Here is a 57,671-nt window from a genome sequence, read left to right as displayed (position 1 = left end):
GAGGACGCGCGAGCGGGCGCCGGCCTGATCGGCAGGCCACTGCGCTACCTGCGCATGTACGTGCTCGACGGCGCGCTGCGCCCCGCTCCGCCCGGGGTGGCCGGTGAGCTGTACGTGGCCGGTGCCGGGCTGGCGCGGGGGTACGCCGGGCGCGCCGGGCTGACGGCGGAACGGTTCGTCGCGTGCCCTTTCGGGCCGGGCCGGATGTACCGGACCGGCGATGTGGTGCGGTGGCGCCCCGACGGGCAACTGGAGTTTCTGGGACGGGCCGACGACCAGGTGAAGGTGCGCGGGTACCGGATCGAGCTGGGTGAGGTTTCGGCGGCGCTCGCCGCATGTGACGGGGTGCGGCGAGCGACCGCCGTGGTGCGGGACGGGCGGCTGGTGGGGTACGTGACACCGGCCGATGTGGACGTGGCGGCCGTACGGGAGGCTCTCGCCCGCCGGCTGCCGGCGTACTTGGTCCCCTCCGCCGTGGTGTCCCTTGTGGAGCTGCCGCTGACCGGCAGCGGCAAGCTGGATCGCAAGGCGTTGCCCGCACCCACTTTTTTGACGTCACGCGAGCCAGCGGACGCCCGCGAGCAGATGCTGTGCGGGGCGTTCGCCACGGTGCTGGGCCTGCCGGCGGTCGGCGCCGACGACAGCTTCTTCGCGCTTGGCGGCGACAGCCTGTCCGTGACCCGGCTGGTGGGCCACGTGCGGCGGGACCTGGGCGTGGAGCTGAGCGTGCGGGACGTCTTCGAGGCGCTCACTCCGGGGGCGCTGGCCCTCCGGCTCCGGCCCGCCGAGCCACCCGCCCTCGTGGGAGCGGTGGCCTCGCGGGAGAAGCCGGCGCTGTCGTTCGCGCAGGAGCGGCTGTGGTTCCTGCACCAGCTCGACGGGCCGAGCCCGGCTTACCATATGCCGGCTGCCGTGCGGATTTCCGGCGACCTCGACGTGGCCGCGTTGCGGTCGGCGTTCGACGCCGTGGTGGCCCGGCACGAGGTGCTGCGCACCGTCTACCCGGAGGCGGACGGCGTGCCGTACCTGCGGGTCCTCGATCCGGCCGAGGTGGGCACGGTGCTGCGGACCGCTGCGGTAGATGAGGCGGCTCTGGACGAGACCGACCTCGACGAGGCGCTGCGCCGGGCCGCCCGGGAACCGTTCGACCTCACCAGCGAGCTCCCGATCCGCGCCCGCCTGTTCACAGTGGACAGTGGCTACGTGCTGCTGGTGGTGGCGCACCACATCGCGGTCGACGGGTGGTCGGCCGGTGTGCTGTGGCGGGACCTGGCGTCGGCGTACGCCGGTGAGGCTCCGGAGTGGACCGAGCCGCCGGTGCGATACACGGACTACGCGGCGTGGCAGCGACAGGCTCTGGCGGCACCGGACGACGGCTATTGGCGCGAGGCCCTCGCGGGAATGCCCGAGCGGATCGACCTTCCGGTGGACCGCCGTCCGGCCGCCGCTTCGCGCGAGGGCGATGTGGTGGCGTTCCACTGGCCGGCTTCGCTGTACGAGCGCGTGAAGGGGCTTGCGGCCGACCGCGGGGCGACGCCGTTCATGGTGGTACAGGCCGGGCTGGCGGCGCTGCTGTCGCGGCTCGGCGCGGGCACCGATGTGCCGATAGGGGTACCGGTGGCGGGGCGCTCGGAGCCGGCGCTGGCGGACCTGGCCGGTATGTTCGTGAACACCTTGGTGATGCGTGTCGACGTCTCGGGCGATCCGCGCTTCGCCGAGCTGCTGGAGCGGGTGCGAGAGCGGAGCGTCGGTGCCCTGGCGCACCAGGACGTACCGTTCGAGCATCTGGTGGGGGTGGTCAATCCGGCTCGGTCGCCGGCGCACCACCCCCTCGTGCAGGTGGTGCTGGCGTGGCAGCACACGCCGGCGGTCGAACCGGTCCTGTCGGGGGTGCGGTGCGAGGCGATCCCGGTGCACACCGGTACCGCGCGGCTGGATCTGTCCTTCTCGTTGGGGGAGGAGGACGGTGGGGTCGCGGGGAGTGTCGAGTACCGCACCGACCTGTTCGATCGTTCCACTGTGGAGTCGCTGATCGGCAGGCTGGGGCGGCTGTTGACGGCGGCGGTGGACGACCCGGGGCGCCGGGTGGGTGAGATCGACCTGCTCTCGGACTCCGAGCGCGCGAGCGTTCTGGGTCCGTGGGCCGGGTCGGCGGCGGTGGAGGCGGGCGTGACCCTTCCGGAGGTGTTCGCCGCGCGGGTGGCGCGGGCACCGGACGCGGTCGCGGTCGTCTCCGGCGCGCGGTCGCTGACGTACGCCGAACTGGACGCCGCCTCGAACCGGCTGGCGCGCCGCCTGATCGCGGACGGGACCGGGCCGGAGCAGGTGGTGGGGCTCGCGGTGCCGCGCTCGCTGGAGTTCGTCGTGGCGATGCTCGGCGTGCTGAAGGCCGGTGCGGCGTACCTGCCGGTCGACCCGGACTGCCCGCCGGACCGGTTGGGCCTGCTGCTCGAACAGGCGCGGCCGAGGCTGCTGCTGACGGCCGACGACATCCTGACCGACGGGCCAAGCCTCGCCGAGGACCGAGCCAACCCGGTGCGTATACCGGCGCTGGACCCGCGCAACGCCGCCTACGTCATCTTCACGTCGGGGTCGTCGGGGGAGCCGAAGGGCGTCGTGGTGCCGCACAGCGGCGTACCGGTGATGGCGGCCGCGCAGGTCCGGCGGCTCGGACTGGGGCCGGGCAAGCGTGTGCTGTGGTTCTCGTCGCCGGGGTTCGACGCGTCGGTGTGGGAGCTCTGGGGTGCGCTGTCGTCGGGGGCGTCCATTGTGGTCGCCGGCCCGGATCCGGTGGCGGATCTGGCGGCGCGCGACGGCATCACGCACGTGACCGTGCCGCCGAGCGTACTGGCCGGGCTCGACCCGTCGGCGGTACCGGTGGGGACCGTCGTCGCCGCCGGAGAGGCGCTGCCCGAGCCGGTACTGGCCGAGTGGTCCGCCGGGCGGCGGCTGCTGAACGCCTACGGGCCGACCGAGGTGACCGTGTGCGCCACGGTCAGCGATCCGCTCCCGGACGGGGCGGGGGTGCCGGTCGGGCGACCGATCGAGGGCACCCGGCTGTGGGTACTGGACGCGTGGTTACGACCGGTACCACCGGGCGTCGCTGGCGAGCTGTACGTGGCCGGTGCCGGTGTGGCGCGCGGTTACGCGGGACGCCCCGCGCTGACGGCCGAGCGCTTCGTCGCCTGCCCGTTCGAGCGCGGCCGGATGTACCGCACCGGTGACGTGGTGCGGTGGCGCGCCGATGGGCACCTGGAGTTCGTGGGCCGGGCCGACGACCAGGTGAAGGTGCGCGGGTACCGGATCGAGCTGGGCGAGGTCTCTTCGGCGCTCGCCGCGTGTGACGGTGTGAAGCAGGCGGCGGCCGCAGTGCTGGACGGCCGGCTGGTCGGATACGTGGTGCCGTCCGATGTGGAGGGTGTGCGAGAGGCGGTGGCCCGCCGGCTACCGGCTTACATGGTGCCCTCGGCGATCGTCGGGCTGGACGAGCTGCCGATCAACCGCAACGGCAAGCTCGACCGCAAGGCGCTGCCCGCCCCCACCTCGACCCCGTCCCGCGAGCCGGCGACCGAGCACGAGAAGATGCTCTGCCGGGCGTTCGCCGCGGTGCTGAACAAGGAGGCGGTGGGCGCCGACGACAGCTTCTTCGACCTCGGTGGCGACAGCCTGTCGGTGACCCGGCTGGTGAGCCTGGTGCGGCGGGACCTGGGCGCGGAGGTCGGCGTCCGGGACGTCTTCGAGGCGCCGACCCCGTCCGCGCTCGCGCCCCGGCTCCGCGCGGCCGCGCCACGAAACCCGGTGCTGGCGCTCGCCACGCGCCCCGCACGGCCGCCGCTGTCGTTCGCGCAGGCGCGGCTCTGGGCACTGCACCGCCTCGACGAGACGCAGCCGACGTACAACGTGCCCGTCGCCGTCCGGATCGAAGGCGACCTGGACGTCGCGGCGCTGCGCGCGGCCCTGGCCGACGTGGTGGCCCGCCACGAGGCCCTGCGCACCAGCTACCCGGAGGAAGGCGGCGCGCCGTACCAGCGGGTCCTCGAACCCGAGGCGGTCCGCCCGGACCTGCGCGCCGAAGCCGTCGATCCGGCCGACCTGCCGTACGCGTTGCGCCGCGCCGCGCGGTACGCGTTCGACCTGGCCGGCGAGGCACCGTTGCGGGCGCACCTGTTCCGGCCCGCACCGGGCGAACACGTGCTGCTCGTGGTCTCGCACCACATCGCGGTCGACGGATGGTCGGCCGGCGTGCTGTGGCGGGACCTCGCGTTCGCGTACGGGTGCCGGGTCGCGGGCGCCGAGGTGGCGTGGTCGGCGCTGCCGGTGCGGTACGTGGACTACGCGGTGTGGCAGCGCGAAATGGTGCCGGACGACAGCTACTGGCGGGAGGCGCTGACCGGGTTGCCGGAGCGCATCCACCTGCCCGCCGACCGCCGCGCCGCTTCGCCGTCACATCAAGGGGACGTGGTCGCTTTCCACTGGCCCGCTGCCCTGTACGAGCGGATCAAGCGGGTCGCCGCCACCGGCAACGCGACCCCGTTCATGGTCGTACAGGCCGGGCTGGCGGCGCTGCTGTGCCGGCTCGGCGCCGGCACCGACATCCCCGTGGGCGTACCGGTCGCCGGTCGCCCCGACCCGGCCCTGGCGGACCTGACCGGCATGTTCGTCAACACGCTCGTGCTGCGGGTGGACGCCTCGGGCGACCCGAGCTTCGCCGAGCTGCTGGGGCGGGTGCGGGAGCGCGGCCTCGGCGCGCTGGCACACCAGGACGTGCCGTTCGAGCACCTGGTGGGAGTGCTCAACCCGGACCGGTCGCTGGCGCACCACCCCCTCGTCCAAGTGATGCTCGCGTGGCAGCAGCCCGTCGGCGACCTGAGCCTGCCGGGGCTGCGGTGCGAGCCGGTGCCCGTACACACCGGCACGTCGCGGCTCGACCTGTCCTTTTCGTTGGCAGAAGAGGACGGTGGGATCGCGGGGACCGTCGAGTACCGCACCGACCTGTACGACCGCTCCACAGTGGAGTCGCTGGTCGGCAGGCTCCAGCGGCTGCTGGCAGCCGCGCTCGGCGACACCGGGCGGCGGATCGGTGACCTGGACGTACTGTCCGATGAGGAGCGCGACCGGATCCTCACCGCGTGGGCGGGCTCCGGTGAGGCACGGGGCGCCCTGCTGCCCGCGCTGTTCGCCGCCCAGGTGGCCCGTACACCGGGTGCGGTGGCGGTGACCTGCGGCGACCGGTCGCTGACGTACGCGGAGCTGGACATCGCCGCCAACCGGCTGGCCCACCGGCTCGTCGCGGACGGCGCCGGCCCCGAGCAGGTCGTGGCGCTCGCGATGCCCCGCACGGTCGAGCTGGTCGTCGCGATCCTCGGCGTGCTCAAGGCCGGCGCCGCGTACCTGCCGGTCGATCCCGGCTACCCGGCGGAGCGGATCGCGTTCCTGTGCCGCGACGCCGGAGCCGAGCGACTGCTGACCGCCGGCGACGTCCTTGTGGACGGTCCGGACTGGCCGCCGGTGGTGCGGCTCGACCCGCGCAATCCGGCGTACGTCATCTACACGTCCGGCTCGACCGGCACGCCCAAGGGCGTCGTCGTCACGCACGGCAACGCGGCGCGGCTGTTCAGCTCCACAGAGCTATTCGAGTTCCGCGCCGATGACGTGTGGCCGCTGTTCCACTCGTACGCCTTCGACTTCTCGGTGTGGGAGCTGTGGGGCGCGCTGCTGCACGGCGGGCGCCTCGTCGTGGTACCGGAGGAGACCACCCGCACGCCGGCGGCGTTCCTGCGGCTGCTCGTCGACGAGCGGGTCACCGTGCTCAACCAGACGCCCACCGCGCTGGCCGCCCTCCTGGCGGCGGCCGCCGGCGAGCCCGAACTGGCCGGCGCCCTCGCGCTCCGCACGGTGCTGGTGGGCGCCGAGACGGTACCGGCCGGCGTCCTCGCGCCGTGGTCCGGCGAGCGGCGGATGGTCAATGTGTACGGTCCAACCGAGACAGCGGTCTTCGCCACGATGAGCGAGCCGTACCAGGATGGCGCCGGCGTGTCGCCGATCGGCCGCCCGTTCACCGCCACGACCGTGCGGGTGCTCGACGGCCGGCTGCGCCCGGTGCCGCCCGGTGCCCCCGGCGAGCTGTACGTCTCCGGCGCCGGTGTGGCCCGCGGCTACCTCGGCCGGCCGGCACTGACGGCCGAACGGTTCGTGGCCAATCCCTTCGGTCCGGCCGGGGAGCGGATGTACCGCACCGGCGACCTGGTCCGGTGGCGCGCCGACGGTCAACTGGAGTTCCTCGGGCGCGCCGACGATCAGGTCAAGGTGCGGGGGTACCGCATCGAGCTGGGCGAGGTCGAGGCCGCGCTCGCTGCCTGCGACGGCGTGCGGCAGGCCGCCGCCGCGGTCCGCGACGGGCGGCTGGTGGCCTACGTGGTGCCGCCCGACGTCGAGGGCGTCCGGGAGGCGGTCGCGCGCCGGCTGCCCGGTTTCATGGTGCCGTCGGCGATCGTGGGCCTGACCGAGTTGCCGGTCAACGGCAGCGGCAAGCTCGACCGCGGCGCGTTGCCCGTCCCCACCTTCGCCCCGTCCCGGAGGCCGGCGACCGGCGACGAAGAGATGCTCTGCCGGGTGTTCGCCGAGGTGCTGCACAGGGCGGAGGTCGGAGCCGACGACGGCTTCTTCGACCTCGGCGGCGACAGCATCATGGCGATGCGACTCGTCAGCCGGGCGCGGCAGGCCGGGCTGGCCATCACGCCGCGCGACGTGTTCAACGCACGCACGCCGGCCGCGCTGGCCGCCGTGGCGACCCCGATCGCCGCCGACGCGGAGGTCGAGGACGCGCCGGTCGGGCCGGTCGGCGCCACCCCGATCACCGAGTGGTGGGCCGAGCGCGGCGGGCCCCTCGCGGGGTTCAACCAGTCGGTGCTCGTGCGGGTGCCGGCCGGGATCGAGTACGACCACCTCGCGGCCGCGCTCCAGGCGGTCGTCGACCACCACGATGCCCTGCGCCTGCACAGGGCATCCGAGACCAGGGCACCCGCGACCCGTGTCCGTCCGGTCGGGACCGTCGACGCGGCCGCCTGCCTGCGCCGGGTCGCCGGGCCAGCCACCGACGAGACCGTCGCCCGGGAGTTCGCCGAGGCGAGCGCCGAGCTCGATCCCTCGTCGGGTGCCACGCTGCGCGCGGTGCTGTTCGACGAACACCTGCTCGTCGTCGTCCACCACCTCTGCGTCGACGGCGTCTCGTGGCGGATCCTGCTGCCCGACCTGCACGCGGCCTGGCAGGCGGCCGCCACCGGGCAGACCGTCCAGCTCCCACCGGCCGGCACGTCGGTGCGCCGCTGGAGCCAGGTACTGGCCGGCCGCGCCGCCGACCCCCGCACCCGGGACGAGCTTCCCCTGTGGACGGCCGTGCTCGACGGCCCGCGGGCGCGGATCGCCACCCGGCGGCTCGATCCCAGCCGCGACACCCTCGGCACCGCCCGTCACCTGACGCTCGAACTGTCCACGTCGGACGTCACGGACGTGCTGGCCCGCGTGCCGGCGGCGTTCCGTTGCGGCGTACAGGACGTGCTGCTGGCCGCGTTCGCGATCGCGGTGCGGCGCCGCTACGGCGGGCCTGTCGTCGTGGACGTCGAAGGCCACGGCCGGCCGGACGGTCCGCGCTGGCCGGTCGACCTGTCGCGCACCGTGGGCTGGTTCACCAGCATCCACCCGGTGCGGCTCGACCCGGGCGACGTCCACCGGTCGGACACCACGGTGGCGCTCAAGCGGGTCAAGGAGCAGCTCCGGTCCATACCGGACGGTGGCATCGGATATGGCCTGCTGCGCTACCTCGACGCCGAGACCAAGCCGGTGCTGGCGGCCCTGCCCGCGCCCGAGGTCGGCTTCAACTACCTCGGCCGCGTCACCACAGGCGACGGCTGGGCTCCGGTACTGGGCGGACCCCAGCGACCCGGCGCCCACCCGGACACGCCGCTCGCGCACGTCCTGGAGCTGACCGCCGTGGCGCACGACGCCCCCGGCGGGTCACGGCTCGCGGCCACCTGGTCCTGGGCGGCCGGCCTCGTGCCCGAGGAGCGGGTGCGGGAGCTGGCCCGGGACTGGTTCGCGGTGCTGCGCGCCCTGGCGGCGCAGGCCCGCCGGCCCGGCGCCGGCGGGCTCACCCCCTCGGACCTGCCGCTGGTGCGGCTCGTCCAGGACCAGATCGACGACATCGAGGCGTCCTTCGCCGCCGCCGCGCCGGACGTGCCGGTGCGCGACGTGTGGCCGTTGACGCCGTTGCAGGAGGGCCTGCTCTTCCACGCCCTGACCGACGTGTCGCCCCGCGACCCGTACACCGTGCAGCTCGCGCTGGACCTCGACGGCCCGCTGCGGGAGGAGGCGTTGCGCGACGCGGCCGGTGCCCTGCTGGTCCGGCACGGCAACCTGCGCGCGGCGTTCCTGCAGCGCGCCTCCGGCCCGGTCCAGGTGGTACCGGCCAGCGCCCGCCTGCCCTGGCGCCGCGTCGACCTGCGCCGGGTCAAGCCGAGGGCGCGGCCGGAGACGCTGCGGCTGCTGCTGGAACGCGACCGCGCCGAGCGGTTCGCCCTCCACCGTGGACCGTCGCTGCGGATGACCCTCATCGTGCTCGACGACGACCGGCACCGCCTGGTCATCACCGCGCACCACCTGCTGCTCGACGGCTGGTCGCTGCCCATCCTGGTGCGCGAGCTGCTCGCCGGGTACAGCGGCCGCGCCGTGCCCGCACCGCAGCCCTATCGCGACTACCTGGCCTGGCTCGCCGCTCAGGACCGGTCTGCCGCCCGTGCGGCGTGGCGGGCCGCGCTGGCGGGCGTCGAAGAGCCGACGCTGGTCGCGGCGCACGGTGGCGACGAGCGCCCGCCCGAGGCGGTACATCTCAAGCTGCCGGCGGACACCGGTGCGGCGCTGCGGGCCAGGCTCAACGCCCTCGGTGTCACGCTGAACACGGCGGTGCAGGCGGCCTGGGCGATGGTCCTGGGCCAGCACACCGGGCGCGACGACGTCGTGTTCGGCGCCACCGTGGCGGTACGCCCACCGGAGGCGCCCGAGGTGGTCGGCCTGTGCGTCAACACCGTTCCGGTGCGGATCCTGCTCGACCCGTCACGGACGCTCGCGCAGGCGCTGGCCGGGATCCAGGACGAGCAGGCGGCCCTGATCCCGCACCGGCACCTGGGACTGAGCGAGATCCACCGGCTCAGCGGGCACCGCCGGCTGTTCGACACCATCACGGTGTTCGAGAACTACCCGCTGCCCGCTGAGGGCCTGGACGCTGGACCGCTGCGGGTCAGCGCGGTCGACGGGTGGGGCGACACCCACTACCCGCTGTCGCTGTCGGCGGCGCACCGGGACGGCCTGGAGCTGACCCTGCGCTACCGGCCGGGCCTGTTCGACCGGTCCACGGTGGAGTCGCTGCTGGCCCGGCTGGAACGGGTACTGGCCGCGGTCGCCGAAGACGCCGGCCGCCTGGTCGGCGAGGTCGACCTGCTGTCCACTGAGGAGCGTGACCGCCTCCTTCGCGACTGGGCCGGCTCGGCGGGCGAGCCGGACGGGCTGTTGCCACGGCTGTTCGCGGCGCAGGCGTCCCGGACGCCCCGGGCGGTCGCGGTCATCGCGGGTGACCGTTCGCTGACGTACGCCGAACTGGACGCGGCCTCGAACCGGCTGGCGCACCGCCTGGTCGCCGGCGGGGTGCGCGCGGAGCAGGTCGTCGGCCTGGTGATGCCGCGCTCGCTGGAGTTCGTGGTGGGGATGCTGGGCGTGCTCAAGGCCGGCGCGGCGTACCTGCCGGTGGACCCCGGCTACCCGGCCGAGCGCATCGCGTTCATGTGCCGCGACGCGGGGGCTGAGCGGCTGCTCAGCGCGGCGGACGTGTTCGTCGACGGGCCGGCCGGCCCGCCGCCCGCCGTGCGGCTCGACCCCCGGAATCGCGCGTACGTCATCTACACCTCCGGTTCGTCGGGCGCGCCCAAGGGTGTCGTGGTGCCGCACGGCGGCGTACCGGCCATGGCGCGCTCGCAGGTGCGCCGCCTGGGGCTCGACGCGACGAGCCGGGTGTTCTGGTTCTCGTCGCCCGGCTTCGACGCCTCGGTGTGGGAGCTGTGGGGCGCGCTGTCGTCGGGCGGGGCGGTGGTCGTGGCCGGCCCGGACCCCGTGGCGGAGCTGGCGGCCCGCGGCGACCTGACGCACGCGACGGTGCCGCCGAGCGTACTGGCCGCCGTGACACCATCGGCCGCCCCGGGCACCGTGGTGTCGGCGGGGGAGGCGCTGCCGGAGCAGACCGCGGCCGGCTGGTCGGTGGGGCGGCGGCTGCTGAACGCGTACGGGCCGACCGAGGTGACCGTGTGCGCGACGGTGAGCGAGCCCCTCGAAGGCGACCAGGTGCCGATCGGCCGGCCGATCGAGGGTACCCGGGTCTTCGTCCTCGATGGATGGTTGCGGCCGGTACCGCACGGCGTGCCCGGCGAGCTGTACGTGACCGGTGCGGGCGTGGCGCGCGGCTACGCCGGCCGCCCGGCGCTGACCGCGGAACGGTTCGTGGCCAACCCCTTCGGCCCCGGGCGGATGTACCGGACCGGCGACGTGGTGCGGTGGCGCGCCGATGGCCAGCTGGAGTACCTGGGCCGCGCCGACGACCAGGTGAAGGTGCGCGGCCACCGGATCGAGCTGGCGGAGGTGGAAGCCGCCCTCGCGGCCTGCGACGGCGTGGACCGGGCCGCGGTCGTGGTCCGCGACGGGCGGCTCGTCGGCTACACCGTGACGTCCGATGTGGAGGGTGTGCGGGCGGCGGTGGCCCGCCGGCTGCCCGCCTACATGGTCCCGTCGGCGATCGTGGGCCTGGACGAGCTGCCGGTGAACGCCAACGGCAAGCTCGACCGCAAGGCGCTGCCCGCGCCCACGATCGCGCGTTCGCGTGGCCCGGCGACGGCCGACGAGGAGGCGCTGTGCCGGGCGTTCGCGGAGGTCCTGAACAAGGAGGCGGTCGGGGCGGACGACAACTTCTTCGACCTCGGCGGCGACAGCATCCTCGCCACCAAGCTCGTCGGCCACCTGCGCGGTGTGCTGCGGGCCGGCGTCAGCCTCCGCACGGTCCTCGAAGCGCCGACCCCGGCCGGCCTCGCCGCGCGCCTCGACACCCCGGAGACCCGGCACGAGCTGGAGGTACTGCTGCCGTTGCGGGCGAACGGCAGCCGGCCGCCGCTGTTCTGCGTCCATCCGGCCGGCGGGGTCAGCTGGCCGTACGCGGGCCTCGTGCGCTACCTGCACCCCGAGCAGCCGGTGTACGGCCTGCAGGCGCGGGGCTTCACCGAGACGGGCGCGTTGCCGGCGAGCGTGGAGCAGATGGCCGCCGACTACCTCGACCAGATCCGCTCGGTGCAGCCGTCCGGCCCGTACCACCTGCTCGGCTGGTCGTTCGGTGGCCTGGTGGCGCACGCGATCGCCACCCGCCTGCAGAGCGAGGGGGAGCACGTGGCGCTGCTGGCGGTCCTCGACGCGTACCCGATCGGGCTGGACGCCGTCGACATCGACCGCGCCCTGGCGATCGCCCGCGGCGAGGTGGACGCCTCGGCCACCTCGCTGACCGGTACCGCGCCCGAGGTCGCCGACGCGATCGTCGTCAACCACATCCACCTCTACAACGAGTTCCAGCCCGCGCCGTTCCACGGCGACCTGTTGCTGTTCCGCGCCGACCCGGGCATCGCGGGCGCGGAGCTGGCCTGGCTGCCGTACGTGACCGGGCGGATCGACATCCACGCGGCCGGCTGCGAGCACCGGTCGATGCTGCGCCGGCCGGGGCTGGCGCGGATCGGCCCGATCGTGGCCCGCGCGATCGAGAAGGTCAACCAGATTCAACCGGTGAGGAGCTGAACGTGACCAACCCCTTCGAAGACCCGGACGGCCGGTACCTCGCGCTCATCAACGCCGAGGGGCAGTACTCGCTGTGGCCGGCCTTCGTCGCGGTGCCGGACGGGTGGGGCGTCGCCCACCCCGAGGACAGCCGGGACGCCTGCCTCGCGCACATCGACCGGCACTGGACCGACATGCGACCGCGCAGCCTGGCGGAAGCGATGGAGGAGCACGCCCCCGAAAGCAGGTAGGCGACGATGACGCGATCCAACGAGTACCACGCCGCGCACCGGGCGATCGTGGTGATCCGACCCGTCCGCCTGTCGCCGCGCCTCGTGGTCGTCGGCGTCGTGCTGGCGGCCATCGTGCTCGGCTGGGTGGGCGCCGGGTTCGCGAACATCATCGGCGACGACTGCGACGAACCGGTGAGCGTCGAGGTGGCCGCCGCGCCGTCGATCGCACCGGCGGTGTCGCGGATGGCCGCCGGTGTACCCCCGGACACGGGTGGCGGCTGCTTCCGGCTGACGGTCACCGGTACCGGATCGGCGGACGTGGTCGCGCGCCTGGCGGCTCCGGACGGCGCGATCCCGCACGCGTGGATCCCGGAATCGACCTGGTGGTTGCGGCGAGCGGGGTCCGCGGCCGGCGCCGGCCGCGGCGTGCCCGCCACCGGTACGACGGTGGCCAGCTCGCCGGTCGTCCTGGCCGTCACCGGTCAGGTCGCGGCCGAGTTCGTGCCGCCGGGGCCACCGCTTGGCTGGCAGGCGCTGCTGGACCCGGACGAGGACGCCCGCCCGCTGGGCCTGCCCGACCCGACCGGCGATCCCGTCGGCCTGTCCGGCGTGCTGGAGATCCGCCGGATCGCCGGCCAGTCCGACTCGCCCGGCCCCGACAACGCCGAGATGCTGCGACGGCTGTCGCGCATCGCCGCGCCAGCCGGCGCCGACCTGCTGTCCAGAGTGGGCGGTGACGCGCCGGACTCCTTGCAGGGCGCGGTGGTCAGCGAGCAGGAGGCGCTCGGCTACAACGCGCGGGGGGACGCCGAGCCGCTCGTACCGGTGTACCCGGACCTGTCCACACCGGGGCTCGACCACCCGTTCGTCGTGCTGCCCGGCGCGGGGGACGTGCCGCGCGCGGTCGCCGAACGGTTGCGTAGCGCGCTGGTCGACGACGGCGCGGGCGCGCTGGCCGCGGTCGGGCTGCGCACCGCGGCCGGTACGCCGGTCCGGGACGGCACCGCGGTGGTCGCGCCGGCACCGCTGCCGTCATCGGCCACTGTGGACACCGCGCTGCGCGGCTGGGCCGGCGTCAACCTCAGCGCCCGGCTCCTCAACGTCATCGACGTGTCCGGCTCGATGGCCGGCCGCGCCGGCCGGGGGCAGACCCGGCTGAGCGCGACGGTGGCCGCGGGCGGCCGCCTGATCGGCCTGCTGCGCGACACCACCGAGGTGAGCGTGTGGCGGTTCGCGTCCGAACTGGACGGTGAGCGGGACCACCAGGAGGTGCTGCCGCTGGTGCCGCTGCGCGAGCGGCGCGGCGACGTCTTCGCGGCCCTCGCGGGGCTCCGTACCGTGCCGGGCGCCCGCACCGGGCTGAACGACACCACCCTCGCCGCGTACCGTCAGGCGCGCGGCGTGTGGAAGGCGGGGCGGCTCAACCTGGTCCTGATCGCCACCGACGGGCGCGACAACGACCCGAACGGCGTCGGGCTGGGCGAGGTGATGTCGAAGCTGGCCGCCCTGCAGGATCCCCAGCGCCCGCTGCCGCTCATCTTCTTCGGCATCGGGCCGGACGTCGACGCGCAGGCCCTGCAGGCGATGAGCGCCGCGACCGGCGGCCGCACGTTCCTGAGCCCGGACGGCAACGGCGTCGAAGACCTCTTCTTCCAGGCCTTGGATTTCCTGGTCCAGCAGTGGCCACAGTGACCCGTTGAGTGGCCGGGCAGCGTCGCGCCCGGCCACCGCGCGTGTCAGTGTGCGACCGCCGCCTTGGTGCGGAGGTGTCTCGCGTGCTCGGCCCGGAGCGCGATCTCCAGTTCGAAGCGCAGGTCCGGGTCCCGGATCTGGCTGCCGAACAGCTGGCCGAGCTGGCGCAGGCGGTGCCGCACGGTCTGCGGGTGCACGTGCAGATGGGCGGCCACCTCGTTGGCGTTCATGTTGAACTTGAGCCACGCCAGCAGCGTGTCGGCGAGCAGTTCCCGCTTGTCGTCCCGCAGCCGGGCCAGGGGCGCCAGCCGCCGCTCGGCGAGCGTGGCGAGCAGCGCCTGGTCCTGGAACACCGCCAGCGAGGCGAGATGGTCGCCGCACCAGATGATGTGCTCGCGCGGGATGAGCCCCTTCGCCGACAGGTCCAGCGCCAGGCGGGCCCAGCGCAGTGACTTGCCGGCGTCCACAGGGGACACCGCCGGGCCGACCGCGGCGTGGTGCTGTGACAGGCCGTTCACCAGCGCCCGCACCTGCGCCAGCCCTTTCGGGTCGGGCACGATCAGGCACGGCTGCGAGTGGTCGAAGGCGGCCAGGATCTCCGGTGACAGTACCGGCGGCTGCGCGATCGGCGCGGGCGCGGCCACGGCGACGGCGGCCAACCGGCGCGGCATCTGCCAGTGAGCGGCGCTCGCCGCCGTGGCCAGCGCCGTCATCGACGGCGGCGGGTCGGCGATGAGCAGGTCGAGCAGCCGGCGCCGGCGCCGGTCCAACTCGCCCGCCTCGGCCTCCTGAGCCTGTGCGTAGCCTTCCGCGGACGCCCGCGCGACGTCGTCGGTGTTGTCGAAGATGGCCTCGGCGAGCCACGCCACCGCGTTCGGCGGCAGCGCGTGCCGCTCGGCGAACGCGCGCAGCCGCCGGTTGGCGACCCGCGCGCAGATCCGCACCGCGGCGTGCAGCGCGTCGAGGCTGCGCCCCTCACGCATCTCCCGTTCGCCGACCGCCTGGTACAGCTCGCGCCAGTTGATCGGCTGGCTGTCGTCGTCTCCCGGGCCCCGGCCACGGCCGACGTGCTGGTCGAGCAGTTCGACGTACCGGCGCAGAGCGAACTCCACCCCGGTGCGCAGCGCCTGGACGTACCGCTCCTCGGGCCGCGCGTACTCGGGCACGTGTGCCTGGATCTCCCGTACCATCTCGGCCGCGGAGTCCAGGACGTCGGCCCGTAACTGGTCCACCGTGGCGGGCGGGATCTTGCCCGTCAGCCAGGTGACGCTCGTTCGGTTGGGCATTGCCATGCTGTGCCTCCCCACCTGTCCGCCGATGGCACGCTGACGCACGCGGCGGCCATCCACCACCATTCCCCCAGAAATGTGTTTCCGCCCTGCCCTGCTTAACGGATGAGATCGCTTAGTCGTTCAGATCTTCTGTACGCAGCGACGTTTCATGATCACCGAGGGTGCTGGCGGGCGAGGCGCTGGGCGTGCGCGGCGCGGAGCGCGATCTCCAGCTCGAAGCGGCGGTCGGGGTCCTTCAGCTGGTCGCCGAAGAGCCGGCCGAGCTGCCGCAGGCGGTGACGCACGGTTTGCGGGTGCACGTGCAGGTGAGCGGCGACCGCGTTGGCGTTCATGCTGTTCCGTAACCACGCGAGCAGGGTCTCGACGAGCAGCTCGCGCTGGCTCTCGCGCAGCGTCGCGAGCGGCGCCAGGCGGCGCTCGGCGAGGGTCGCCAGCAGGTCCTCGTCCTGGAAGACGGCCAGCGTGGCGAGGTGGTCGGAGCACCAGAGCAGGCCGTCGGCCCGGATCACCCCGCGGCGCGCGAGCCGCAGGGCCCGGCGCGCCCAGCGCAGCGACTTGGCCGCCTCGACGGGTGGCACCGGTGGCCCGACCGCGGCGCGGAACCGGGCGAGGGCGTTCGTCAGCGAGCGGACCTGCGCGGGTGCCACCGGTTCGGGTACGACCAGGCAGCGGCTGGACCGGTGCAGGCCGCTCAGTATCTCGGGGGAGAGCACCGGCGGCGGGTTGATGCCGCCGGGCGCGTCGAGCGCGACCGCGCAGACCTGGCGCGGCAGCCGCCAGCGCGCCGCGGCGGCGGCCGGGCCGAGCGCCTCCACGGACGGCGGCGGGTCGGTCACCAGCAGGTCCAGCAGGCGCCGCCGGCGGCGGTCGAGCTCGCCGGCCTCGGCGGCCTGGGCGTGCGTGTACCCGGCCGCCGACGCCGAGATCAGCTCGTCGATGTACGCGAAGATCGCCTCCGCCACTGGGATGAGCGCCGCCGGCGGTACGCCGTCCCGCTCGGCGGCGTCGGCCAGCCGGTGCCAGCCCGCCCGCGCCCCGGCCCGCACCGCCGCGTGCAAGGCGTCGAGGTTGCGGCCCTCGCGTACCTCACCCGCCCCGATCGCCTTGAACGCCTCGCGCCAGCTCTGGTCGGCGTCGGCGCGCCGCTCCAGCACGTCGGCGAAGTGCCGCAGGGCGTGCTCGACGCCGCGGTGGACCGTGCGGGCGTACGCCTCGTCGCGCGGGCGCACGTACTCGGGCACCGCCGACTGGATCTGCCGCGTCATCTCGACGGCCACCTCGTCGATGTGGGCGCGGACCAGCCGGACGACCCGCTCGGAGACCGCGCCGTCCGGCGCCCCGGTGCTCATCTGCCCAGCGCCGCCAGGACCTGGTCGGCCATGTCGCGCATCCCGAGCGCGTTCGGATGCACCGGTATCGCACCCTCGGCGCCCAGGATGCCCTCGACGAACCGGGTACCGGGCGCCTGGCAGGCGTCATGCCCCGCGCTGGAGGCGAACGTGTCGACGAACGTCGCGCCGGCGGCCGCCGCCTGATCGGCCAGCACCTTGTTGAGTCGCACGTTGAGCGAGCGCAGGTAGGGCACGTCGCCGGTGGCGATCGGCTGGTCGACCGTGCACCGGTCCTTCGCCTCCGGCAGCAGCGCCGGGTAGCCGACCACGAGCACGGTGGCCCGCGGCGCGCGCTCGCGCACCTCGGCCAGGACCGCGCCCAGCTTCGGGCCCACCGCGTCGATCCCGGCCGCCAGGCGGTCGCCGCCGCCGCTGGTGAAGTGGGCGTTGCAGGGCGCGCCCTCCGCGTCGAGCAGGCCGAGTACCACGCAGGTGGCGACCGCCGGGGCGAAGCCCGCGTCGTTGCCGCCGACACCGAGCGTCACCAGGGTCGTGTCCGGGCCGAGCGCGTCGACCTGCGGTGGCGTGCCGCCCCGCGGGCCGGTGATGTCGCCGGTGACGGCCCCGCTGCAGCTCACGTCTGCGAACGCGGCCGGGCGCAGCGCCGCCGCGACCAGTGCCGGGTAGTTGCTGGTGGAGCGGTCGCAGGTGCCGGCGTCCGGGCGCTCGTCCGGTATCCCGGGACCGGACGTGTAGGAGTCACCCAGCGCCACGTACCCGCCCTCGCTCACCTCGGCCGTCCTGACCTGCTCGGACACCTCGGCGGCGGTCCAGGTACCGGCGTCCGGCCCGGTCGCGGTGGCGATGGCGGCGGTGCCGGCGCCGGAGACCGCCGCGGCGAGCGCGAGGCTCGCGACGATCCACAGGGGACGTGTACGGGTGCGGTGACCAACCATGTGGCGATGCTCGTCCGGCGGCTGGCGAGCGTCTATGAACCCGGCTCACGCAGTGCGGCGGGCGAGGTTGTCACGCGCGTGCGCACGCGGACCTCGGATTGTCACGCCCTGACAAGGCTTCGTCGCAGGCCGCGCATGGGCGGTCGATGCCGGGCCCTTTCAGGCCGGATTAGCGTCCAGCCCCATCGCGGTTCGGGCGTCCAGCCCGATCGCGGTTCGGGTGGGAGGACACATGAGCGTGATCGTCACAGTGGAAGCCGGTCGGCGGCGGCCGGTACCGGCGCCCGCACCGGCCCCCGCGCCGGTCGCGGTGCCGCTCGTCGGGAGGCTCGCCACCTGGGCGCACCGCCGGCCCGCCGACACGGCGTACACGTTCGTCGACTTCGCCGCCGACCCTGAGGGGGTGCCGCGGGACCTGAGCTGGGGCGAGCTGCACCGGCGGGCGACCGTGCTGGCGGGGCGCCTGCGGCGGGTGGCGGCACAGGGCGACCGGGTCGCGGTGCTGGCGCCGTCCGGGCCGGAGTACGTGGTGGCGCTGTTCGCCTGCTGGTACGCGGGGACGGTGGCGGTGCCCCTCTTCCCGCCCGACCTGCCCCGGCACGGCGAGCGGCTGGCAAGCTCCTATGTGGACTGCGCGCCGAGGTGCGTCGTCACCACGTCGGCGGCGGCGGACCGGGTGAAGGAATTCATCGAAGCCCGTCCTGGCCGGCCCGCCTTGATACTGGCCGACGACGACGGGGCAGCGGCCGAACCGTTCACCCGTTCGGCGGCCTCCCGCGACGACGTGGCGTACCTCCAGTACACCTCCGGCTCCACCCGCACCCCGGCGGGCGTGGTGATCTCGTACGGCAACCTGGCCGCCAACGTCCGTCAACTGTGGACGGCGTTCGCCGAGGGCCGGGGCGCCGTCACGGCGGTCAACTGGCTCCCGCTGTTTCACGACATGGGGCTGCTGGCGACGGTGGCGGTGCCGCTGCTCCACGGGACCAGGTCGGTCTTCTTCGACCCGGTGGCGTTCCTGATGCGCCCCGAACGCTGGCTGCGTCTGCTCAGCACGGCCGGTACGGCGTACACCGCGGCACCGAACTTCGCCTACGACTACTGCGTGCGCCGGATCGCGCCGGCGGCCCGTGCCGGCTTCGACCTGTCACGGGTGTTCGTGTGGCTCAACGGCGCCGAGCCGGTACGCGCCGGCACCGTGGCCGCGTTCGCGGACGCGTTCGCCGGCTCCGGCGTGGACCGGTCGGCGATCTGCGCGGCGTACGGCTTGGCCGAGGCGACCGTCTTCGTCGCCGGTGACCCGCCGGAACGGCCGCCTACCGTGACCCGGTTCGACCGGGTGGCGCTCGCGGCGGGAACCGCCCGGGTCGCGCGGGACGGGGCCGCCACCTCGGAGCTGGTGTCGTGCGGCCGGCCGGTCGGGCAGCGGGTCGCGATCGTCGACCCTGACCGCCGGGTCAGGCTGCCGGATGGCGAGGTCGGCGAGATCTGGGTGTACGGCGCCAACACGGCGCGCCGGTACTGGCGGCAGCCGGAGCTGACCGCGGAGGTGTTCGGCGCGATGCTCACCGGCTCCGGTGGCCTGCCGATCGGCCCGTGGATGCGCACCGGCGACCTCGGTGTCGTGTACGAGGGCGAGCTGTACATCACGGGCCGGCGCAGGGACCTGATCATCGTGGCCGGGCGCAACCACTACCCGCAGGACATCGAGGCGACCGCCGCGGCGGCCGCACCGCAGGTGGCGGACGGCCACGTGGTGGCGTTCGCCGTTTCGCACTTCGGGGCGCCGGACGGAGCCGTCGAGAAGGCCGTCGTGGTGGCCGAGCGGGCGCGGTCGGCGCCGCCCGGCGACCACGGACCCGACGAAGCGGCTCGGGACGTCCGCGCCGCCGTCTGGGCCGCACACGACCTGGCACTGCACGACGTCCTGCTCATCGAGCCGGGCGGGCTGCCGCGCACCTCCAGCGGCAAGCTCACGCGCAACCTCGCCCGGGAACGCTACCTGGCCGGCGGCTTCCCCACCCGGCCGGCCAGGTAGGCCCGCCATGGAGCTAGTCACCGTCCTCGCCGAGCTGGTCGCCGACCGGTGCCAGCGCCCGGTCGCCGACCTCGACCACGACCGGCCGCTGTTCGAGTTCGGACTGTCGTCTGTGGACGCCGTGGAAATGGCCGGCATCCTGGAGGAGCGCGTCGGGCGGCCGTTGCCGCCGACGCTGGTCTGGGAGCACCCGACCATCAACGCGCTCGCGCTCGCCCTATCCTCAGCCGCGGCGGAAGAGGCCGCGCCCGCCGTCGCGGTCGCGGACCGGGCCGCCGGCGAGGCCGTCGCGATCGTCGGCATCGGCTGCCGGTTCCCCGGTGGCGCCGACCATCCCGACGCGCTGTGGCGGCTGCTCACCGAGGGCCGCGACGCCATCGGCGCGGTACCGCCGGAGCGCTGGCACGCGTTCCGCGCCGCAGGGCGGAGTACGGGCGGCGCGGCCCGGTGGGGCGGCTTCCTCGACGACGTGGCCGGATTCGACGCTGAGTTCTTCGGCATCACCGCCGGCGAGGCGCGGCTGATGGATCCGCAGCAGCGGCTGCTGCTGGAGGTCACCTGGGAGGCGTTGCAGCACGCGGCGATCGCCCCGGGGCGCCTTGCCGGTACCCGCACGGGCGTGTACGTCGGCATCTGCGCCAGCGAGTACGCCCACTTGACCACCGCCACGCTGGAGGCGGTGGAGGGCTGGACGGCCACCGGCGGCGCGCTGTCGATCGCCGCCAACCGGCTGTCGTACCTGCTCGACCTGCGCGGCCCCAGCATGGCGGTCGACTCGGCGTGCTCGTCGTCGCTGGTCGCCACCCACCTGGCCGTACGCAGCCTGCGCTCCGGCGAGACCGACTGCGCGCTCGTCGGCGGCGTGAACCTGCTGCTGTTGCCGGCGCTGACCGTCGCGTTCGGACAGGGCGGCGGGCTGGCACCGGGCGGCCGCTGCCGGCCGTTCGACGCCGCCGCCGAGGGGATCGTGCGTGCCGAGGGCTGCGGGATGATCGTCCTCAAGCGACTGTCCGACGCGGAGCGCGACGGCGACCGGGTGCTCGCACTCATCCGTGGCTCGGCGGTCAACTCGGACGGGCGCTCCGGTGCCCTGGTCGCGCCGAACCCGAAGGCGCAGGAGCAGGTGCTGCGCGAGGCGTACGCCGACGCCGGCCTGGACCCGTCGGCGGTGGACTATGTGGAGGCCCACGGCACCGGAACCCCACTGGGCGACCCGATCGAGGCCGGCGCGCTCGGCGCGGTGTGCGGTGCCGGCAGGCGACCGGGCGACCCGCTGCTGATCGGCTCCATCAAGTCGAACCTCGGCCACCTGGAGGCCGCGGCGGGCGTCGCCGGTGTCATCAAGGCGGCTCTGGTGCTGCGCCACGGCCTGGTACCGCCCAGCCTCCACTTCGAACAGCCGAGCCCGCACATCCCGTTCACCGACTGGGGTCTGCGGGTGCCGACGGTGCCGCAGCCGCTCGCCAGGCGGGGACGGCCGGCCCGCGCCGGCGTTTCCGCGTTCGGGTTCGGCGGCACCAACGCCCACGTCGTGCTCGAAGCGGCACCGGCGGGCGTGCCGAGCGAACCCCAGGGCGGCACCGCCTACTGCGTCGTCACCGACCTGTCCGAGGCGCGGGTCCGGGCGGCCGCCCGTGCGCTGGCCCGCGACCTGCCCGCCGGTACACCGGCCGACGTGGCCACGACGCTCGCCCGCCGCGGCGCGCGCGGCCCGGCCCGGGCGGTGGTCGTAGCGGCCGACCGCGACACGCTGCGCGCCGGCCTGAGCGCCGTCGCGGCGGGCGAGCCGCACCCACACGCCGTCACCGGCAACGACGGACGGGCTGCCGGCGGCGGCGTGTGGGTGTTCTCCGGCTACGGCGGTCACTGGCCGGCGATGGGCCGCGACCTGCTCGCCCGCGAGCGCGCGTTCGCGGATGCCGTGGACGAGCTGGAGCCGGCCTTCGAAGCCGAGACGGGCACCAGCCTGCGCGCCGGCCTGACCAGCGATGACGCGCACACCGCGATACTGGCGCAGCCGTTGACGTTCGGCCTCCAGGTGGCGCTCGCCGCGCTGTGGCGTTCGTACGGCGCCACGCCCGCCGCCGTCATCGGCCACTCCATGGGCGAGGTGGCCGCCGCGGTGGTGTCCGGCGCGCTGACGCCGGCCAGCGGGATGCGCGTCATCGCCCGCCGCGCCGAGCTGCTCGCGCGGCTCGGGCCCGGCGCGATGTCGGTGCTCGGCATCGGCGAGGACGAGTTCGACGCGTTCGCCGCCGATCTGTCCAATGTGCACATCGCGGTGGTGTCCAGTCCACAGCAGATCGTCGTGACCGGTGACCCGATCGACGTACAGGCGCTCGCCGCGCGGGTCGCCGCCGAGGCGCGGATGGCGCGCACGCTCACCACCGAGGGCGCCGGCCACTCGCCGGCCGTCGACCCGCTGCTGCCGCCGCTCGCGGAGGCGCTCGCCGACCTGCGGCCGGTCCGGCCCGCCATTCCCTTCTACAGCACCGTCGTCGACGACCCGCGCGCCGTGCCGCCGCTGTCCGCGCCATACTGGACCGCGAACCTGCGCCGCCCCGTACACCTGGCGCGCGCCATCGCCGCCGCGGCCAGCGACGGCCACCGTTTCTTCCTGGAAATCTCGCCGCATCCGGTGCTGGTGCGCCCGGTGCGCGCGACGCTCGAGGCCCGCGGCATCCCGGACGCGCTGGTGATCGGCACGCTGCGCCGCGACGGCGGCGCACTCTCGTTCGCGCGCCAACTGGCCACTGTGTACGCCCACGGGCTCCCCGCCCAGCCGTTGGCGCGCGGGGTGGTCCTCGATCTGCCGGCGGCGCCCTGGCACCGCCGCCGGCACTGGTACGACAAGGCCGGCAACGACGCGCCGCCCGCACTGCGCGGCCTGCTCGGCCTCACCTGGGCGGAGACAGCGTTGCCAGCCGGCACCGAGACCTCCGCGCCTACCGGCGACGCGGCGCCCGCTCGCCAGCCCTTGCCCGCCAGTGTGCCCGCACCCGCCGTTCCCGGGCCGGTGCACCTGTTCGCGGCGGCTGCCGACGGCGCCGAACCGGCCCGCGTGGCCGATCCGCCGGTGGAGGGCGCGCCGCCGGGCGACGACCACTTCGCTGTGGTGGTCGACCCCGGCGGCGCGCCTGGTCCTGCCCGCTCGCGCGAGGCCTTGGTAGCGGTCGCGCTTCGGGGCGCGCCCGACGACCCGCTGGTGCGGGCGGCCGGCGGGCCGGTCGAGGCTGTCGCGCGCGGCGCGGACGCCGTCGTGGTGCTGCCGGCCGGCGGTGACGCGCCGGATCCGGCCGCCGCCGAGGCGCTGGCGTTCGACGTCACCCGCGCCGCGAACGCCGCGCTGAACGGCGGCGCGCGCCGGCTGTGGCTGGTGACCCGGGGCGCGGCGACGCTGCCCACCGGCGCCGCCGGCCACGCCGACCTCGCCTGGGTGCGCGGCGCCGTGCGATCGCTGGCCATCGAACAGCCGCGGCTGCGGGCCACCTGGCTCGACCTGGACCCGGCGGACGAACCCGGCGAACAGGCGGCGGCGTTGCGCGCCGAACTGGCCGCGGACGCCGCCGACGACGAGGTGGCGTGGCGTGCGGGGCAACGGTACGCCGCGCGCCTGCGCGCCGCCGCCGCGCCACCCCGCCGTCCCGCCCCCGTGGTGCGCCCCGGCGCCGCGTACCTGCTGACCGGCGGTTACCGCGGCGTCGGCCTGCGCGTCGCGCGGTGGCTTGCCGAGCGGGGCGCCGCGCGGCTGGTCCTGACCGGCCGGCACGGCCCGCCCCGAGCCAGCCACGGCGAGCTTGCCGAGCTGCGCGCGCTGGGCGCCGACGTGCGCGTGGTCTGCGGCGACCTGGCCGCGCCCGGCGCCGCCGAAGCCGCCGTCGCGGCCGCGCGCACCGGTGGCCTCCGGCTGGCCGGCGTGGTGCACGGCGCCGGCGTACTCGTCGATGGCCTCGTCACCGACGTCCGGGCGCCGGACGTGTCCCGCGTGTGGAGCCCGAAGGCGAGCGGCGCCTGGCGGTTGGACGCCGCCGTGCGAGCCGCTGGCGCCGCCGGCGAGCTGGACTGGTGGGTGTCGCTGTCGTCAGCGGCGGCGCTGCTGGGCTCACCCGGCCAGTCGGTGTACGCGGGCGCCAACGCCTGGCTCGACGGGTTCGCCGCGTGGCAGCGCGACAACGGCATCCCCGCGATCGCACTCCACTATGGAGCGTGGGCACGGGTGGGTGGCGCGGCGGCCGTGCGGATGCCCGGGCTCCGCGCGATCGAGCCGGACGGCGCGGTCGCCGCCCTGGAAGAGCTGCTGTCCCGCGAGCCGGGCGCGACCGGCGTCGTGCCCCTCGACATCGCGGCGGCCGCGGCGGCCTTCCCGGAGATCGCCCGCCTGCCGTTCTTCACCGACCTGCTGGCCGCGGCGACCCCCGTAGCCGCGGCCGGCTCGGCGGAGGTTGCGGGGCCGGCCGGTGCCGACCTGCCCGCGCGTGGCGGGCCGGACGAGGTCCCAACGCCGGACCGGCTCCGCAACCTCCCTTCCCGGCAGGCGGTCCGCCTCGTCGGCGACCAGATCGGCGCCCGGATCGCGGCAGTATTGGGCGCCAGCGGGCCGCCCGGCCGCGACACTCCGCTGGCCGACCTCGGACTCGACTCGCTGGCCGCCATCCGCATCAAGAACCTGGTGGAGCGCGACTTCGGCGTCGCCGTGCCGACCGCGGTCCTGGTACGCGGAGTTACCCTCGGCGACCTGGAGCGGTCGGTGGCCGCTGAGCTCGGCATAAGGACCAACGGCGCTCAGGTGATCAACGGCGCGCACGTGACTCTCCCCGAGACGGCCGTCGAGGGCCGGGACGCGGCCGAGCGCCTGGTACTCCACGTTGTCCGCGAGGTGCTCGGACCCGTGCCCTGCGGGGTCACCGACCGGTTGGATCGGATCGCCCCACCGGATGCTCTCGCCCGCGTGACCGCATTGCTCCGCCAGCGCACCGGGGTGGATGTCGGTGCGGTGGTGCTCGCCGCCGCACCGACCGCCGAGCGGTTGGCCGCACCGCTGCGCGCCGCCGACGAGGCCGAGGTGCGCCGTGGCCTGGTGCGCGAGCTGCGCCCGGGCACCGCGGGCGCGCCCCCGCTCTTCCTGGCACACCCCGCCGGCGGCACCACCGTCGTGTACCGCCAGCTCGTGGACCTGCTCGGCCCGGACCAGCCGTGCTACGGCCTGGAGCGGCTCGACGACGTGGGACCGGTCGAGGAGCGAGCCGCCCGGTACCTGGAGCTGCTCGCCGGAACGCAACCGGCCGGGCCGTACCGGCTCGGGGGCTGGTCGTTCGGCGGCGTGCTCGCCTTCGAGATGGCCCGCCAGCTCACGGCGGCGGGCGAGCGCGTCGAGCTGCTCGGCCTCATCGACGCGGGCCTGCCGCTGCCGGTCTCCCGGCGCCGCGACACCGAACTGCTCGTGCGGCGGTTCGTCGGGTTCGGGGCCTACCTGCGCCAGACGTACGGCATACAGGTGCACCTGAGCGCCGAGGAGCTGCGCGAGCTGCCCGAGGACGGCCAGTTCGACCTGGTGCTGGCCCGGCTCGCGGACAGCGGGCTGAGCGCGCGCCTGCCCGAGGCGATCATGCGGCACCAGATCACCTCGCATCGCGACACCCGAGCCCTGGATCGCTACGAGCCGGGCGAGTACACCGGCCCGGTCGTGCTGTACCGATGCACCGAGGCAACCCCGTGGAATGTCCGCGATCCGCGCTACGAGCACACCGACCTCGATCGGGGCTTTGGCCGCTGGTGCACCGACCTGCGGGTCGTACCGGTGACCGCCCACCACCTCAACGTGCTCGACCCGCCCGCCGTCGACGCCGTGGCGGCCGACCTCACCGCGCTACTCAGCGCGACCGTCCTACCGGGAAAGGAGTGACCTTATGCCCGCATCCGAGCTTGCCGAAGCCGTGGTCGCCGGCGCGTCTCCGGAGGACCTGCTGGCCTGCCCGGTGCCCGCGTCGTACCGGGCGGCGCACCTGCTGCGCGCCGACGCCGAGGCGTTCGCCGGCGAGTCCAACCTGGACGTCCGCAGGAGCATCCACATCGGACCGGTCGACATGCCCGCGCTGGCACCGGATGAGGTGCTCGTCGCCGTGATGGCCTCCAGCATCAACTTCAACACGGTGTGGTCGGCCACCTTCCACCCGGTGCCCACGTTCGCGTTCCTCGGCCGCATGGCCCGCCAGAGCCGCTGGGGTGCGCGGCACGACCAGCCCTGGCACGTGATCGGGTCCGACGCCTCCGGAGTGGTGGTCCGGGTCGGCGCGGCGGTGAGCCGCTGGGCGGTCGGCGACCGGGTCGTCGTCACACCGGCCCAGGTGGACGCCGAGGACCCGGCCGTGCACAGCGACTCGATGACCGGCGACCAGCGGGCCTGGGGTTACGAGACGAACTTCGGCGGGCTCGCCGACTTCGCCGTCGTCAAGTCCACCCAGCTGCTGCCCAAGCCGCCCCACCTGACGTGGGAGGAGGCGGCCTGCAACACGCTGTGCGCCGCCACGGCGTACCGGATGCTGATCAGCCCGCTCGGGTCGGGGATGCGGCTCGGCGACGTGGTACTCGTCTGGGGCGCCACCGGCGGCCTCGGCGGGTACGCCGTCCAGCTCGTCCTCGCCGCCGGTGGCATACCCGTCGGCGTGGTCAGCTCGGAGTCCAAGGTGGACCTGCTGCACCGGCTCGGCTGCTCGCGCGTGGTGAACCGCGAGTCGCTTCCGCCGAGCCCCGACGGACTGCGCGACCCGAAGGTGTGGCGCGCGCTCGGCGAGGAGGTGCGCCGGCAGGTGGGGGAGGACCCGCATGTTGTCTTCGAGTACACCGGACAGGAGACGTTCGGCGCGTCGGTGTACGTGGCGCGTACCGGCGGCACGGTCGTCACCTGCGGCTCCAGCAGCGGGTACGCCCACCAGTACGACAACCGGTACCTGTGGATGCGGCTCAAGCGGATCGTCGGCAGCCACGGCGCCAACTACCAGGAGGCCGCCGAGGTCAACCGGCTGATCCGGCTGGGCGTGGTGGTGCCCACCCTGTCCCGCGTGTACCCGCTGGCCGAGGCCGCCGAAGCGACCCGCACCGTCCAGTTGGGAAGCCACGTCGGCAAGGTCGGGGTGCGCTGCCTCGCACCGGCCGACGGGCTCGGCGTCGACGACCCGGCGGCCCGCGCCGCGGTAGGCGAGGACCGCCTCGAACTGTTCCGCTCGGCGGGCGTACCGGCATGAGCCCCGCCGTCCAGCGGGACCGGTTGCCGATGCTTGCCGGGATGCGGGTGCTGCCGGCGCTGCTGGTCTTCGTCGGTCACGCGGGGATGCAGGGCGTCTTCGCCAACGGCACCGTCAACTTCCTGATCGTCGGGCTGACCGCGGGCCTTGGCGAGGCGGCGCTGAGCCTGTTCTTCATGCTCAGCGGTTTCGTCCTCGCGTGGTCAGCCCGACCCGGCGACCGTACCGGCCGGTTCTACCGCCGCCGCATGCTGAAGATCTTCCCCAACCACCTGGTCGTCTTCGCCGCCTGCCTGGTCCTGATGGCCGCCACGGGCGCGGCGATCACCGCCAGCGAGGTACTGCCCAGCCTGATCCTCGTGCAGGCGTGGGTGCCCAGCGTGCCGGTACTGTCTGCGGTCAACGGGCCCACCTGGTCGCTCTCCTGCGAGCTGCTGTTCTACCTGATGTTCCCGTGGCTGCTGCGGCTTGTCGCGCTCATCCGGCCCGAGCGGCTGTGGTGGTGGGTCGCGGGGCTCGGCGCCGCCATCGCGAGCCTTCCGTTCATCTCGCTGCTGCTGCCGTACGAGCCGACGCTGTTCGACTTTCCGGTGCCGTTCTACCGGTTCTGGTTCGCGGTGTTCTTCCCGCCGGTGCGGGTGCTCGACTTCGTCATCGGCATCGTGCTGGCCCGGATCGTGGCGGAGGGGCGGCTGCCGTCGATGCGGCCGCGAGCCATGTTCGGGCTTCTCTTCGCCTGCTGGGCGGTGGCGCTGCCGCTGCCGGTACCGTTCAACTTCGTCGGCCCGTTCGTGGCGCCTCTCGTGCTGCTCCTCGGTGCCGCCGCCGCGTTCGACGTCGCCGGCCGGCGGTGCTGGATGAACAGCCCCACCATGGTGCGCCTCGGCGACCTGACCTTCCCGTTCTACCTGCTGCACTGGCCAGTGCTCCACTATGGACATATGGCGCTCGGCAGCGGGAAGTGGTCGCCGCCCGGCGCGATCGCGTTCCTGCTCGCCGCACTGGCGGCGACCGTCGCGTTGAGCTGGCTGCTCGCCCGGTACGTCGAGCGGCCCGCGATCCGCCGCTGGAGCGAGCCGCGCCGGGTGCCGCGACCGGCCGCCGCGGTGACCGCCTGAGGGGGTTGGGGTGGATCGGCGCTGGACGATCCGCGTGGTGGTGGGGCTGACCGCGTTCATCACCATGCTCGACAACACCGTCGTCACGGCGGCCGCCCCGTCGATCGCCCGCGACCTCGGCATCCCACTGACCACATTGGAGTGGGTCGCGACCGCGTACCTGATCACCTTCGCCGGGCTGCTGCTGGCCGGTGGGCGCCTCGCCGACGGCTACGGGCCGCACCGGGTGCTCCGCCACGGCCTGTGGGTCTTCACCATCGCGTCCGCCCTCGCCGCGGCGGCCGGCGGTGCGGGTACCCTCATCGCCGCCCGCGCCGTGCAGGGCGCCGGAGCCGCGCTGGTGGTACCCGCGTCCCTGGCCATCGTCGCGACGCGGGAGGAGCGCGAACGCGTCCGCTGCATCGCGATCTGGACCGGCGCCGGCGCGGTCGGCCTCGCGCTGGGCCCGTCACTGGGCGGCGTGCTCGCCGAACACGCGGCGCGGCCCTGGATCTTCCTGCTGAACGTCCCGGTGGGCGCCCTGGCATGGTTCCTGGTCCGCCGGACACGCGGGTGTCGAGGCGAGACGCCGGGTACGGCGGGACTTGACTGGGGTGGGCTCGTCACGGGCAGTCTCGCCCTGACGGCCGCCACCTACGCGCTCATCGCGGGGACGGCGCATGGGTTCACCGACGGGCCGGTGCTCGGCGCGGGTGCTGTCGCCATCGGAGCCGCCCTGGCGTTCGCGCCCGTGGAAAGGCGGGCGGTCGCGGCGCTCGTCGACGTGCGGTTGTTCGCGGTGCGGGCCTTCTCCGGCGGGATCGCCGTGCAGATCCTGTGGGGGCTCGGCGTCAACGGGGTCTACTTCTACACCGCCGTCTACCTGCAGGGCGTGCGCGGGTTCACGCCGACCGGCGCGGGGCTCGCGTTCCTGCCCCTCGCCGTCGCCGTGGCGGCCGGCGCGCCGCTCACCCCCGCCTTAGTGACCCGGTTCGGCGCCGGGCGCACGGTCGCCGCCGGCCTCGTGCTGGTCGCCGCCGGCATGACCGCGGTCGCCGCCGGTGGCACGACGGCGACGCTGCTCGCGGCGCTCGCGGTGATCGGCTTCGGTTCGGCGCTGACGGTACCGCTGGGCGCGTGCGTGCTCGGTGCGGTGCCGGCCGACCGGGCGGGCGTCGCGGCGGGCGTCTTCGGCGTGGCGCGGGAGGTCTCCGGGGTGCTCGGGATCGCCGGTGTCGGCGTGGTGGTCGGCGCCGGCGCCGACGTCGGGCGGGGATACGCGTACGGCCTCCTGATGGCGGCCGCGCTGGTGCTCGCCGGCGCGCTGCTCAGCGTGAAGACCCTGCCGTCGTACGCGCATCACCGTGACAGTATTCGCGACTAATACGAGCATCCAGCGTTATATCACCTTGAATCGGTGCTTATTAGCTTCAGGCCGTCCGAAGCGCACCGACCAACGAAACTGAGGTGATCTGTCATGCGCTCCCGAATCCCGGGCGGCCGGTGGCGTACCGGTGCCCTGCTCGCCGCGTCGCTGGCGGCCGCCGGCGGCATCGCCGTCGTGACCGTGCCGATGGCGTCCGCCGCGGAGTGTTCCGACGTCGAGGTCGTCGTCGCCAGGGGTACCAACGAACCCGGCGGCCTCGGGCTCATCGTCGGCGACCCGGTCTTCGACGCGATACAGGGCCGGCTGGCCGGCGGTAACGTGACGAGCCACGCCGTCGACTACCCCGCGAGCCTGAACCCCAACTCGCCCGCCGAGGGCAACCGGGCGCTCGTCGACCACGTGACCGCGCAGGCGCAGGAGTGCGCCGGCCAGCGGTTCGTGCTCGTCGGGTACTCCCAGGGCGCCAACGTGGTGGGCAACTCGCTCGGCACCAGCTCCGAGAACGCCCTCGTCGGCGCCCCGGTCGTGGCCACCATCCCAGCGGAGATCCAGCCGCAGGTGGCGGCGGTACTGGTGTTCGGGTACCCGCTGCGCAAGCAGGGCGGCGGCATCGAGGGCGAGCTCGCCGACCGGACCCTGGACGTCTGCGCCAACGGCGACGTGATCTGCGACCCGGACGGCGCCAGCGTGATAGCGCACCTGAGCTACCGCGGCAACGCCGGCGAGGCCGCCGACTTCGCGGTGGAGAAGCTCCAGTAGGTACGCAAAAAGTTGTCGCCGCCGGCAGTAGGGTGCCGGCGACGACAACGGTTCCTTTAGACGACAATGTGTCCTTTATGGATCCTCAGCACCGGGCCGGGCGGAATGCCAGGCCCGGATCCGACGGCCCTTCGCGCTGCACGGCGCTGAGCACGATGTCAGCGACCGCGAGCTCCTGGTCCAGGGCGTGGTCGAAGTCGAGCCGGCCCAGGCACGCGAACTCCATGCGTTCGTTGTTGACCTGCTCCGGCTCGCCGCCCTTGAGCGTCTGGCTGTCCGGCGGCGTGATGACGTCGTCCGCGATCGACCACGGCACGGTGTACGCCGGGCCGGGCACGACGTCGCCGTTGGCGTTGAGCTGGGTCAGGAACTCCGAGTCCGGCGCGAGATCGGCGCACGCCGCGCACTCCGCGAAGTTCGGGTCTTCCAGGGGCGTGTCGGTGCCGCGCGTCGCGGGCGCGATGGCGACGATGTCGTCGACCTGTTCGGCGAGGCCGAGCGGGCCGACCAGTACCCGGGGGAGCAGGCCGCCCTGACCGTGGCCGACCAGGTCTACTTTGGACGCGCCGGTCGCTTCCAGTACACCGGCAACGAAGGTCTGTAGCTGGGTCGCGCTGTCGGCGAGGGGCGCGGTGCCGTTCTCGCCGTAGTCGAGCGCGAAGACGCACAGGCCGGCGCCGGCGATCTCGGGCGCGAGGGCCGCGAAGTTCGACGCGCCGTCGCGGAAGGTGTCGTGGACCAGGATCACCGGTTCGGGGTCCTCGGCGTCCTCCGGTATCGCGGGGCTTGCCACGCACTCGAAGTCGTTGGCGCCTTCGAGGCCGGCGCTGGCGAGCGCCTGTGCCGCGGCGATCGCGCCCTGCTCGGCGGCACCGGCCTCACCCATGCCCGCCGCGCCTTCACCGGCCGCGCCTTGCCCGGTACCGGAACCGCCAGCGCCGGAACTGCCTGCGTTCGCCACCGCGAGCCCGCCGCCGAGGACGGCCGCGGCGGCGACCGCGATCAGCCCCGCGCGCAGGGCACGCCCCCGGCGGCGCGCTAGGTGGTACTCCTTCGTGGACACCCTGCCTCCTGTCGGTAGGAGATTGTCGGACAACCGTGGGTACGGCTGCGGATGACAGGCGAGGTCAACGGAGAGCGGGAGTCACGCGGAAAGCACGAACATCCGTGGCGCGCTTTGTCATCCGCGCACGTTCCGATGTAGAGCATTGGCTGCGCACCGTGGTGACAACGTCACCGCCCGCCCTTCGCGCGGCATGAGTACCGGGCCGCACCGCGCCGCGGTTAGCGTCTGCCCCAACCTGGCGACCACCCGTTTGTGGCCACCGGAAGGAGGGGCGACATGCGCATGACCCGTACGCGAAGGCTGGCCCTGCCGGCGGCGGCCGCGGCCGCGTTGCTGGCCTTGGGTGTTGGTGTGGCGGTGGCGTCCGCGGACGGACCGGGAGAGCGCGCCGCGGGCCCGAGCGCCGAACGCGAGGAGCGGTCCGTACCGTCCGGCTCGCCGGTGACCGACGTCGTGGAGACGGTGGTACGCGTCAAACTCCCGCTACCCGAAGGCGTCGGCGCCCGCCCGGCCGAATGCGACTGGCTGTCGTACCTGCGTTACCGGCACGAGGACGGACCGGAGGAGTCCGCGTCGGCCGACCGGATCCTGGTCGCCCAGCCCGGTGTGCTGGAGGGTGCCGGCGCGTTCGACGCGGTGGCCCGCAACACCGTCGCGAAAGCCGCGGAGGACGGCCAGAACATCGAGTTCTGGGCGCTGGACCGCCGCTCCAACTGCCTGGAGGACAACCGCGGCGTACGCGCCGGGGCGGCCGCCCGCAGCTTCAAGGTGGCGCTCGACTACTACTACAACGGCGGTGCGGTCGACGGTCAGAAGTTCGCCGGTTACCTCGGCAACGACCAGGTGGAGTTCCTGCAACACGTGGGCCTGGAGCAGACCCTGCGCGACCAGTTCGACCTGCTCGCCGCGGAGCTGCCCGACCAGGAGCTGCGCAAGGAGAAGGTGATGTGCGGCGGGCACTCGCTCGGCGGCGTACTCACCGGCTTCTTCGCCATCTGGGACTTCGACGGCAACCCCGCGACCGACGCCGACGCCGGCTTCAACCAGTGCGCCGGGTACTTCGCGCTCGACAGCGCCATCTCCACGTCGCTGCCCGACATCACCGGCAGCCAGATGATGCCCACCGGCATGATGCCTGACCCGGGACTCAGCTTCGCCGTCGTACAGGCCGGCCTGCGCGGCGGCGCCGTACCGCGCACGCTCTCCGCGCCCGCCGTCATCAACGCCGAGACGATGAACGTGCTCGCTCTGGCGGGACTGGCCGCGCTCGCTGCACCCGACGCACAGTCCACATTGGTCGCCGACCTGCCCTCGAACCTGAACATCGACGGGACGACGCGGCTGCTGCTGTCGAAGAACCTGCTCGCCTTCGTCACCGGCAGCCCAGCCGCGGGAGAGTTCAAGCTGAGCAACGAGGCGGCGCTGGGCGCGTTGATGGACGACAACTCGCAGCCGCTGGCGTTCCTCCAGACCAGCGTCGGATTCTTTGCCGGTGGACGGATCGCCGACAAGGAGTTTCCGTTGGCGCGCAACGTATCCGGGATCCCGGGCCTGTCCGGGCTGGCCGGAATGTTCGGCCAGGAGGCCCGCGCCATCCCCGACGAGGCCAACGGGCCGGTCTACGCCTGGCGTAACTACGACGAGTTCGGGCCGACCGACGGGCCGGTGCCCAACGCCGGCGACGGCACACCGTTTACGACCGCGGGCAAGGAGGTCACCGACATCCAGCAACTCGCCCGCAGCATGGCCGAGCAGCCGCTTGACTTCACCGAGGACTACTTCCCGACCAAACTCGTCACCGACATCCAGCAGTCGGCCGCGACCGAGATCTCCCGCAACGCGATACACCAGGACGGCCTCACCGCGAACCCGACCATCACGCTGCTGGCCGGCGACGGGCTGCGTGGCGCCAACGCACCGCCGCCGTCGGGGGAGACGGTCGTGGCACCCGGGTACCAACACCTGGACGTGCTCACCGCCGACGCGCGGCAGAACGACGGCCGCCCCGAACCGGTATCGGCGCGCCTCGCCCAATTCGCCATTCGCGGCTGACCGCCGTCTTGTAGAAAAGTCTGGTGAAGATTGCCATCCTCGACGACTACCAAGGCGCGGCCCTGCACAGCGCCGACTGGTCCGCCCTCGACGCCGAAATCACCACGCTCGACCACCCATCGACGACCCCGACGAGCTCGTCGCGGCCCTCGACGGCGCCGACGTGGTGGTCGCGATGCGGGAACGCACCCCGTTTCCCGCCGAGCTGCTCGACCGGCTGCCCGCACTGCGCCTGCTGGTCACGACGGGAATGCGCAACGCCGCGATCGACGTGGCCGCGGCCACCGCGCGGGGCATCACGGTCTGCGGCACCCGCGGCGACAAGCGATCCACCACCGAGCTCACCTGGGCGCTGATCCTCGCCCTGCTGCGAAACATCCCCGCCGAGCAGCGGGCGCTGCGCGACGGCGACTGGCAGATCGGGCTCGGCAGCAGCCTGCACGGAAAGACCATCGGCCTGCTCGGCCTTGGATCCATCGGCGGCCAGGTCGCGGCGGTCGCCCGCGCGTTCGAGATGGACGTCGTGGCGTGGAGCGCCAACCTGACCGCCGAGCGCGCTTCGCAATGCGGCGCGCGGCTCGTCGGCAGGGACGAGCTCCTGGGTACCGCCGACGTGGTGTCCGTCTGCTCATCCCGCGTGGCGACGAACGCCATCGTCCCCGGTGCCTGGGCGTATGTCGACGCGCCGCTGGTGGTTTGGGTGAATTGGCGCACGGCCCGCTCGAAGAGCGCAACCGTGGCTGGCGAGATGCTGGTGATCACAGATCGGCATTGTGCGCCAACCCGCTCAGGGCTCCAGCAGCCGGCCCAGGGCCGGGAGCACGCCGCGCAGGTCGTCACCGTCGACGATGACGGTCGACGCCTTTCGCGCGGCGGGCGAGGCGTTGAAGGCGACGCTCACGCCGACGGCCGCGAACAGCGGCAGGTCGGATCGGCTGTCTCCGACCGCCCCGCACGAGCGGAGTTCGAATCCGAGCGCTCGCGCCTGCGCCAGGGCGACGTCTCGCTTGTCGTACTCGTCGAAGTGGTGCTCGACGCGTCCGGTGTACCGGCCGCTGGCCGTCGCGAGCCGTGGCCCGCTAAATGAGTGGAACCCGAACCGGTCGGCGAGGTAACCGCCGACCGGCGTCCAGGCCAGGGTGGCCAGCATCGGCACCAATCCGTTGCGCCGGCACCATGCCACGGTCTCGGGGATGCCCGTGACCAGAGGCATCCCGGCGAGCCAATCGCGGGTCCGCTCCTCGGGCACGCCTGCCCATCCGGCGGCGTCCAATTCGGAGACGTGGCGGTTGTCCACGATGCCGGCGGCGTACGCTTCTTCGGCCTCGGCCAGCTTTTCGCGGTGCCCGAGGAAGCCGGCGAGGTAGACCGACGAGCTTGTCCTGGGCACGAGTGTGCCGTCGATGTCGAAGAAGACGGCGCCCGTGGGTTTCACAGGCTTACGCCGGGGCACGGCGAGCGAGCATGAAGTCGACCACGGCTGGCGCGAAACCGTCTGTGAGCGCGGGGATGTGGCCACCGTCCTTGATGGACCACAACTCCACGAGCGTGCCGTCGCGGCATCCCGTGGTGTAGGCGGTGATCGCGGTCTCGGCGCCGGTCAGGCCGGAGTCGAGGTCGATGGGCGGGGCAGACGTGTCGGCCCGGTCGGTGCAGCCGTTGAGGCCCCGCCAGAGGCCGATCGTGTCGGCGACGGACGGGTACGACCCGGTGGTGTTCTGGCCGCCGCCGTACCGGACGATCCGGTCCGCGGTGCCGTGGATCTGCAAGACGCTGACCGCCCGATGAGGCGTGCACCGCGACGGATCGTTGGTCGCCGCTCCGGCCAGCGAGACGATCGCCGCTATCAGGGCCGAGTGCTCGCAGGCCATCCGATGTGCCATGTACCCGCCGTTGGAAAACCCGATCACGTAGACCCGCCGCCCGTCCACCGCGTACGTGCGCGTGACCGCGTCGATCACCTTGCGCAGGTATCCCGAGTCGTCGACCCCGCTGCGGTCGAAGTCGCAGCACGCGTCGGCCGCGTTCCAGAACCGGTCGCCGGCACGGTTCTTCGTGCCTTCCGGCATCGCGTACAGGAAGCCGCGCCGCTCGGCTTCGGGGGTGAGCTTGAAGTAGTTCTCCTGCATCGCGGCGTCGGTCTCGAAGCCGTGCAGCGCCACGACGAGGGGTGCCTCGCGGTCGGAGTCGTATCCGCCGGGCACGTACAGCCGGAACGGCCGGTCGTCGACGGTCAGCGTGACCGTGGTGGCCGTCTCGGGCTCGTCCGGTGCGCCGCCGCACGCCGCGAGCAGGCACAGGACCAGTCCGGTGAGGAGCCCCCGTCGACCCGTCATGCCAGCGACGCTACATGAGACACTGCCACCATGGCGGTGACGACAGCGCCGGTGGTCGTGGCGGTCTGCCGCGACGGCGAGCACCGGTTCGGCAAGGCCGTGGCCGACGAGATCACGTTGCTCGAAGGGCTCGGTGTCGAGGGCGACGCGCACGCGGGCGTGACCGTGCAGCACCTTTCCCGGATCGCCGTCGACCCCACGCAGCCGAACCTGCGGCAGGTCCACCTGATCCACAGTGAACTGCACGACGAGCTGCGTGAGCGGGGCTTCGACGTCGGTCCGGGCCAGCTGGGGGAGAACATCACCACGCGCGGTCTCGACGTGCTGGCCCTGCCGAGAGGCACCGTGCTCAGGCTCGGCTCGCGGGCCGTTGTCGAGGTCACCGGTCTGCGCAATCCCTGCCACCAGATCAACGACTTCCGCGCCGGGCTGCTCAAGGCCGTCCTCGACAAGGACGAGGAGGGCAACGTGATCCGGAAGGCCGGGATCATGGGTATCGTCCTGCGCGGCGGCCCCGTCAGGCCGGGCGACGCGATCTCCGTAGACCTGCCCGCGCGCCCGCACGAGCCACTCGACCGCGTGTGAAGGCCGGGGCCGTGGACAGCCGAGCGGCCCGAGCGTAGCGTCGATTTTGGTACTTTGCGGGCTTTTAGCCGGGAGGTGGTCTCATGCCATCGGCGCAGGGAATCGGGCACATCATGCTGACGGTCACGGACGTCGAGCGCAGTGCCGACTTCTACAACCGCTTGCTGGACGGGCAGACCGTGGTGTCCGCCAGCGACGACACCGGCCCCCTCGCGGTCTGCGTGGGGCCGGTGCTCATGGTCGGGTTCCGCACGCACCAGGCGACCGACGAGAAGGACGAGTTCGACCCGGCACGTGTCGGGTTGGACCACATCGGCATCCACGTCGAGTCGCGCGCGGAGCTGGAGGGCTGGCGGCAGCGCTTGGACGAGCAGGGCGTGCTGCACTCGGCGATCGTCGAGGACCAGTTCGGCGCGCACCTCAACGCCAAGGACCCCGACAACATCGCGATCGAGTTCTTCGCAACATCCTAGAACCGATCCGGTACCCGGCGTCGTTACGGCACAATCGGGCGGAGACCGCCGATAGGAGGAGAATTGCCTAACTTGATCATGAATCGGTTGGCCGTGCCGCTGCTCGCGCTGGGAATGATCGGCGCGACGGCCGCTCCAGCCGTGGCCGAACCGCGTGCCGACAAGGTCATCGTGTTGCCGGGTGCCACATCCGCCGAGGGGATCGCCGCCGGCGCCGGATCGACGTTCTACGCCGGTGACCTGTTCGCCGGTGACATCTTCCGCGGCGACATCAAGCGCGGCACCGCGGAGCTCTTCATCGACGCGCCGGCCGGCCGGAACGCCGTGGGCCTGAAGGCCGACCTCCGCCACAACCTGCTCTTCGTCGCGGGCGGGCAGACCGGCCAGGCGTACGTGTACCACCTGCGGACGGGCGCGACGGTCGCCACGTACCAGATCCCGGGCGCCACGCTCGTCAACGACGTGGCGGTGACCCGGCGCGGCGCGTGGTTCACCGACTCCGCGCAGGGCAAGCTGTTCTTCGTACCGGTTGACGGGTACGGCAAGCCGGGTCCATTGCGGACTCTCACCCTCAGCGGCCCGGCCGCCGACACCAGCGGCGAGTTCAACCTCAACGGGATCGACGCCACGGCCGACGGTTGCACCCTGCTCGTCGCGCACTCGGCGGCGGCGAAGGTCTTCACCGTCGACCCGGTCACCGGTGCCAGCGCGGCGATCGCGGGCGTCGATGTGCCCAATGTGGACGGCATCGTGCTCGACGGCCGCCGGCTGTGGGCGGTGCAGAACTTCAACAACCAGATCTCGCGGTTCCAGCTCAGTGGCGACCTGAGCCAGGGCACCCTCGAGAAGGTCATCACCAGTCCGCACTTCGCCATCCCGACGACGGCGGCGCTGTTCGGCCACAAGCTGGCGGCGGTGAACGCGCACTTCGACACCGGCTTCCCGCCCACCTCGCCCACGTACGAGGTGGTGGTCGTCCGCGCCTAGCGCTAGTCCGTGCGTAGTGCTAGTCCGTGCCTAGCGCTAGTCCACGGGAAGCGGCCCGTAGGGGCGCGGCCCGTACCTGTGGGTCAGCCGGCGCCACTCGGCCCGGTTCAGCTTGAGGACGTACACCTCCCGCTCCGGCCACCCGACTTCGAATTTGATCGTCGCGAGCAGGAGCCGGCTGATCCACAGCAACCGCACGGCCTCCTCGATGACCGGCTCGGGGATGGTGGCACCCTCGCCTTCGTCCTCGAGCCTGACCTTGAACGTCACCTCGCCGTCCGACCGGTCGATCTCGACCGTCTCGAAGCCGTGGTGGGAGCGCTTCACGGCCTCCTGGATGCCGCGGGCGATCGCGTCCTCCCGCTCCTCGACACCTTTGCCCGCCTTACCGGCCAAGTAGGTGGTCAGGCCCAGCAGGACGATTACCGGAAACCAGCCGACAACGACCGCCGCGAGGAGCGGGATGGCAGGCAGCGCGAAAATGGTGTAGATCCACGCGACCAGTGTGCCGACGGTCAGGATCTTCCACATCGGCTTCGGATAGAGGTACCGCCACCAGCGCCGCGACGCGGGCATCAGCGCGGAGTTGAACACCACCACGTCGAACAGGGCGTCGAGCGGTCCGCGCCGTGCGGGCTTGGGCGGGTCGACGAGATCGGCGAACAGCGCCTCCGTCTCGGCGACCGTGGTGGCGGCGTTCGCGGTGCGCAGCCGCTCCTCGTACTCGGCCAGGTCCAACCGACCCTCGTCGAGCGCCGTCTTGAGCCGGGCCGCCATCTCGTCGCGGTCGGCCTGCGCCAGCCGGCGGGTACCGCCGTGCAGGTCCGCCACGAGGCCGGCGAGGTCGGCGTCCTCGGTGGCCGATCGTGCCTTGCCGACCCGGGCGGCGTGCTCCGCGCCGTCGAGCCGTCCGTCGTGGTAGGCGGCGTCGAGTTCCTGGGCGGTGCCGTCGCGCTCGCGGTCGCTGGCGCGCGTGGCGATACCGGCCAGCAACCGGCTGAGGTCGGTGACCCGCCGGGCCTGGCCGATGTCGGCCTCCAGGGCGGGTGCCTCGACCGGTGCTACCCGGCCGTCGGTGACCGCCTCGGCCAGCTTCGCCAGGGCGGCCGCCCGGTCGTCCGACCCGGCGAGCAGGTCGTCGTGCTCTGCTCCGGGCCAGCCGGACAGGCCGTGCAGCACGTGCTTGAGCTCGCCGTACGTCTCGACGCCGGTGAGCGCCGCGACCCGCCGCTCGTGCTCGACGGCGGCGAGCCGCCCCTGCGCCGCCCCGTCGGCCAGCCAGCCGGCTGCCCGTTCACGGTCGTCACCGCGTACCCGAAGATCATCGACCCAGTCGGTGACGCCGCGCCGATCGGGCAGGTCGGCGGCGAGCTTGGCGAGGTCGCCGCGCGTCTTCGCGGCCCGTACCGCGTCGGCGCGGCCGGCGTGCGCGACGGCGTCCAACCGGCCCTCCGCCAGCGCCGTGTCCAGCAGCCGCACCACCTGCTCACGGTCGGCGTTCGTCGCCCGCAGCCCACCCTGACCACCGTCGGACCATCCCAGATTCACGATCGATCATCGTACGGATAGTTTGGCGGCTACCGTCGCGGCCTCGGGGTGGTCCAGGGCGGTGAAGATCGCCAGGGCCTGCCGCCACACGCCCTCCGCCGCCTCCCGGTCGCCCGCGGCCGCGTACGAGTCGCCGAGGCGGACCAGTGTCGGCGCGCCGTCGCCGTGGTTGCCGAGTTCGTCGAAGAGTTCGACCGCGCGGCGGTAGCACTCGACCGCCCGGTCGGGGTGGCCGGCCCGGTGGTGGATGTACCCGAGACTGTCCCAGGTGTGCGCCTGGCCGTACGCGTCGGTGAATCGCTCCAGCAGCTCCAGCGACTGTTCACAGTGGACGAGCGCCTGCTCGTGCTCGCCCAGCATGGCGTGGTACCAGCCGACCGCGTTGAGCGCCTTGGCCCGTGCGCGGTCGTGGCCGCTGGCCTGGAAGCGGTCGACCGCCCGCCCGGCGTGGTGCAGCGCGCTCCGCGGGTCGCCGCGCCGCTCGCTGAGCAGGGCGAGGCTCTGGTGCGTGTAGCCCTGGCCGTTGTCGTCGCCCGCCTCGGCGAACAACCGCAGGGCCTGCTGGTACTGCTCGTCGGCCGACGGGTAGTCGTCGGCGTAGGTGGCGGCGAGGCCGACGCAGCGGTGCGCCTCGCCCGCCATTTCGAGGCGCCCGATCCGCTTGGCGACGGGGATCGCGGCCCGCCACACCGTGGCCATCCCGGCCCGGTGTCCACGGTAGACATGGAACGTGCGCAGCGCCCAGGCGAGCTGTAGCACGGCAACGTCGAAGCCGTCTTCGGCGGCGCGGCGCTGGATGGCGAGCAGCGCGGCGTGCTCGGTGTCGAACCACGCGAGCGCCCGTTCCTCGCCGGCGGGCCGCTCCGGAACCGTGCCGGGTGCCGGCGGGTCGAGCGGGATCGGGATGGGGTCGCGCAGCGGGTACACGACCCGGTCCGCGTGGTACGCGCTGTGCGTGTAGTGGTCGACCATCCGCCGGACGGCGGCGGCGCGCTCCTCCTCGCCGTCTTCGGCGCGGCACAGCTCGGCGGCGTACACGCCCAGCAGGTCGTGCCGGACGTAACGGCCGGGCGCCTGCTCGGCCAGCAGGTTGGCCTGGATCAGCTCCAGCAGCGGCGGGCGGATCCCGGACGGCGGGTGGCCGGCGAGGCTCGCCGCCGCGGGCGCCGACACCGCGGGTCCGGGGTGCAGGCCCAGCAGGCGGAACAGCCGTGCGGCGGGCGGGCTGAGCGACGCGTACGACCACGAGAACACCGCGCGCACCTGGCTGGTCCGGTCGGCGGTGTCGAGTGCGTCGAGGCGGTGCCCGGCCTCGTCCAGCTCGGCGGCGACGTCACGCAGCGCGAACCCGGACTGCCGTACCCGTGCCGCCGCGATCGTCAGCGCCAGCGGCAGCCGCGCGCAGGCGGCGACGATCCGCTGGACGGACTCGGGGTCGCCGTCGACCTGGTCGGGGCCGAGCCGGCTCGCGAGCAGGTCGCGGGACTCCACAGTGGAGAGCGGGTCGAGCATCACGGGCTCGGCGCCGACGCCGGCGACCAGGCCGGTGAGCCGGTCGCGGCTGGTCACCACCACGACCGCCGAGGGGGTACCGGGCAGGAGCGGCCGGACCTGGTCGGCGTCGCGGGCGTTGTCCAGGACGATCAGCATCCGCCTGCCGGCGACCTTGCTGCGGTACAGGCCGACCTGGCTGTCGAGGCTGGCCGGGGCCGCATCGGGCGGCACCCCGAGCGCGTCGAGAAACCCTCGAACCGCCTCGGCAGGTGGCGTCAGCCGCCCGCCGGGGTCGAACCCGCGCAGGTTGACGTAGAGCTGGCCGTCCGGGAAGCGCCCGGCGGCGCGGTGTGCCCAGTGGATCGCGAGGGCGGTCTTGCCGACGCCGGGCGTGCCGGAAAGCACCGCGATACTGGCGGCGCCGCCGAGCACCGCGTCGAGCCTGGCCAGCTGCGCCTCGCGGCCGGCGAACCCGCTGACGTCCGGCGGCAGCTGCGCCGGCACGCCGGCCGCGGGCGGTCGTTCGTCGCTCGGCGTGGCCGAGGCGAGGAACTCGTCGCGGTCGGCGCCGGTCAGCCCGAGCGCGGCGGCGAGCAGGTTGACGGTCTGTGGCCGCGGCACCGCGACCCGGCCGGCCTCCAGCTTGCCGACCGCCCGGACGCTCAGTCCCGTCTTGGCGGCCAGGTCCTCCTGGGTCCAGCCCTGCCGCCGGCGATGCCCGCGCAGCAGCCGACCGAACACCTCGGGCCTCCCACCCCTGCGGCATCAAGTACCGGCAAAGTACCGGTGCCGTTCCTGGTTCGCGGCATCGGCATTCGCCAAGATGAATCCTAGGTGGCGTCCGGCGGATCTCCGGGACACGGGGGCCGGTGATCCTCCGGACCTACCCACCTACGGGAGCGTGACCTGCCGCCAGGTCCGGCCGTCGCCGGAGAGGTAGAGCGCCCTTTCGCTACGCATCAGGTACTGGCCCCCGGCGAGGCCGTCCGGCGGAACGCTGATCGTGGGTGGCCCGCCGGCGGCGACCAGGGGCCGGTAGTCGCGGCCGTTGGTGCTGACCCGGAGCACGAACGTGTTGCCCTCGGTGAATATCGTCACGTGCGCGCCGTCGGCCGTGGCGTAACCGAGACCGGTCACCGTCTCGACTCCGCTGGGTGGCCCGTCCGGGTTCGTGCGCCGCCAGGTCCGCCCGCCGTCGGCACTGCGGTACAGGTGCGGGATCCCGTCGTGGGTGCCCGTGAGGGTGGCGTAGACGGTCCGCCCGTCGTAGGTCGCGACGGCCGTTATGTACTTTCCGGCGACCAGGCCCCGGTCCTGGGGCACCACCGCCTCATCGGTGAAGACGTGCGAACGCCAGCTCTTGCCGCCGTCGCGGCTCACCGCCACCGCGGGCTTCCCGCTGGCCGGGTCGAGCCCGCTCACCCACAGGCCGGCGTCCAACGGCACGCCGGCGATGTCGGCGTGGGTCAGCGGCGGCTGCGTGGCCAGCGGCGCCAGCACACCGGTGGCCGGGTCGACGGCGTGCAGGTCGCAGGAACCCAGCCCGCATCCCAGGAGCCGGGTGCCGTCGGGCGCCGCGGCCACCGGCTCCTCGCTGGCCGAAAGGGTCTTCCAGGTCCGGCCGGCGTCGAGACTGATTCTCGGTGTCTCGCGCGATTGGGTTGGCCCGTCGTTGCCCTTGCCGCGCAGCCCGTCGGTCACCGCATCGGACTGCCCGCCGGTCAGCGCCTCGGGCAGGCCGTAGGCGAGGATCTCCGGCCCGAGCACGTACAGGTCGAGCATGGCGGCGGGCTTGGCGAGCCACTGGTCGGTGGGGCGCGGCTGCCACGTCTGGCCCCCGTCGCTCGACGCCATCAGGGTCGCGTCGCACGTCGGGCAGCCGACCAGCGCGTACAGGTGGTCGGCGTCGGCGGCGCCGGCCCACTGGATCCGCTGCGGGCCGGTCTCCGTGGCGGGGCTGCCGACCAGCTCGGGCAGACCGTCGCCGCCGCCTCCGGTGACGGCGACGCCGCCGGCGGCGGCCAGGACCGCCGCCACGGCGAGCGCGCCGCCGGACGCCAGCACGCGCCGTCTGGTGCGCATCCGCGCCGTTCGCCGCCGCACGATCCCGAACTCTGGTTGCTGGGTGGCGTCCGTGACGTCTTCGAGTACGCCCCGGAAGTCCAGGTCACGCATAGTCGATCGCTCCTTCGGCGGTGGTGGTGTCGGGGTTGTCGGCCAGGAGCCGCGCCAGCGCCGCGCGGCCGCGGGACAGGCGGGACTTGACGGTGCCGGCCGAGACGCCGAGCGCCGCCGCCACCTCGTCGACCGGCAGGTCCGCGATGTGGTGCAGCACGATCGCCTCCCGCGTCCGGCGCGGAAGCCGGCGCAGCGCCTCGACCAGCGCGACCCGGTCCGGCGACATGCCCGGCACCGTCTCGTCCGGCCGGTGCACGCGACCGGCGAGCAGCAGCCGGTCAAGGACCCAACGGCGCCGATAGCGCGTGCGCGCCGCGTTCATGGCCACGGTCCGCAGCCACTTCTCGGGATCCTGTACTTCCAGGAAGCGCGCCGGACGGGCAAGCGCCCGGGCGTACGCCTCCTGGACCACGTCCTGCGCCTCGGAAAGGTCCCGCGTCAGCGCGTACAGCTGGCCCACCAACCTTCGATAGTGCGCGCGGTACGCGTCGTGCACGGCCTCGACGCCGTCCATCTGTGCTCCCTTCGGGGCTGTCACTAAGCAGACCAGCGCCTCGGCTATCCGGTTGCGTGAAACCTTCAGGGACTAGGCTCTGCGCCGTGGACGTCACCGTGCGGTTGCTGGGGACGTTCGGCCTCGGCGGCGGCACCGCCGATCCGCTCCAGCCGCGACCGCGAGCCCTGCTGGCCGGGCTGGCGCTGCAGGCCGGCCGGGCGGTGACAACCGGTCAGATCGCGGCGTGGCTGTGGGACGACGACCTGCCCGACAGTCCCGAGGCGGCGATCCGCACCTACCTGAGCCGGCTGCGCCGCAACCTCGCCGGCGTGCCGGCCATCCGCACGCTGACCGGCGCCTACGTGTGGGACATCGACCGGGACTCGGTCGACGCGCTCCGGTTCGAAGACCTGGTCGCGGGCGTGGAGCGGATGTCCAGTCTCGACGCCGAGCGCCGCCTCGGCACCGCGCTGGCGCTGTGGGAAGGCACCGCGCTGGCCGACATCCCGGCGACCGGTGCGGTGCTCGCCGAGCGCACCCGGCTGACCGAGCTGCGCCTGCTGGCGGTGGAGCGCCGCAACGACCTGCTGATCGATCGGGGCCAGGCCGCCGAGCTGGTCGGCGACCTGCGCAGCCTGGTGGTCGAGTTCCCGTTCCGGGAGCGCTTCATCCACCAGCTGATGGCGTGCCTGGACCGCGCCGGCCGCCGCGTCGACGCCCTGCGCGAGTACCGCGACGCGTACCAGCGCTTCCGGGAGCACCTCGGCGTGCTCCCCGGTGCGGAGCTGCAACGGCTGCACCGGACGCTGCTCCGCGACGCCCCGCCGGAGGCCGGCCGCGTGGAGGTGTCGACCCAGGACGAGCCGGCGACGGCGGTGCGGTACCGGGTGCTGGGACCCGTCGAGGCGCTCGCCGATCACCAGCCGGTGCGGCTGAGCCCGCTGCAGCGCGCGCTGCTGGCGGTACTGCTGCTGGGCGCGGGCCAGCCGATGCCGTCCGACCGCCTCGCCGCCGCGCTGTGGGGCGAGCCGCTGCCGGCCGCGTACGAGGCGCGGGTCCGCACGCTGGTCGCCGCGCTGCGCAAGGCGCTGGCCACGCCCGGGCTCATCAGCACCGACCCGTCCGGGTACCGGCTGCGGCTGGAGCCCGGCCAGCTCGACCTCGACGCGTTCGCGCACCACGTCGACCGGGCCGAGCGGGCGGCGCGAGACGGGCGGCCGGGCGTCGCGGTCAGCCACTACGACGAGGCGCTCGCGCTGTGGCGGGGTGCCGCGCTGGCCGGTACCCGAGCGTCTTTCGCCACCGCGGAGGCCGCGCGGTTGGAGGGGTTGCGCTCGGCGGCCGCGGAGCGCCGCCAGCGCCTGCGCGACCTTGCCGGCGAGCCCGCACCACCGGCGAGCCCGGCGCCGCGCTCGCTGCCCGCCGCGTCCAGCCGGTTCGTGGGGCGCGACGCGGAGCTGGCGGCCCTCGAAGAGCTGCGCGCCGGGCCCGACCGCCTGCTGCTCGTCGTCGGCACCGCCGGGGTCGGCAAGACCGCGCTGGTCACCGAGTGCGCGCACCGCTGGGCGCGGCACTTCCCGGACGGGCAGCTCTTCCTGAGTATGCGCGGGTTCGACCACGGGCCGCCGGCGTCGGCGGCCGAGGCGTTGCCGCAGCTGCTGTACGACCTCGGGGTGCCGGCCGGCGACATCCCGGTCGACCTGGAGCGGCAGGTCGCCCGCTACCGGTCGCTCGTCGCGGGCCGGCGGATCCTGGTGGTACTCGACGACGTCTCGGACCCCGAGCAGGTCCGCCCGCTGCTGCCCGGCGAACCGGGTTGCCTTGTCCTGGCCACCAGCCGCGACCGGCTCGGCGGCCTCGTCGCGCTCGACGGGGCGCGCCGCGTCACGCTCGACGTGCTGGCGCCGGACGCCGCGATCGACGTGCTGCGGCAGTCCGGCGGGGTGCGGCTCGACGCCGAGCCGGACGCCGCCGAGGAACTCGCGCGGCTGTGCGGGTACCTGCCGCTCGCGCTCCGGATCGCCAGCGCGCGCCTGTCGGACCGGGAGCACCACACCGTCCGCCAGCACGTCGACGAGCTGCGGCACGGCCGGATGGACCGGCTCCAGTTCGCGGGTGACCACCGGGCGACCGTGCGCGGCGCGTTCGACCTGTCGTACCGCGCCCTGCCCGAGCCCGCGCGCCGCCTGTTCCGGCTGCTCAGCCTCGTGCCGAGCCCCAGCGGGCTGACCAGCGCGGCGGCCGCGGCGCTGGCGGCGACCTCCACACCGGACGCCGGCCGCCTGCTCGACACGCTGGCCCGCGTGCACCTGGTCCGCGACCGCGGCGCCGACCGGTTCAGCAGCCACGACCTGCTGGGGGAGTACGGCGTCGAGCTGGCCGCCGAGGAGGATCCGCCCGCCGAGCGAGACGCGGCCGTGCGGCGCCTGCTGGACCACTACGTGGCCGCCACCGACCGCGCCGCGGCCGTGATGCTGTCGCCGACGATCCTGCTGACCCGCCCGGAGCCGGTGCCCGGTGTGCCGGAGGTCGCGCTCGGTGACGCGGCCGAGGCCACCGCGTGGACCACCGCCGAGTGGGACAACCTGACCGCCGCGGTCGAGTACGCGGCCCGGTGCGGCCCCGCCGACGCCGCGTGGCACCTGGCCGACGCACTGCGGGGCCTCATGTACCTGCGCGGCACGGCGTCGGAGTGGCTGGCCGTCACCGAACGCGGTCTCGCCGCCGCCTGCCAGCACGGCGACGCGCGGGCCGAGGCGGCGATGCGGTTCTGCCTGGGGCTCGCCCGGTGGCGCATGGCCGACTACCGGACCTCGCTGTCGGAGTACGAGCAGGCCCTGGAGCTGTACCGGCGGATCCCGTGGGAGCGGGGCGAGGCGTCCGTGCTGCGCAGCCTGGCCGTCACCCTGATCACCATGGGTCGGCCGCGGGAGGCGACCGACCGGCTGCAGGAGTCGCTGGACATCGACCGGCGGATCGGCCACCGGCACGGCGAGGCGGCCAGCCTCAACAACCTCGCCGCGGTCCACCAGGAACTCGGCGAGCTGACCCGGGCGGCGCACTTCCACGAGCAGGCGCTGCCGCTGCTGTACGAGAACGGCCAGCGCCACGGCGCGGCGATCGCGCTGGAGAACCTCGGCATCATCCGCCGCGAGCAGGGCCGCCTCGACGAGGCCCTCGACCTGCTCGACCGTTCGCTGGCCATCGGGCGGGAGAGCGGCTCGCGCCACCAGGAAGCCGCGGCGTTGCTGGAGATCGGTGCCGTGCACGGCGAGGCGGGCCGGTACGCGGAGGCGACGGCGGCGCTGACCGAGGCGCTGGCCGTCGCCGTCGAGCTCGGCGAGGGCCGGCTGCATGCCGTCGCCGAGACCCGCCTCGCGGTCGTCGACCTGCGCGCGGGCCGGGTGGACGAGGCGATCGTCCGGCTCGACGCCGCGCGCCGGCTCGCCGGCCAGGACGGGTCCTCCCGCAGCCAGCTCGACGTGGAGCTCGCCCTGACCGAGGCACACTGTGAGCGGGGCGACTTCCCGGCCGCCCACCAGCACGCCGAGAGGGCCCTCCAGATCGCCGAGCGGGCCGCCTCGCCGATCGCGGTCGCCGACGCGCGCCAGGTACGTGCCCTCGCGGCTCTCGGCCTGGGGCGGGTCGAGCAGGCCGTCGAAGACGCGACGGAGGCGCTGCGAGTGCACCGGGAGGCGGGGCGGCGGCTCGCCGAGGCACGCACCGCGCTGACGCTCCGCCAGGCCGCGCACCCGTCGCGCACCCACGGCTGAAACGTCGCTGTCACCAAGGTGAGAGCCGGGGGGCTTACGGTGGTTCCATGATCACTTTTGCCGCCAACTACTACCCCGTCCGCTGACATCCTCACCGTCAGGTGTAGGTGACTGTTACCGCGCCGGTTGCGGTGTTCAGGGTCAAGGTGCCGTGTTGGAAGTTGTTGCGGGCGCCGCCCGGCACGGCGTACTGGTCGGTGGTGGGCAGGCCCAGGCGGCTGCCGGTGCCGCCGAGGCTCAGGTACCGGCTCAGGATCGGGCCGTGGACCTCGCGTGCGCCGGTGGCGCTTGACCAGTACACGTTGCCGCCCTGGAACTGTGACGCCCGCCCGCCGGTCACCGACACCTCGTCGCTGATGGGGTATTTCAGGAAGCCGCGCTCCCAGCCCAGCTGGCCCCATTTCGTGCGGATGCCGCCGTGCACTTCGTGCGAGCCGCTCGCCGGTGACCAGAAGATGGAGCCGTACTGGAAGTGGTTGTAGGCGCCGATGCCGTCGAGCGACGCTGTCTCGTCGGTGATGGGGAAGCCCAGGAACGAGTTGACGGTGCCGAGTTGGCGGTACTTGCCGAAGATGCCGAACAGCACCGCGTACGAACCGATGCCGCTCTTCCAGTAGATGCGACCGTTCTGGTACCACTGCACCGCCGTGCCGCTGACCGTCGCCACCATCTCGGCCGTCGTGGGCGCGCCGAGGCGCGAGTTGCGCTCGCCGAGCGCCGCGTACTTGGCGCCGATGCCGCCGGTGGTCGCCGCCCGCCACGGGCTCATGAAGGTGTAGCCCATGCCGCGCAGCGTCGAGATGATCTGCGGCAGCGCCTGCGGGTCGGTGGAGCCCGGTCCGGTGTGCATCACCACGACCGCGCCCGGCACGGTGAAACGGCGAACCCGGTCGAGGATCGTAGCCGTGCTGGCGCCGGCGTAGCCGGTGGTGTCGTATGTCCAGTCGAAGTTGATGTAGAACCCGCGCAGCGCGAGATCGCGGTTGAGTCCCGGGTCAGCGTAGGCGGCCTTGTAGGGTGCCCGGAACCAGCCCGCTGATCTGACGCCGGCGGCGCGGAAGGCGGCCTCCGTGCGGTCGAGCTGTGACCAGCGCTGAGCCTGCGTCAGGTTGGCGAAGGACGGGTGGTCCCAGCTGTGGTTGATGATCTTGTGGCCGGCCGCGGCGATGGCCCGGGCGTCGGCGGGGAAGTTCTGGGCGAACAGGCCGGTGATGCCCCACCCCGCGACGATGCCGTTGTCGCGGAGCACCTGGAGCACCTGCGGCACGTTGGCGTTGCTGAACGCTGAGTCGAAGGTCAGCGTGACGACCTTGCTGGTGCTGTATCCCTTGGTGAACACGTGTGCCCGGTATGGTGCCGCGTCCGCCGCCTGGGCCGGCCCGGCGGCCACCGCGCCGAGCGCCGCCGCCAGCGACAGGGTCGCCGCGATCGCCGATAGTTTGCGTTTCATGGCAGTCGCCCCCTGGTTACAGCGTGCGCTCGCGCGGTTGCCGAGGGGATGGGCCGACCGGTCACTCGTTGGCGCGGCGGCCAGCGCCGAGTAGCAGCTGCTTCAGCGCGCGTAGGTCATGCCGTAGGGGAGTACTGGTCGGCGTACTCCGCCGAGGGCGCGATGGGTGTGATGACGTCGATCAGGACGCCGTTGGGATCGGCCACGATGAAGTGCCGCTGCCCGAAGTCCTCGCTGCGCAGTTCGAGCTCTGCCGCGAGCCCTTCGCAGACGACGAGGCGCTCCCACTCGGCGTCCACATCGGACACCTCGAAGTTGAGCAGCAGCCCCCGTACCGGCTGGCGGTAGGCCGCGGGCAGGGTCGGGTGGTCGTGGTCGAGCAGGGCCAGCTCGTACGGCGGGGTGCCGGGGCGGCGCAGGCTCACGTACCAGTCGGCCTCGAAGGTGGTCTCGAACCCCATCAGCCTGGTGTAGAAGTCGTGGGACTCCTTCAGGCGGGGCGTGCAGATCACGGGATAGAAGCTGGTCAGGTGCATGATCACTCCTTCACATACCGTCGGTATGCGAAGAGACGGTACTGGCGTACCATCGGTATGTCAAAGGAGGGTGATGGGTAACGGCATCAGGGAGCGGCAGCGGGAGCAGACCCGGCAGGCGCTGCTGCGCGAGAGCCGGCACCTGTTCGCGACGCACGGGTACGCGGCGGTGGGCCTGGCGCAGATCGTCGAGTCCGCCGGTGTCACCAAGGGCGCGCTCTACCACCACTTCGACAGCAAGGCCGCCGTGTTCCGCGCCGTCCTGGAGCGGGTGCAGGGCGAGGTGGCCGAGAAGGTCGTGGCGGCCGCCGACGCGCACGATGACCCCTGGGCCCAGCTGACCGCCGGTTGCCAGGCGTTCCTCAGCGCCAGCACCGATCCGTCCGTCCAGCGGATCATGCTCATCGACGGGCCGGCCGTCCTGGGCTGGCATGAGTGGCGGGCCATGGACGAGGCCGCCTCGGCGCGCCACCTGGCCGAGGCGCTCGCCGCCCTCATCGACGACGGGGTCATCGCCGAGCAGCCCGTCGCGCCACTGGCCCACCTGCTGTCCGGCGCGATGAACGAGGCGGCCCTGTGGCTGGCGACCTCCACCGATCCCGCGGATCTCACGCACACCCAGGTCGCGCTCTCCGGGATGCTGGAGTCGTTGCGGTCGCGTCACGGTGACGTCACCTGTCGGGGATCCGACAAAAGTACTAGGCGGTAGGAGTCACCCAAAGACCGGAGCTTCCTTTTTTGAGGGGAATATACGGTCGATGTAGGCGCAATCCCCTTCGCCACTGGCGACCAAACCCCCGCGAACGTTCGGTTGATTGACTGTCCAGACAGGCCGGACGAGCCTGATCTAGGTGTCAGTTGTCCTAGCGGTGCACCCCCGCACCAGCGACCGGGAGAACACGATGACCGAGCTATGGCAGGAACCCGCGGTGGGGTGGTCCATGGTTCTCATCGACCGGTGGGAGCTCCGGCGCGACGGGGGCTCGGTGAGCACCACGCGAGCTGTGCAGCGGCTCAGCGCACTGCTGGCCATCCAGGGCCGGCGCGACCGTTCGCTGGTGGCCAGCCAGCTCTGGCCGGAGTGCAACGAGCACCACGCGCAGGGAAATCTCCGTTCCGCGTTGTGGCGTATCAGGCAACAGCATCCCGGCCTGGTCGACAGCATCGATGGCGCTCTCGCGCTCAACGCCGCGGTGCGCATCGACGTGGAGGAGATCGTGCGGCACGCCCGCGCGGTACTGGACGACGGTGTCGCCCTGCCGGAAGCGCTGGCGGCGCTGGCCGCCGGTGACCTCCTGCCGGGCTGGTACGACGACTGGGTCCTGCAGCACCGCGAGAGGCTGCACCAGATCCAGCTCCACGCGCTCGAACGGCTCGCCGCGCTGCACGCCCAGGAGGGCCGGTACCTGGAAGCGCTCCAAGCGGGACTCACCGCCGTGCGCATGGATCCCTTGCGGGAAAGCGCTCATCGGGTGGTCGCCCGGGTGCATCTCGCCGAGGGCAACGTCGGCGAGGCCATCCGGCAGTTCGAGCGCTGCCGGCAGGTCCTGGCCAACGAGTTCGGGATCCTGCCCACACGGCAGTTCCTGGACCTGATGGGGCCGCTTCGGCAGTCTCCACGCGCCGTCCCGTGACGGCGGGGTGACGCGGACGCCACGTTCGCGGTGGTAGGAGTCGAACATGTGCGGAATCGTGACAGCGGTACCGGACTACGGCGTCGAGCGTGAACACGTCTCGGCCCGCCAGGTGCTCGATGTCCTGCCCGGCCGGCCCGGTGCCGACCTGGCCGGCGTCGAGGGCCTGGAGTGGCTCGTCAAGAGCCTGGCGGCCGCGGCCGAACTGTACGCGCTGCCCGCCGTCGGCCACCGCCTCGTGACCGAACCCGCCCTGCGCGACGCCGCCGTCGCACGCCTGTCCGCGGCGGACGGCTGGCTGGACGCGCTCGACCGTGACCTCGACGGCGCCGGTGCGAGCGCCGACGCGCTCGAACGCGGGCAGCGGCTCGCCCTCCGCGCGCGCGATCTACTGTGGACGCTCCGGAACGACCGCGTGGCGGCGGCGGCCAGGGCCGCCGCGCTGGCCGGTGGACAGGACGGCGAGGCCGTGCGCGCATTTCTCGCCATCGACGCGGTGCTCGACGCCGTCGACAGGCTGGAGGTCCGCGGTCGCGACTCCGCCGGCATCCAGATCTGGGTCACCCTGGGCGACGGCGACATTTCTCGAGTACCGGCCAACGCCTACCGCCGACAGGATGGCGACTTCCGGCACGGGTCGGTCGAGCCGTTCCACGGTGGACTCGCCTTCGTCTACAAGCGAGCGTCGGTCATCGGGCGGCTCGGTGAGAACGTCGCGTTCCTGCGCGGCGCGATCGCGGCCGACGACGACCTGCACGCGGCCCTGGCGCTCCCCACCGCCCGGGCGACCGTGCTCGCGCACACCCGTTGGGCCAGCGTGGGCCGCGTCAGCGAGGCCAACGCGCACCCCGTCAACAGCGTGACGCGCGAGCGCGGACCGGTGTACGCCGCCGGTGTCCTCAATGGAGACATCGACAACCACCTGGACCTGCGGGCAAGCCTCGGCCTGCCGACCGGCACCGAGGGCGTCAGCACCGACGCGAAGCTGATCCCGGTGATGCTGGCCGGAAGCCTCGGCGCGGGCACGGATCCGGTACTGGCCATGGCGGAGCTCGTCCGGCGCTCGCACGGTTCGTTCGCGATCGCGGCGCAGGCCAGTACCGACCCGGATCGGGTGCTGCTGGCGGTGAAGGGGAGCGGGCAGGGCCTGTACGTCGGGTTCGCGCCGGGCTGCTTCCTGGTCGCCAGCGAGGTCTACGGGCTCGTCGGGCTGACCGACCGGTACCTGCGGCTGGACGGCACCCGCGTGGACGGCGACGAGTCGGGCAGTCACGAGATGGGCACGGTGGTGACGCTCGACCGCGCTGGTGCCGGGACTCCGGCGGCACTGCGGTGCTACACCGCGCTCGGCCGGCCGGTCGCCACCGGTGACATCTCCACGACGCAGATCACGACCAGGGACGTGGCGCGCGGGCCGTACGACCACTATCTCGTCAAGGAGATGCGGGAGGCGCCCTCCTCGTTTCGCAAGAGCCTGCGCGGTCGGATCGCCCGCGACGGCGACCGGCATCACGTGACGCTGGGCGAATCGGCGCTGCCGGACGCGGTACGCCGCCGCTTCGTGGCCGGTGACATCGAAGAGGTCCTCTTCGTCGGGCAGGGCACCGCGGCCGTCGCCTGCCAGGGCATCGCCACCGTCGTGCGGCGGCTGCTGCACCCGGCGGTGTCGGTGGAGGCCATGCCCGCCAGCGAGCTGTCCGCGTGGCGCCTCAGGCGCGACATGTCGGCGGTGTGCGTCGTCGCGGTGAGCCAGTCCGGCACCACCACCGACACGAACCGCACCGTCGACATGGTCCGGTCGCGCGGGGCGGCCGTGCTCTGCGTCGTCAACCGGCGCGACAGCGACCTGGCGCACAAGAGCGACGGCGTGCTGTACACATCGGACGGGCGTGACGTGGAGATGGCGGTGGCCTCCACCAAGGCGTTCTACTCGCAGGTCGCCACCGGCGTGCTGCTCGGCCTGCGGATCGCGCGGCTGCTCGGCCGCCTGGCGCCGGAGCTGGAGGACACTCTCCTGCGGGCGCTGCTGGAGGTGCCGCGCCAGCTGGCGGAGCTGCACGGCCTGGCGCCCCGGATCGCCGAGATCGCGCGGGTCGCGATCCGCTATCCATACTGGACGGTGGTCGGCTCCGGGCCAAACCGGGTCGCCGCCGAGGAGACCCGGATCAAGCTGTCGGAGCTGTGCTACAAGACGATCTCCACGGACGCCGTGGAGGACAAGAAGCACGTCGACCTGTCGGCGGAGTCGTTCGTGCTCGTCTGCGCGGCCGGTACGCCCGCCGGCCAGGTGCGCGACCTGACCAAAGAGGTGGAGATCTTCACGGCGCACCGCAACGCGCCGGCGGTCATCGTCGACGACGGCATCGACGTGCGGTGGGCGACCGACGCGGTGGTGCGGGTGCCCGCCGCACACCCGGCGTTCGCGTGGATCCTCAGCACCGCGGCCGGCCACCTGTTCTCGTACCACATCGCCCGCGCCATCGACGAGCGGGCGGATCCGTTGCGGGCGGCCCTGAGCGCGCTCGAAGCCTCGGTCGACGCCGGCCGCGTGACCATCGGCGAGCTCGACCACGCGTGCCACGAGCTCCACCAGTTCGTCGCGGACGCGGCGGCAGGCGCCTTCCGCGGCGTCCTGCACAGCGACACGGCGATCGGGCTCTCCCACGCCTCCCAGGTGCTGCAGCACGGAAACCCCGCCGGCGACCCCGTCGCGCTGCTCCGGCAGCGGCTCACGGCCGGTGTCGACGAGCTGACCCGTTCCATCGACTCGGTGAAGCACCAGGCGAAGACGGTGACGGTCGGTACCTCCCGGGACGACTCCGGCCTCGTCGACAACGCGCTCACGGCGGCGCTCGCCGACGCCGGCGGCGACCCGGAGGCAGCCGGCTACGCGGTCCTGGTGGCGCTGCGTGCCTTCGCCAACGTGGTCGCCCGCGTCGACGGTGCGACCCGATACCTGCTCAGCTGGCCGCCCGACGGCCCGCCGACGCTGTGCGTGGTGCGCAAGACGGGCGCGGCGCGCTGGCTTTCGAGCCGGGCCGACAACGGTGCCGAGCTGAGCGGCTCCAAGCGGCTCGCCGTACAGTCGCGGATGCCGCGACTGGTACGCGGGCGGCGCGACGGGCGCCTGGTGCTGATGGTGCCCGAGCCGACCGGCGCCCGCGTCGACGCCCTCACCCTGCTCCACGTCGGCCTGCGCGAGACGGTCGACGCCGCGCACCTCGTCGAGGTCCTCGGTCTCGCCGGCGGGCGCCTGGAGGAGATCCGGGCCGCCGTGACCGAGACCGCCCCGTTCTTCGACCCGGCGGTGCTGGCCGGACTGCCCGTCGAGACGGTCCTGTTGGCGTCCGCCGACGAGGTCGCCAGGATGGTCGGGTGAAGCGAATGACGACGGTCTGCTGTGTCGTGCTGGTGGTGGGTTCCCTGCTGCCGGGCTGCCCATCCTCCACTGAGGAGCCGGCCAGGGGCGGTTGGGTGTACCAGTTGCAGGGCTACGCCGACGGCCGGCTGGACGCGGTCGCCGCGTCGCCGCACGATCTCGCGGTCGTCGACCTCGCCCGGGACTCCGGTTCCGGATACTTCACGCGCGACGAGATCGCCGCGGTGCGCGAGTCTGGCAAGCGGGTGCTGGCCTACTTCGAGATCGGCGCGATCGAGAACTACCGGCCGGAGGCCGATCGGGTACGGGCCGACGGCCTGATGCTCAACCGCTGGGAGGACTGGCCGGAGGAGCACTTCGTCCGGTACTGGGACAGCCGCTGGTGGGACGGTGTCGTCCGGCCGCGCCTGGACCAGGCCCTGGCCGCCGGCTTCGACGGTGCGTACCTGGACAGCCCGCTGGCGTACGAGGAGATAGACCTGGCGCTGGTGCCGGGCGAGACGCGCGACAGCCTGGCCGCCAGCATGGCCGACCTGATCGCGCGCGCCAGCCAGCACGCCAAACGGGTGCGGCCCGACTTCTGGATCGTGCCGCAGAACGCCCCCGAGTTGCAGGACCAGCGCGGCTACACCGAGGCGGTCGACGGCATCGGCATGGAGGAGCTGTTCTTCCTGGCCACCGACGAGCCGTGTACCGCGGACTTCTGCGCCGAGAACCTCGCCGCCACGCGGCGGCTGCGCGACGCCGGCAAGGTGGTCCTCGCCGTCGACTACGCCACCAGCCCCTCGCACGTCGAGGGGGCGTGCCGGAGGTACCGCGAGGAGCGGTTCACCGGCTATGTCACGACCCAGCCACTGGACCGGGTCGACCCACCCTGCTCGTGATCGAAGGAGGCCCAGGGTGACAAGTGAAACGCGCGCCTTCCAGCGGATCGGCGTCATCGGCATGGGCTATGTGGGCCTGACCCTGACCGCGGCGCTGGCCCGCAAGGGCTTCACCGTGTACGGGGTCGACACCCAGCCCGCCGTGCTGGACTCGCTGGCCGCCGGCCGGCCGCACATCTACGAACCGGGCGTGGCGGAGGTGTTCGCCGAGCACATCGGACACTCCATCATGGTCGGCACGGAACTGCCGGACGAGCCCGTCGACGCCGTGGTCATCTGCGTGTCCACGCCCACCGACGACGCCACCCACCTGCCGAACCTGAAGAACCTCGCGGCGGCGGCCGAGTACATCGGGGAGCGGTGCGGCCCCGAGGTCCTCGTCGTGGTGCGCAGCACGGTACCGGTCGGCACCACCCGGGCGATCGTGCTGCCGGTGCTGCGCGACCGGTGGGGCGCCGACCCGAAGCTGGTGATGGCGCCCGAGCGGACGATCCAGGGCCAGGCCCTGCGGGAGCTGGTCGAGCTGCCGCAGGTCGTCGGCGGCCTCGACGAAGACAGCCAGCGCCTGGGACTCGCGATGTTCGGCGGGCTGGCGCGCTCGCTGGTACCGGTGTCCAGCCTGGAGGTCGCCGAGCTGGTCAAGCTCACCAACAACTGCCACACCGACCTCATCTACTCGTTCGGCAACGAGGTCGCGATGCTCACCGAGCGGCTCGGCCTCGACCCGCTGGAGGTGATCCGGGCGACGAACCTCGACTACCCGCGGCCCGACATCGCCAAGCCCGGGTACGTCGGCGGCGGCTGCCTGTCCAAAGACCCGTACCTGCTCATCGACACCGCACACCAGCGGGACCACGAGCCGTACCTGGTCGGCCGGGCCCGCCAGCTCAACGAGGAACTGCCCGCGCACGTGGCCCGGCGGGTGGTCGAGCTGATGGGTGACACCGCCGGCGCGACGCTGTGCGTGCTCGGCTGGGCGTACAAGGGATGGCCGCCCACCGACGACATGCGCGGCACGCCGATCGCCGGGATGATGCCGGTGTTCCGCGCGGCCGGGCTGCGAGTGACGGGTCACGACCCGCTCGTGGCCGACGACGTGATCCGGGCGTACGGCGGCGAGCCGGTGGGCGTGTACGCGGGCTTCGCCGGCGCGGACGCGGTACTGCTCATCACCGACCACCCCGAGTACCGGCGGCTCGACCTGGAGCACCTGATGTCCGGTGGCCGCACCCGCCTGGTGTACGACTCGTGGCGCATCCTCGACGAGTCCACTGTGCTCGGTCGCGGCGCCCGGTACGCCGGCATCGGTTACGAGCCCGTGGGAGCGAGGTCGGCACCATGAGAGCCCTCGTGCTCGGCGGAGCGGGCTTCATCGGGCTGCACCTGACGCGGCGGCTGCTCGCCGACGGGCATTCGGTCACGCTCGTCGACGACTTCTCCCGGGGCCGCGACGACCGGGAGCTGGCCGCGATCCGCCCGCGCGTCCAGGTGTTCCAGGCCGACCTGACCTCGGCGGCGGCCTACGACGGCCTGCCGCACGGCTGGGACCAGGTGTACCTGCTGGCCGCCGTCGTCGGCGTACGCAATGTCGAACGCGACCCGGCCCGGGTCCTGCGCGTCAACACCCTCGCCCTGCTGCACCTGCTGGACTGGCTGCACCCGGGGGAGCGCCTCTTCTTCGCGTCGACCAGCGAGACCTACGCCGGCACGGTCAGCGCCGGCCTCGCACCGGTGCCGACCGCGGAGGAGGTGCCGCTGCTGATCGAAGACGTGGCCGCGCCGCGGTTCGCCTACGCGGTCAGCAAGCTGTGGGGCGAGGCGGCCGTGCTGCACACCGCTCGCGCCAGGGAGCTGGAGTGCGTCGTGGGCAGGTTCCACAACGTGTACGGCCCGCGGATGGGCGCCGACCACGTGATACCGGAGCTGTCGTTGCGGGCGATCGGTCGCGAGGACCCGTTCCGGGTGTACGGCGTCGAGCAGTCCCGCGCGTTCTGCCACGTCGACGACGCGGTCGAGGCGATGGTGCGGCTGATGTCGAGCGACCAGGCGACCGGCCAGATCGTCCACATCGGAAACGACACCGAACCGACCGGCGTCGGCGACCTGGCCGAGCTGGTGCTGCGCGTCGCGGGCTTCGCGCCGGCGCTCCAGCCGCTTCCCGCGCCGCCCGGCTCGGTGGCCCAGCGCTGCCCCGACATCACGAAACTGCGCGCGCTGACCGGCTTCGAGCCGAAGGTCTCATTGGAAGAGGGTGTGCGGCACACCTTCGAGTGGTACCGGGACGACCGTTGGTATCGGGACGACCGTTGAGGAGAACGCCATGGCGGGCGCGGAGATAGCCTTCTACTACGGCGACAATCAGGTGGCCAAGCTGGCCGGCTACCGGCGGGTCGTGCTGCAGGCCAACCAGCACACCAGTACCCAGCTGCGCTGGCTGCTCGACCGTGACGTCCAGGCGTTGGGCTATCTCAGCCTCACCGAGGACCCGGGCCCGCCCCAGCCCTGGCAGCGCACCGAACACAATCCCGACTGGGGTGGCGCCTTCGTGTACGTCGACCATCCCGGCTGGGTGTCCCATGTGCTCGGTCAGGCGGTCGACATGCTGCGCCGCGACTTCTCCGGGCTGTTCCTGGACACCCTGAACATCGAGTTCACGTTTCCCGACGAGGTGCCGCACCTGCTCGACCTCGTGCGGCGCCTGCGCGACGCGACGTACCCGGCCTACCTGCTGGCCAACCGTGGCTTCGGGTTGCTTCCCGCGCTCGGCGAACTCGTCGACGGCGTGCTGTTCGAGTCGTTCTCGGTGCGCTGGACCGACGACGGCGGATACACGCCCTGGCCCAGCGACACCCTGGCCGTGCACGCGCAGTACGCCGAGCGGCTACGCGAGCTGGGTGTCGACCTGTACGCCCTGGACTACG

33 protein-coding genes and 1 pseudogene (2 of these 34 cut by a window edge) are annotated in these 57,671 nt (G+C 73.3%); 22 read left to right on the top strand and 12 right to left on the bottom strand.

What is annotated here, in order from left to right; all coding sequences use genetic code 11:
• The 3 genes in view from QMG73_RS06715 to QMG73_RS06705 are tightly spaced (at most 6 nt apart) and all read left to right on the top strand, a layout consistent with a single transcriptional unit that may run on beyond the window.
• Positions 1-11,874 carry the 3' portion of a non-ribosomal peptide synthetase gene (locus QMG73_RS06715; RefSeq protein ID WP_281893155.1) on the top strand. It extends 2,340 nt beyond the left edge of the window, so 11,874 of the gene's 14,214 nt are visible here — the last part of the coding sequence; the start codon falls outside the window, past its left edge; it ends in the stop codon at positions 11,872-11,874.
• A gap of 2 nt (positions 11,875-11,876) precedes the next feature.
• The gene (locus tag QMG73_RS06710) at positions 11,877-12,104 is read left to right on the top strand and encodes an MbtH family protein (RefSeq protein WP_281893154.1); all 228 of its coding nucleotides are present in this window, start codon (positions 11,877-11,879) and stop codon (positions 12,102-12,104) included.
• Between the two features lie 6 nt (positions 12,105-12,110).
• The gene (locus QMG73_RS06705) at positions 12,111-13,778 is read left to right on the top strand and encodes a substrate-binding domain-containing protein (protein WP_281893153.1); all 1,668 of its coding nucleotides are present in this window, start codon (positions 12,111-12,113) and stop codon (positions 13,776-13,778) included.
• A 44-nt stretch (positions 13,779-13,822) separates the two neighbouring features.
• On the opposite strand, the gene QMG73_RS06700 is transcribed toward QMG73_RS06705, so the two are convergent.
• The 3 genes from QMG73_RS06700 to QMG73_RS06690 all read right to left on the bottom strand — a co-directional run bounded on the left by QMG73_RS06700 (position 13,823) and on the right by QMG73_RS06690 (position 17,357).
• On the bottom strand, positions 13,823-15,070 hold the full coding sequence (locus tag QMG73_RS06700) for a PucR family transcriptional regulator (protein WP_281893152.1): 1,248 nt from the start codon (positions 15,068-15,070) through the stop codon (positions 13,823-13,825).
• 152 nt (positions 15,071-15,222) lie between these two features.
• Positions 15,223-16,419, bottom strand: coding sequence for a PucR family transcriptional regulator (locus tag QMG73_RS06695; RefSeq protein ID WP_281893151.1), 1,197 nt, complete (start codon positions 16,417-16,419; stop codon positions 15,223-15,225).
• The gene (locus tag QMG73_RS06690) at positions 16,416-17,357 is read right to left on the bottom strand and encodes an SGNH/GDSL hydrolase family protein (protein ID WP_281893150.1); all 942 of its coding nucleotides are present in this window, start codon (positions 17,355-17,357) and stop codon (positions 16,416-16,418) included. Before QMG73_RS06690 ends, QMG73_RS06695 begins: the two co-directional genes overlap by 4 nt.
• A gap of 232 nt (positions 17,358-17,589) precedes the next feature.
• Between QMG73_RS06690 and QMG73_RS06685 the strand changes: the two genes are divergently transcribed.
• The 6 genes from QMG73_RS06685 to QMG73_RS06660 all read left to right on the top strand — a co-directional run bounded on the left by QMG73_RS06685 (position 17,590) and on the right by QMG73_RS06660 (position 29,879).
• Positions 17,590-19,395 (top strand): fatty acyl-AMP ligase, encoded by a 1,806-nt coding sequence (locus QMG73_RS06685; protein ID WP_281893149.1) that lies wholly within the window; start codon positions 17,590-17,592, stop codon positions 19,393-19,395.
• Between the two features lie 7 nt (positions 19,396-19,402).
• Positions 19,403-25,297, top strand: a complete 5,895-nt coding sequence (locus QMG73_RS06680) for a type I polyketide synthase (protein WP_281893147.1) — start codon at positions 19,403-19,405, stop codon at positions 25,295-25,297.
• A 4-nt stretch (positions 25,298-25,301) separates the two neighbouring features.
• Complete coding sequence (gene ccrA / locus QMG73_RS06675; protein WP_281893146.1) at positions 25,302-26,636, top strand: crotonyl-CoA carboxylase/reductase; 1,335 nt, start codon at positions 25,302-25,304, stop codon at positions 26,634-26,636.
• Positions 26,633-27,754, top strand: a complete 1,122-nt coding sequence (locus QMG73_RS06670) for an acyltransferase family protein (RefSeq protein ID WP_281893145.1) — start codon at positions 26,633-26,635, stop codon at positions 27,752-27,754. Before ccrA ends, QMG73_RS06670 begins: the two co-directional genes overlap by 4 nt.
• Positions 27,755-27,764: 10 nt before the next feature.
• Positions 27,765-29,117: an MFS transporter gene (locus tag QMG73_RS06665; RefSeq protein ID WP_281893144.1), complete on the top strand. Its 1,353-nt coding sequence runs from the start codon at positions 27,765-27,767 to the stop codon at positions 29,115-29,117.
• Between the two features lie 93 nt (positions 29,118-29,210).
• Positions 29,211-29,879, top strand: a complete 669-nt coding sequence (locus tag QMG73_RS06660; protein ID WP_281893143.1) for a cutinase family protein — start codon at positions 29,211-29,213, stop codon at positions 29,877-29,879.
• Between the two features lie 85 nt (positions 29,880-29,964).
• Here the strand turns inward: QMG73_RS06660 and QMG73_RS06655 are convergent, their stop codons facing one another.
• Complete coding sequence (locus QMG73_RS06655) at positions 29,965-30,942, bottom strand: esterase/lipase family protein (protein WP_281893142.1); 978 nt, start codon at positions 30,940-30,942, stop codon at positions 29,965-29,967.
• Positions 30,943-31,221: 279 nt separating this feature from the next.
• Between QMG73_RS06655 and QMG73_RS06650 the strand changes: the two genes are divergently transcribed.
• Together QMG73_RS06650 and QMG73_RS46325 are read left to right on the top strand one after the other, a co-directional pair.
• The gene (locus QMG73_RS06650) at positions 31,222-32,997 is read left to right on the top strand and encodes a hypothetical protein (RefSeq protein ID WP_281893141.1); all 1,776 of its coding nucleotides are present in this window, start codon (positions 31,222-31,224) and stop codon (positions 32,995-32,997) included.
• A gap of 175 nt (positions 32,998-33,172) precedes the next feature.
• Positions 33,173-33,565: pseudogene (locus QMG73_RS46325) on the top strand (NAD(P)-dependent oxidoreductase); the annotation flags it as partial.
• Between the two features lie 219 nt (positions 33,566-33,784).
• On the opposite strand, the gene QMG73_RS06640 reads toward QMG73_RS46325, so the two are convergent.
• Together QMG73_RS06640 and QMG73_RS06635 are read right to left on the bottom strand one after the other, a co-directional pair.
• Entirely contained in the window at positions 33,785-34,432 is a 648-nt protein-coding gene (locus QMG73_RS06640; RefSeq protein ID WP_281893138.1) for an HAD family hydrolase, read from the bottom strand.
• Between the two features lie 4 nt (positions 34,433-34,436).
• Positions 34,437-35,333, bottom strand: a complete 897-nt coding sequence (locus QMG73_RS06635; RefSeq protein ID WP_281893137.1) for an extracellular catalytic domain type 1 short-chain-length polyhydroxyalkanoate depolymerase — start codon at positions 35,331-35,333, stop codon at positions 34,437-34,439.
• 30 nt (positions 35,334-35,363) lie between these two features.
• Between QMG73_RS06635 and QMG73_RS06630 the strand changes: the two genes are divergently transcribed.
• The 3 genes from QMG73_RS06630 to QMG73_RS06620 all read left to right on the top strand — a co-directional run bounded on the left by QMG73_RS06630 (position 35,364) and on the right by QMG73_RS06620 (position 37,378).
• Positions 35,364-35,918 carry an MOSC domain-containing protein gene (locus QMG73_RS06630; protein ID WP_281893136.1) on the top strand — a complete coding sequence of 185 codons (555 nt, stop codon included), beginning with the start codon at positions 35,364-35,366 and terminating at the stop codon, positions 35,916-35,918.
• Positions 35,919-36,001: 83 nt separating this feature from the next.
• Entirely contained in the window at positions 36,002-36,391 is a 390-nt protein-coding gene (locus tag QMG73_RS06625) for a VOC family protein (RefSeq protein ID WP_281893135.1), read from the top strand.
• Positions 36,392-36,469: 78 nt separating this feature from the next.
• On the top strand, positions 36,470-37,378 hold the full coding sequence (locus QMG73_RS06620) for an SMP-30/gluconolactonase/LRE family protein (RefSeq protein ID WP_281893134.1): 909 nt from the start codon (positions 36,470-36,472) through the stop codon (positions 37,376-37,378).
• Between the two features lie 36 nt (positions 37,379-37,414).
• Here QMG73_RS06620 and QMG73_RS06615 read toward each other — a convergent pair whose 3' ends face one another.
• The 4 genes from QMG73_RS06615 to QMG73_RS06600 all read right to left on the bottom strand — a co-directional run bounded on the left by QMG73_RS06615 (position 37,415) and on the right by QMG73_RS06600 (position 43,112).
• Positions 37,415-38,926, bottom strand: coding sequence for a DUF1707 SHOCT-like domain-containing protein (locus QMG73_RS06615; protein ID WP_281893133.1), 1,512 nt, complete (start codon positions 38,924-38,926; stop codon positions 37,415-37,417).
• Positions 38,927-38,932: 6 nt separating this feature from the next.
• A complete protein-coding gene (locus tag QMG73_RS06610) occupies positions 38,933-41,161 on the bottom strand; it encodes an ATP-binding protein (protein ID WP_281893132.1) in 2,229 nt (742 codons plus the stop codon).
• 150 nt (positions 41,162-41,311) lie between these two features.
• Positions 41,312-42,595 carry a WD40/YVTN/BNR-like repeat-containing protein gene (locus tag QMG73_RS06605; protein WP_281893131.1) on the bottom strand — a complete coding sequence of 428 codons (1,284 nt, stop codon included), beginning with the start codon at positions 42,593-42,595 and terminating at the stop codon, positions 41,312-41,314.
• Positions 42,588-43,112 carry a SigE family RNA polymerase sigma factor gene (locus QMG73_RS06600; RefSeq protein ID WP_281893130.1) on the bottom strand — a complete coding sequence of 175 codons (525 nt, stop codon included), beginning with the start codon at positions 43,110-43,112 and terminating at the stop codon, positions 42,588-42,590. Before QMG73_RS06600 ends, QMG73_RS06605 begins: the two co-directional genes overlap by 8 nt.
• 86 nt (positions 43,113-43,198) lie before the next feature.
• On the opposite strand from QMG73_RS06600, the gene QMG73_RS06595 reads away from it, so the two are divergent.
• Complete coding sequence (locus QMG73_RS06595) at positions 43,199-46,867, top strand: AfsR/SARP family transcriptional regulator (RefSeq protein ID WP_281893129.1); 3,669 nt, start codon at positions 43,199-43,201, stop codon at positions 46,865-46,867.
• Between the two features lie 97 nt (positions 46,868-46,964).
• Here the strand turns inward: QMG73_RS06595 and QMG73_RS06590 are convergent, their stop codons facing one another.
• Together QMG73_RS06590 and QMG73_RS06585 are read right to left on the bottom strand one after the other, a co-directional pair.
• Positions 46,965-48,317 carry a polysaccharide deacetylase family protein gene (locus QMG73_RS06590; RefSeq protein ID WP_281893128.1) on the bottom strand — a complete coding sequence of 451 codons (1,353 nt, stop codon included), beginning with the start codon at positions 48,315-48,317 and terminating at the stop codon, positions 46,965-46,967.
• Positions 48,318-48,433: 116 nt separating this feature from the next.
• On the bottom strand, positions 48,434-48,853 hold the full coding sequence (locus tag QMG73_RS06585) for a VOC family protein (RefSeq protein WP_281893127.1): 420 nt from the start codon (positions 48,851-48,853) through the stop codon (positions 48,434-48,436).
• 73 nt (positions 48,854-48,926) lie between these two features.
• Here QMG73_RS06585 and QMG73_RS06580 point away from each other — a divergent pair, with 73 nt between their 5' ends.
• The 7 genes from QMG73_RS06580 to QMG73_RS06550 form a co-directional block, all read left to right on the top strand.
• Positions 48,927-49,562, top strand: coding sequence for a TetR/AcrR family transcriptional regulator (locus tag QMG73_RS06580; RefSeq protein ID WP_281893125.1), 636 nt, complete (start codon positions 48,927-48,929; stop codon positions 49,560-49,562).
• 142 nt (positions 49,563-49,704) lie between these two features.
• The gene (locus tag QMG73_RS06575) at positions 49,705-50,487 is read left to right on the top strand and encodes an AfsR/SARP family transcriptional regulator (protein ID WP_281893123.1); all 783 of its coding nucleotides are present in this window, start codon (positions 49,705-49,707) and stop codon (positions 50,485-50,487) included.
• 46 nt (positions 50,488-50,533) lie between these two features.
• Complete coding sequence (locus tag QMG73_RS06570) at positions 50,534-53,866, top strand: SIS domain-containing protein (RefSeq protein WP_281893121.1); 3,333 nt, start codon at positions 50,534-50,536, stop codon at positions 53,864-53,866.
• Positions 53,867-53,871: 5 nt separating this feature from the next.
• Positions 53,872-54,750, top strand: a complete 879-nt coding sequence (locus tag QMG73_RS06565) for an endo alpha-1,4 polygalactosaminidase (protein ID WP_281893206.1) — start codon at positions 53,872-53,874, stop codon at positions 54,748-54,750.
• 16 nt (positions 54,751-54,766) lie between these two features.
• Complete coding sequence (locus QMG73_RS06560) at positions 54,767-56,092, top strand: nucleotide sugar dehydrogenase (RefSeq protein ID WP_281893120.1); 1,326 nt, start codon at positions 54,767-54,769, stop codon at positions 56,090-56,092.
• Positions 56,089-57,060 (top strand): NAD-dependent epimerase/dehydratase family protein, encoded by a 972-nt coding sequence (locus tag QMG73_RS06555; RefSeq protein WP_281893119.1) that lies wholly within the window; start codon positions 56,089-56,091, stop codon positions 57,058-57,060. The genes QMG73_RS06560 and QMG73_RS06555 overlap by 4 nt, the downstream gene beginning before the upstream one ends.
• 10 nt (positions 57,061-57,070) lie before the next feature.
• Positions 57,071-57,671: the 5' portion of a hypothetical protein gene (locus QMG73_RS06550; RefSeq protein ID WP_281893118.1), read on the top strand. The gene runs 95 nt beyond the window's last position; the window shows 601 of its 696 coding nt (coding positions 1-601); the start codon lies at positions 57,071-57,073; its stop codon lies off the right edge, out of view.

The sequence above is a fragment of the Phytohabitans aurantiacus genome (assembly GCF_027923225.1).
Classification (GTDB): domain Bacteria; phylum Actinomycetota; class Actinomycetes; order Mycobacteriales; family Micromonosporaceae; genus Phytohabitans; species Phytohabitans aurantiacus.
This window is presented reverse-complemented; position numbering and strand designations above follow the sequence as displayed.

What these genes read in the sequence shown, in the direction of transcription:
- QMG73_RS06705 (WP_281893153.1), top strand. Translation starts at nt 12,111, where the DNA reads ATGACGCGATCCAACGAGTACCACGCCGCGCACCGGGCGATCGTGGTG.
- QMG73_RS06700 (WP_281893152.1), bottom strand. Translation starts at nt 15,070, where the DNA reads ATGGCAATGCCCAACCGAACGAGCGTCACCTGGCTGACGGGCAAGATC.
- QMG73_RS06695 (WP_281893151.1), bottom strand. Translation starts at nt 16,419, where the DNA reads ATGAGCACCGGGGCGCCGGACGGCGCGGTCTCCGAGCGGGTCGTCCGG.
- QMG73_RS06690 (WP_281893150.1), bottom strand. Translation starts at nt 17,357, where the DNA reads ATGGTTGGTCACCGCACCCGTACACGTCCCCTGTGGATCGTCGCGAGC.
- QMG73_RS06685 (WP_281893149.1), top strand. Translation starts at nt 17,590, where the DNA reads ATGAGCGTGATCGTCACAGTGGAAGCCGGTCGGCGGCGGCCGGTACCG.
- QMG73_RS06680 (WP_281893147.1), top strand. Translation starts at nt 19,403, where the DNA reads ATGGAGCTAGTCACCGTCCTCGCCGAGCTGGTCGCCGACCGGTGCCAG.
- ccrA (WP_281893146.1), top strand. Translation starts at nt 25,302, where the DNA reads ATGCCCGCATCCGAGCTTGCCGAAGCCGTGGTCGCCGGCGCGTCTCCG.
- QMG73_RS06670 (WP_281893145.1), top strand. Translation starts at nt 26,633, where the DNA reads ATGAGCCCCGCCGTCCAGCGGGACCGGTTGCCGATGCTTGCCGGGATG.
- QMG73_RS06660 (WP_281893143.1), top strand. Translation starts at nt 29,211, where the DNA reads ATGCGCTCCCGAATCCCGGGCGGCCGGTGGCGTACCGGTGCCCTGCTC.
- QMG73_RS06650 (WP_281893141.1), top strand. Translation starts at nt 31,222, where the DNA reads ATGCGCATGACCCGTACGCGAAGGCTGGCCCTGCCGGCGGCGGCCGCG.
- QMG73_RS06635 (WP_281893137.1), bottom strand. Translation starts at nt 35,333, where the DNA reads ATGACGGGTCGACGGGGGCTCCTCACCGGACTGGTCCTGTGCCTGCTC.
- QMG73_RS06630 (WP_281893136.1), top strand. Translation starts at nt 35,364, where the DNA reads ATGGCGGTGACGACAGCGCCGGTGGTCGTGGCGGTCTGCCGCGACGGC.
- QMG73_RS06625 (WP_281893135.1), top strand. Translation starts at nt 36,002, where the DNA reads ATGCCATCGGCGCAGGGAATCGGGCACATCATGCTGACGGTCACGGAC.
- QMG73_RS06620 (WP_281893134.1), top strand. Translation starts at nt 36,470, where the DNA reads ATGAATCGGTTGGCCGTGCCGCTGCTCGCGCTGGGAATGATCGGCGCG.
- QMG73_RS06605 (WP_281893131.1), bottom strand. Translation starts at nt 42,595, where the DNA reads ATGCGTGACCTGGACTTCCGGGGCGTACTCGAAGACGTCACGGACGCC.
- QMG73_RS06600 (WP_281893130.1), bottom strand. Translation starts at nt 43,112, where the DNA reads ATGGACGGCGTCGAGGCCGTGCACGACGCGTACCGCGCGCACTATCGA.
- QMG73_RS06590 (WP_281893128.1), bottom strand. Translation starts at nt 48,317, where the DNA reads ATGAAACGCAAACTATCGGCGATCGCGGCGACCCTGTCGCTGGCGGCG.
- QMG73_RS06585 (WP_281893127.1), bottom strand. Translation starts at nt 48,853, where the DNA reads ATGCACCTGACCAGCTTCTATCCCGTGATCTGCACGCCCCGCCTGAAG.
- QMG73_RS06580 (WP_281893125.1), top strand. Translation starts at nt 48,927, where the DNA reads ATGGGTAACGGCATCAGGGAGCGGCAGCGGGAGCAGACCCGGCAGGCG.
- QMG73_RS06570 (WP_281893121.1), top strand. Translation starts at nt 50,534, where the DNA reads ATGTGCGGAATCGTGACAGCGGTACCGGACTACGGCGTCGAGCGTGAA.
- QMG73_RS06565 (WP_281893206.1), top strand. Translation starts at nt 53,872, where the DNA reads ATGACGACGGTCTGCTGTGTCGTGCTGGTGGTGGGTTCCCTGCTGCCG.
- QMG73_RS06555 (WP_281893119.1), top strand. Translation starts at nt 56,089, where the DNA reads ATGAGAGCCCTCGTGCTCGGCGGAGCGGGCTTCATCGGGCTGCACCTG.